Origin of the sequence: Ideonella oryzae (assembly GCF_024055665.1) — a bacterium.
Classification (GTDB): Bacteria; Pseudomonadota; Gammaproteobacteria; order Burkholderiales; family Burkholderiaceae_C; genus Ideonella; species Ideonella oryzae.
In genome coordinates this window covers 165,874-219,918 of record NZ_JAMXMC010000006.1, presented here as the reverse complement: position 1 = coordinate 219,918, position 54,045 = coordinate 165,874, and the positions used below count along the sequence as shown (strand labels likewise).

General features: G+C 71.2%; 58 protein-coding genes (2 of these 58 cut by a window edge). 45 read left to right on the top strand and 13 right to left on the bottom strand.

The annotated features are described in order from the left end of the window. The 3 genes from M0L44_RS11855 to M0L44_RS11845 form a co-directional block, all read left to right on the top strand. Window positions 1-61, top strand: partial view of a cyanophycin metabolism-associated DUF1854 family protein gene (locus tag M0L44_RS11855; RefSeq protein ID WP_252769909.1) — the 3' portion only. It extends 419 nt beyond the left edge of the window; only the last 61 of its 480 coding nucleotides appear in the window; its start codon lies beyond the left edge, outside the window; its stop codon occupies window positions 59-61. Window positions 62-303: 242 nt separating this feature from the next. Continuing rightward, window positions 304-2,067, top strand: coding sequence for a methyl-accepting chemotaxis protein (locus M0L44_RS11850; RefSeq protein WP_252769908.1), 1,764 nt, complete (start codon window positions 304-306; stop codon window positions 2,065-2,067). 87 nt (window positions 2,068-2,154) lie between these two features. Next, window positions 2,155-3,057, top strand: coding sequence for an ion transporter (locus tag M0L44_RS11845; RefSeq protein WP_252769907.1), 903 nt, complete (start codon window positions 2,155-2,157; stop codon window positions 3,055-3,057). On the opposite strand, the gene M0L44_RS11840 is transcribed toward M0L44_RS11845, so the two are convergent. From M0L44_RS11840 to M0L44_RS11825, 3 genes are all read right to left on the bottom strand, one after another. Further along, the gene (locus tag M0L44_RS11840) at window positions 2,975-3,775 is read right to left on the bottom strand and encodes a ProQ/FINO family protein (protein WP_252769906.1); all 801 of its coding nucleotides are present in this window, start codon (window positions 3,773-3,775) and stop codon (window positions 2,975-2,977) included. The two genes, M0L44_RS11845 and M0L44_RS11840, sit on opposite strands and share 83 nt — an antisense overlap. A gap of 88 nt (window positions 3,776-3,863) precedes the next feature. After that, window positions 3,864-5,084: a tetratricopeptide repeat protein gene (locus tag M0L44_RS22105; protein ID WP_290429052.1), complete on the bottom strand. Its 1,221-nt coding sequence runs from the start codon at window positions 5,082-5,084 to the stop codon at window positions 3,864-3,866. A 93-nt stretch (window positions 5,085-5,177) separates the two neighbouring features. Continuing rightward, entirely contained in the window at window positions 5,178-6,005 is an 828-nt protein-coding gene (locus M0L44_RS11825; protein ID WP_252769905.1) for a TOBE domain-containing protein, read from the bottom strand. 135 nt (window positions 6,006-6,140) lie between these two features. Between M0L44_RS11825 and M0L44_RS11820 the strand changes: the two genes are divergently transcribed. Next, a complete protein-coding gene (locus M0L44_RS11820; RefSeq protein WP_252769904.1) occupies window positions 6,141-6,494 on the top strand; it encodes a hypothetical protein in 354 nt (117 codons plus the stop codon). Window positions 6,495-6,519: 25 nt separating this feature from the next. On the opposite strand, the gene M0L44_RS11815 is transcribed toward M0L44_RS11820, so the two are convergent. Further along, window positions 6,520-7,014 carry a hypothetical protein gene (locus M0L44_RS11815; protein ID WP_252769903.1) on the bottom strand — a complete coding sequence of 165 codons (495 nt, stop codon included), beginning with the start codon at window positions 7,012-7,014 and terminating at the stop codon, window positions 6,520-6,522. Between the two features lie 283 nt (window positions 7,015-7,297). On the opposite strand from M0L44_RS11815, the gene M0L44_RS11810 reads away from it, so the two are divergent. The 34 genes from M0L44_RS11810 (at window position 7,298) to M0L44_RS11640 (ending at window position 36,075) form a co-directional block, all read left to right on the top strand. Then, on the top strand, window positions 7,298-8,512 hold the full coding sequence (locus M0L44_RS11810) for an IscS subfamily cysteine desulfurase (RefSeq protein WP_252769902.1): 1,215 nt from the start codon (window positions 7,298-7,300) through the stop codon (window positions 8,510-8,512). Between the two features lie 29 nt (window positions 8,513-8,541). Next, entirely contained in the window at window positions 8,542-8,967 is a 426-nt protein-coding gene (iscU, locus tag M0L44_RS11805; RefSeq protein WP_151123834.1) for a Fe-S cluster assembly scaffold IscU, read from the top strand. Window positions 8,968-9,028: 61 nt separating this feature from the next. Then, the gene (gene erpA, locus M0L44_RS11800; RefSeq protein WP_022981362.1) at window positions 9,029-9,448 is read left to right on the top strand and encodes an iron-sulfur cluster insertion protein ErpA; all 420 of its coding nucleotides are present in this window, start codon (window positions 9,029-9,031) and stop codon (window positions 9,446-9,448) included. Window positions 9,449-9,459: 11 nt separating this feature from the next. Next, window positions 9,460-9,783, top strand: coding sequence for an iron-sulfur cluster assembly protein IscA (gene iscA / locus M0L44_RS11795; protein WP_022981361.1), 324 nt, complete (start codon window positions 9,460-9,462; stop codon window positions 9,781-9,783). A 21-nt stretch (window positions 9,784-9,804) separates the two neighbouring features. Next, entirely contained in the window at window positions 9,805-11,754 is a 1,950-nt protein-coding gene (gene hscA / locus M0L44_RS11790; protein WP_252769901.1) for a Fe-S protein assembly chaperone HscA, read from the top strand. Between the two features lie 33 nt (window positions 11,755-11,787). Then, window positions 11,788-12,177 (top strand): ISC system 2Fe-2S type ferredoxin, encoded by a 390-nt coding sequence (gene fdx, locus M0L44_RS11785; protein ID WP_252769900.1) that lies wholly within the window; start codon window positions 11,788-11,790, stop codon window positions 12,175-12,177. Window positions 12,178-12,658: 481 nt separating this feature from the next. Further along, complete coding sequence (gene nifV, locus M0L44_RS11780; RefSeq protein WP_252769899.1) at window positions 12,659-13,852, top strand: homocitrate synthase; 1,194 nt, start codon at window positions 12,659-12,661, stop codon at window positions 13,850-13,852. 18 nt (window positions 13,853-13,870) lie between these two features. Then, window positions 13,871-14,248 (top strand): nitrogenase stabilizing/protective protein NifW, encoded by a 378-nt coding sequence (nifW, locus tag M0L44_RS11775; RefSeq protein WP_252769898.1) that lies wholly within the window; start codon window positions 13,871-13,873, stop codon window positions 14,246-14,248. Window positions 14,249-14,275: 27 nt separating this feature from the next. Next, window positions 14,276-15,124 carry an electron transfer flavoprotein subunit beta/FixA family protein gene (locus tag M0L44_RS11770; protein WP_252769897.1) on the top strand — a complete coding sequence of 283 codons (849 nt, stop codon included), beginning with the start codon at window positions 14,276-14,278 and terminating at the stop codon, window positions 15,122-15,124. Between the two features lie 14 nt (window positions 15,125-15,138). After that, on the top strand, window positions 15,139-16,236 hold the full coding sequence (locus M0L44_RS11765) for an electron transfer flavoprotein subunit alpha/FixB family protein (protein ID WP_252769896.1): 1,098 nt from the start codon (window positions 15,139-15,141) through the stop codon (window positions 16,234-16,236). A gap of 24 nt (window positions 16,237-16,260) precedes the next feature. Continuing rightward, window positions 16,261-17,574 (top strand): FAD-dependent oxidoreductase, encoded by a 1,314-nt coding sequence (locus tag M0L44_RS11760; protein WP_252769895.1) that lies wholly within the window; start codon window positions 16,261-16,263, stop codon window positions 17,572-17,574. A gap of 34 nt (window positions 17,575-17,608) precedes the next feature. Then, the gene (locus M0L44_RS11755; protein WP_022981353.1) at window positions 17,609-17,908 is read left to right on the top strand and encodes a ferredoxin family protein; all 300 of its coding nucleotides are present in this window, start codon (window positions 17,609-17,611) and stop codon (window positions 17,906-17,908) included. A gap of 7 nt (window positions 17,909-17,915) precedes the next feature. Then, complete coding sequence (locus M0L44_RS11750) at window positions 17,916-18,371, top strand: ferritin-like domain-containing protein (protein WP_151123826.1); 456 nt, start codon at window positions 17,916-17,918, stop codon at window positions 18,369-18,371. Between the two features lie 71 nt (window positions 18,372-18,442). Then, window positions 18,443-18,766 carry a (2Fe-2S) ferredoxin domain-containing protein gene (locus tag M0L44_RS11745; RefSeq protein ID WP_252769894.1) on the top strand — a complete coding sequence of 108 codons (324 nt, stop codon included), beginning with the start codon at window positions 18,443-18,445 and terminating at the stop codon, window positions 18,764-18,766. A 213-nt stretch (window positions 18,767-18,979) separates the two neighbouring features. Beyond that, window positions 18,980-20,758, top strand: coding sequence for a nif-specific transcriptional activator NifA (nifA, locus tag M0L44_RS11740; RefSeq protein ID WP_252769893.1), 1,779 nt, complete (start codon window positions 18,980-18,982; stop codon window positions 20,756-20,758). Window positions 20,759-20,959: 201 nt separating this feature from the next. After that, window positions 20,960-22,540, top strand: a complete 1,581-nt coding sequence (nifB, locus tag M0L44_RS11735; RefSeq protein ID WP_252769892.1) for a nitrogenase cofactor biosynthesis protein NifB — start codon at window positions 20,960-20,962, stop codon at window positions 22,538-22,540. Between the two features lie 54 nt (window positions 22,541-22,594). Then, a complete protein-coding gene (locus M0L44_RS11730) occupies window positions 22,595-22,789 on the top strand; it encodes a 4Fe-4S binding protein (RefSeq protein ID WP_252769891.1) in 195 nt (64 codons plus the stop codon). A 126-nt stretch (window positions 22,790-22,915) separates the two neighbouring features. Next, a complete protein-coding gene (locus tag M0L44_RS11725) occupies window positions 22,916-23,296 on the top strand; it encodes a HesB/IscA family protein (protein ID WP_252769890.1) in 381 nt (126 codons plus the stop codon). 35 nt (window positions 23,297-23,331) lie between these two features. Continuing rightward, window positions 23,332-23,946, top strand: a complete 615-nt coding sequence (locus M0L44_RS11720) for a hypothetical protein (protein WP_252769889.1) — start codon at window positions 23,332-23,334, stop codon at window positions 23,944-23,946. A 12-nt stretch (window positions 23,947-23,958) separates the two neighbouring features. Beyond that, window positions 23,959-24,798 (top strand): 4Fe4S-binding leucine-rich repeat protein, encoded by an 840-nt coding sequence (locus M0L44_RS11715; protein ID WP_252769888.1) that lies wholly within the window; start codon window positions 23,959-23,961, stop codon window positions 24,796-24,798. Next, a complete protein-coding gene (locus M0L44_RS11710; RefSeq protein ID WP_252769887.1) occupies window positions 24,779-25,114 on the top strand; it encodes a nitrogen fixation protein NifZ in 336 nt (111 codons plus the stop codon). Before M0L44_RS11715 ends, M0L44_RS11710 begins: the two co-directional genes overlap by 20 nt. A 34-nt stretch (window positions 25,115-25,148) precedes the next feature. After that, window positions 25,149-25,436, top strand: a complete 288-nt coding sequence (locus M0L44_RS11705) for a nitrogen fixation protein NifZ (RefSeq protein ID WP_252769886.1) — start codon at window positions 25,149-25,151, stop codon at window positions 25,434-25,436. Further along, complete coding sequence (locus tag M0L44_RS11700) at window positions 25,436-25,852, top strand: DUF3024 domain-containing protein (protein ID WP_252769885.1); 417 nt, start codon at window positions 25,436-25,438, stop codon at window positions 25,850-25,852. Before M0L44_RS11705 ends, M0L44_RS11700 begins: the two co-directional genes overlap by 1 nt. An 18-nt stretch (window positions 25,853-25,870) precedes the next feature. Continuing rightward, window positions 25,871-27,043, top strand: coding sequence for a cysteine desulfurase family protein (locus M0L44_RS11695; protein WP_252769884.1), 1,173 nt, complete (start codon window positions 25,871-25,873; stop codon window positions 27,041-27,043). Window positions 27,044-27,075: 32 nt separating this feature from the next. Next, window positions 27,076-27,288, top strand: a complete 213-nt coding sequence (gene nifT, locus M0L44_RS11690) for a putative nitrogen fixation protein NifT (RefSeq protein ID WP_026096808.1) — start codon at window positions 27,076-27,078, stop codon at window positions 27,286-27,288. Between the two features lie 11 nt (window positions 27,289-27,299). After that, window positions 27,300-27,581: a hypothetical protein gene (locus M0L44_RS11685; RefSeq protein ID WP_252769883.1), complete on the top strand. Its 282-nt coding sequence runs from the start codon at window positions 27,300-27,302 to the stop codon at window positions 27,579-27,581. A 163-nt stretch (window positions 27,582-27,744) separates the two neighbouring features. After that, on the top strand, window positions 27,745-28,893 hold the full coding sequence (locus M0L44_RS11680) for a DegT/DnrJ/EryC1/StrS family aminotransferase (protein WP_252770043.1): 1,149 nt from the start codon (window positions 27,745-27,747) through the stop codon (window positions 28,891-28,893). A gap of 25 nt (window positions 28,894-28,918) precedes the next feature. Further along, window positions 28,919-29,764, top strand: coding sequence for an SIR2 family NAD-dependent protein deacylase (locus tag M0L44_RS11675; protein WP_252769882.1), 846 nt, complete (start codon window positions 28,919-28,921; stop codon window positions 29,762-29,764). Window positions 29,765-29,799: 35 nt separating this feature from the next. Next, window positions 29,800-30,108, top strand: a complete 309-nt coding sequence (locus tag M0L44_RS11670) for a 2Fe-2S iron-sulfur cluster-binding protein (RefSeq protein ID WP_252769881.1) — start codon at window positions 29,800-29,802, stop codon at window positions 30,106-30,108. 42 nt (window positions 30,109-30,150) lie between these two features. Beyond that, window positions 30,151-31,788: a flavin monoamine oxidase family protein gene (locus M0L44_RS11665; protein ID WP_252769880.1), complete on the top strand. Its 1,638-nt coding sequence runs from the start codon at window positions 30,151-30,153 to the stop codon at window positions 31,786-31,788. Then, window positions 31,785-33,473: an AAA family ATPase gene (locus M0L44_RS11655; RefSeq protein WP_290429051.1), complete on the top strand. Its 1,689-nt coding sequence runs from the start codon at window positions 31,785-31,787 to the stop codon at window positions 33,471-33,473. The genes M0L44_RS11665 and M0L44_RS11655 overlap by 4 nt, the downstream gene beginning before the upstream one ends. 163 nt (window positions 33,474-33,636) lie before the next feature. Next, window positions 33,637-34,347 (top strand): YebC/PmpR family DNA-binding transcriptional regulator, encoded by a 711-nt coding sequence (locus M0L44_RS11650; protein ID WP_252769879.1) that lies wholly within the window; start codon window positions 33,637-33,639, stop codon window positions 34,345-34,347. Between the two features lie 42 nt (window positions 34,348-34,389). Continuing rightward, complete coding sequence (locus M0L44_RS11645; protein WP_252769878.1) at window positions 34,390-34,647, top strand: DUF3297 family protein; 258 nt, start codon at window positions 34,390-34,392, stop codon at window positions 34,645-34,647. A gap of 72 nt (window positions 34,648-34,719) precedes the next feature. Continuing rightward, complete coding sequence (locus M0L44_RS11640; RefSeq protein ID WP_252769877.1) at window positions 34,720-36,075, top strand: GGDEF domain-containing protein; 1,356 nt, start codon at window positions 34,720-34,722, stop codon at window positions 36,073-36,075. Window positions 36,076-36,088: 13 nt separating this feature from the next. On the opposite strand, the gene M0L44_RS11635 is transcribed toward M0L44_RS11640, so the two are convergent. After that, window positions 36,089-38,269: a prolyl oligopeptidase family serine peptidase gene (locus M0L44_RS11635; RefSeq protein WP_252769876.1), complete on the bottom strand. Its 2,181-nt coding sequence runs from the start codon at window positions 38,267-38,269 to the stop codon at window positions 36,089-36,091. A 73-nt stretch (window positions 38,270-38,342) separates the two neighbouring features. After that, window positions 38,343-39,566: an MFS transporter gene (locus tag M0L44_RS11630; RefSeq protein ID WP_252769875.1), complete on the bottom strand. Its 1,224-nt coding sequence runs from the start codon at window positions 39,564-39,566 to the stop codon at window positions 38,343-38,345. 123 nt (window positions 39,567-39,689) lie between these two features. Here M0L44_RS11630 and M0L44_RS11625 point away from each other — a divergent pair, with 123 nt between their 5' ends. Beyond that, a complete protein-coding gene (locus tag M0L44_RS11625) occupies window positions 39,690-40,640 on the top strand; it encodes a LysR family transcriptional regulator (protein ID WP_252769874.1) in 951 nt (316 codons plus the stop codon). A gap of 3 nt (window positions 40,641-40,643) precedes the next feature. On the opposite strand, the gene M0L44_RS11620 is transcribed toward M0L44_RS11625, so the two are convergent. Next, window positions 40,644-42,080, bottom strand: coding sequence for a sensor histidine kinase (locus tag M0L44_RS11620; RefSeq protein ID WP_252769873.1), 1,437 nt, complete (start codon window positions 42,078-42,080; stop codon window positions 40,644-40,646). A gap of 5 nt (window positions 42,081-42,085) precedes the next feature. Beyond that, window positions 42,086-42,760, bottom strand: coding sequence for a response regulator transcription factor (locus tag M0L44_RS11615; protein WP_252769872.1), 675 nt, complete (start codon window positions 42,758-42,760; stop codon window positions 42,086-42,088). A 195-nt stretch (window positions 42,761-42,955) separates the two neighbouring features. Here M0L44_RS11615 and M0L44_RS11610 point away from each other — a divergent pair, with 195 nt between their 5' ends. The 5 genes from M0L44_RS11610 (at window position 42,956) to M0L44_RS11590 (ending at window position 46,600) form a co-directional block, all read left to right on the top strand. Next, on the top strand, window positions 42,956-43,969 hold the full coding sequence (locus tag M0L44_RS11610; protein WP_252769871.1) for an ABC transporter substrate-binding protein: 1,014 nt from the start codon (window positions 42,956-42,958) through the stop codon (window positions 43,967-43,969). Then, window positions 43,966-44,793 carry an ABC transporter ATP-binding protein gene (locus M0L44_RS11605; protein ID WP_252769870.1) on the top strand — a complete coding sequence of 276 codons (828 nt, stop codon included), beginning with the start codon at window positions 43,966-43,968 and terminating at the stop codon, window positions 44,791-44,793. Before M0L44_RS11610 ends, M0L44_RS11605 begins: the two co-directional genes overlap by 4 nt. Next, a complete protein-coding gene (locus M0L44_RS11600; protein WP_252769869.1) occupies window positions 44,790-45,659 on the top strand; it encodes an ABC transporter permease in 870 nt (289 codons plus the stop codon). Before M0L44_RS11605 ends, M0L44_RS11600 begins: the two co-directional genes overlap by 4 nt. Before the next feature lie 118 nt (window positions 45,660-45,777). Beyond that, window positions 45,778-46,194, top strand: coding sequence for a MerR family transcriptional regulator (locus M0L44_RS11595; protein WP_252769868.1), 417 nt, complete (start codon window positions 45,778-45,780; stop codon window positions 46,192-46,194). Further along, window positions 46,160-46,600: a carboxymuconolactone decarboxylase family protein gene (locus tag M0L44_RS11590; RefSeq protein ID WP_252769867.1), complete on the top strand. Its 441-nt coding sequence runs from the start codon at window positions 46,160-46,162 to the stop codon at window positions 46,598-46,600. The genes M0L44_RS11595 and M0L44_RS11590 overlap by 35 nt, the downstream gene beginning before the upstream one ends. Before the next feature lie 24 nt (window positions 46,601-46,624). Here M0L44_RS11590 and M0L44_RS11585 read toward each other — a convergent pair whose 3' ends face one another. The 3 genes from M0L44_RS11585 to ptsP are packed head-to-tail and all read right to left on the bottom strand — an operon-like array spanning window position 46,625 to window position 51,940. After that, on the bottom strand, window positions 46,625-48,397 hold the full coding sequence (locus M0L44_RS11585) for a PTS fructose transporter subunit IIBC (protein ID WP_252769866.1): 1,773 nt from the start codon (window positions 48,395-48,397) through the stop codon (window positions 46,625-46,627). 28 nt (window positions 48,398-48,425) lie between these two features. Next, window positions 48,426-49,412: a 1-phosphofructokinase family hexose kinase gene (locus M0L44_RS11580; RefSeq protein ID WP_252769865.1), complete on the bottom strand. Its 987-nt coding sequence runs from the start codon at window positions 49,410-49,412 to the stop codon at window positions 48,426-48,428. Next, window positions 49,409-51,940 (bottom strand): phosphoenolpyruvate--protein phosphotransferase, encoded by a 2,532-nt coding sequence (gene ptsP / locus M0L44_RS11575; protein ID WP_252769864.1) that lies wholly within the window; start codon window positions 51,938-51,940, stop codon window positions 49,409-49,411. The genes M0L44_RS11580 and ptsP overlap by 4 nt, the downstream gene beginning before the upstream one ends. 245 nt (window positions 51,941-52,185) lie before the next feature. Here ptsP and M0L44_RS11570 point away from each other — a divergent pair, with 245 nt between their 5' ends. Continuing rightward, on the top strand, window positions 52,186-53,184 hold the full coding sequence (locus M0L44_RS11570; RefSeq protein WP_252769863.1) for a LacI family DNA-binding transcriptional regulator: 999 nt from the start codon (window positions 52,186-52,188) through the stop codon (window positions 53,182-53,184). Between the two features lie 19 nt (window positions 53,185-53,203). On the opposite strand, the gene M0L44_RS11565 is transcribed toward M0L44_RS11570, so the two are convergent. Beyond that, the gene (locus M0L44_RS11565; RefSeq protein ID WP_252769862.1) at window positions 53,204-53,527 is read right to left on the bottom strand and encodes a PilZ domain-containing protein; all 324 of its coding nucleotides are present in this window, start codon (window positions 53,525-53,527) and stop codon (window positions 53,204-53,206) included. A gap of 162 nt (window positions 53,528-53,689) precedes the next feature. Next, on the bottom strand, window positions 53,690-54,045 hold the final stretch of the coding sequence (locus M0L44_RS11560; RefSeq protein ID WP_252769861.1) for an eCIS core domain-containing protein. It continues 3,667 nt past the right edge of the window; only the last 356 of its 4,023 coding nucleotides appear in the window; its start codon lies off the right edge, out of view — the gene reads right to left on this strand; the stop codon is at window positions 53,690-53,692.

The following is a 54,045-nucleotide window of genomic DNA, read 5'->3' as shown; positions in this document are numbered from 1 at the left end:
GGTGCCGGACCTCACCGCCCTGGACCGCCACTCCAAGCGCCTGCTGGAGAGATTCCTTTAAGGGAACCGTGGTTTCCCTGTCATTCTTGTCCGACGATCTCGTCGGACGGGGCTGCTTTTGTTTGACGAATGCCCGATGGGATGAAAAGTGAGAGGTTTCTGCTCCTTTCTTTTCTCCTTGGCATGCCGATGTCCACAAGCACACTGGGTGCATTGCTCAACCGCATGCCTGTACCTGTTCAGGTATGGGGGTGCGCCTTGTTCCCAGGCCGGTGCCGAGACATCCAGACAAAGGAAGCAGTCATGTTCCGATCATTGACGTTCAAGAAGAAGATCCTCGCCTTGGGGGGCACCGCGGTGCTGGCCATGGTGCTCATGGCCGTGCTGGCCCTCAACTTGGTGTCGCGCTACATCGAGGATGGCCGTCGCGCCGAGCTGGTGAACGTGGTCCGTTCTGCCCAGTCGCAGATCGAGGGCTTTCGGGCCAAGGCCCAGGCCGGCAAGATGAGCGAAGCCGACGCGCAGGAAGCCGCGCAGGAGGCCTTGCGGGCGGTTCGGTATGGGGACAGCGCCAAGGACTACGTCTACATCTGGGACCTGGACGGGCGCTCGGTGATGCACCCCTTCAAGCCGGAGTGGAAGGGTCAGTCCATGACCGGCAAGATTCCGGACGGCTCCGGCGGCGACCTGATCGCGCGCCTGATCCAGGGGGTCAAGGACAGCAAGGACGGCACCGCCTTCGTCGCGGCCATGTTCCCCCGCCCGGGCCAGACCGTGGCGGTGGACAAGCTGCAGTACGTGATCAAGATTGAAGGCTGGAACTGGATGGTCGGCTCGGGCCTGTACATGGACGATGTGGCGGCCCAGGTGCGTGCGGCGGCCCTCCAGGCTGGCGCGCTGCTGCTCGTGCTGCTGGCGGTCGTGGGAACGGTGGCCTACGGCGTCGGCCGCAGCGTGCTCAAGCAGATCGGCGGCGACCCGGCCGATGCCCAGCGGGCCATGGACGAGGTGGCCCAGGGCAACCTGGCGGTGGCCCTGCCGCCCGCGGCCCCTGGCAGCCTGATCGGCTCCTTGCACACCATGGTGGCCTCGCTGCGTGACACGGTGACCCAGGTGCACCAGTCGGTCGAGAGCATCTCGGTGGCCTCCCGCGAGATCGCCACCGGCAACGCCGACCTGAGCGCCCGCACCGAGCAGACCGCCTCCAACCTGCAGGAGACGGCCAGCTCGATGGAGCAACTGACCGGCACGGTGCGCCAGAGCGCCGACGCGGCCCGCACCGCCAACCAGCTGGCCTCCTCGGCCGCGGGTGTCGCGGAAGAGGGGGGCCGGGTGGTCAACGATGTCGTGCACACCATGAACGACATCAACCATGCCAGCCAGAAGATCGCCGACATCATTGGCGTGATCGACGGCATTGCCTTCCAGACCAACATCCTGGCGCTGAACGCGGCGGTGGAAGCCGCCCGGGCCGGCGAGCAGGGCCGTGGCTTTGCCGTGGTGGCCGGCGAGGTCCGCTCGCTGGCCCAGCGCAGCGCCGAGGCGGCCAAGGAGATCAAGACCCTGATCGGTGCCAGCGTCGAGAAGGTGGAGACCGGCGCACGCCTTGTTGGCCAGGCCGGCAGCACCATGGGCGAGATCGTCTCCTCGGTGCGCCGGGTGACCGATGTGGTGGGCGAGATCACCGCGGCCGCGGCCGAGCAGAGCCAGGGCATCGGCGAGGTCAACCTCGCCGTCACCAACCTCGACCAGATGACGCAGCAGAACGCCGCGCTGGTGGAAGAGTCGGCGGCGGCGGCCGAGAGCCTGCGCGAGCAGGCCCATCGCCTGTCGGAGGTGGTCAGCCGCTTCCGCCTGGGCCATGAGGCTGCGCCGCGGGCGGCCATGGCACCGGCCGCACCGGCCAAGCCGCATCAGTTCGCGGCGCCGAGCCCCAAGAAGCCGGTGGCCAGCGCCGCCAAACCGGTGACCCGGCCTGCGGCCAAGCCGGCCTCCGCGCCCGCGGCACGCGCGGCGTCGGCCCCCGCCATGGCCGCCGCCGACGAGGGCGACTGGGCCAGCTTCTGAGCGAAGCGACCCAGGGCCGGGCGGTGCCCCGGCCCGCTCCAGCGTTGCTGGGCTATGCTGGCTGCGGATCGCCACGATGCCGCAGCCATGACTGTTTCTGACCCCCCCTCGTCCACCGCGCCGGCACGCCCGGCCGACCTCCTGCTGGCCCGCCTGGGCCGTCCGGACGAGGGCTGGCGGCGACGGCTCTACACCATCATCTTCGAGGCCGACACCCGGGCGGGGCGGGCCTTCGACCTGACGCTGATCGGCCTGATTCTGCTGAGCATCGGTGTGGTGATGGCCGACAGCGTGGTGGAGATCCGGGCCTGCTTCGGCACCCTGCTGACGGTGCTGGAGTGGACGCTGACCTTGCTTTTCACGGTCGAGTACCTGGCGCGCCTCTTGTGCGTGCGCCACCCCCTGCGCTACGCGCGCAGCGTCTATGGCGTGATCGACCTGCTGGCGGTGCTGCCCACCTACCTGGCGGTGCTGGTGCCGGGGCTGCACGCCCTGATCGACGTGCGGGTGCTGCGCCTGTTGCGCATCTTCCGGATCCTGAAGCTGGGCGCCTATGTGGCCGAGTACGGCGCACTGGGGGCGGCCCTGTGGGCCACCCGCCGCAAGATCCTGGTCTTCCTGACCTTCGTGCTGATGGTGGCCGTGGTGCTGGGGACGATGATGTACGTCGTCGAAGGGCCGGCCAACGGCTTCACCAGCATCCCGGTGTCGATCTACTGGGCCATCACCACCGTCACCACCGTGGGCTTTGGGGACATCACCCCGAGGACCGACCTGGGCCGGCTCCTCTCATCGATGATGATGCTGCTGGGCTGGGGCACGCTGGCCGTGCCCACCGGCATCGTCAGCGCTGAATTCGCGGCGCGCCGGGGCCAGGAGCCGACGACGCGCCACTGCCCGGATTGCCTCAGCGAGGGCCACCTGCCTTCGGCCCGTTATTGCCGCGATTGCGGGGCCCGCCTGCCCCCCTGGCAGCGCGATCCTGGTTGAAGGGACGGTCCGGGCGACCGCCCTCGCGTGGCCCCCGGCCATCCGGGCGCGGGCCGCGGCCGTCGTGGCGCATCTCGCGCGGCGGGGCCTCGGCGGCTTCCTGCCGGGCCTGGGCCAGCGTGGCCTGCAGCTGCTCGGGCGTCAGGCCCTTGAGGGCGCAGAAATTGGCCTCGGTCAGCGTCGTCTTCTCGAAATCGCGCAGCAGGTGGGCGCGGTCGCGCCGGGCCTGGTCCTCTTCGGCCCGGCGGGCCTGGGTGATGGCGCGGCGCCGGGCCAGCTCGTCCAGGGCGGCCTGGCGGTGCTCGTCGCTGACCGGGTCGGTGGGCTGGCCGTCCAGATCCAGCCGGTGGCTGGCCTTGCTCAGGGCGATCAGGTAGCCGGTGCCACCGGTGTGGCGGCGCAGGACGGCCGAGAGCACGGCCTTGGTGAACACGCCGGGGGCGCGGGCCTGGATGTCGGCCTGCACGCGCAGCTTGATCGGCTTTGGCGCACCCGCGAACAGCGCCGGGAATCGCTGCTTGAGCTGTTCCGCGCATTCGGCGGTGCTCATGGCCGGGGCGGCAGAGGGTGGCGAGACCTCGGCGGGGGCGGCCGGCACCGGGGTGTCCGGGGCCAGGTCGCTGGGGGCCGGTGCGGCGGCAGAAGGGGCCAGGGCATCGGCCACGGGCAGGGTCGGCTGGTCCGCCGCGGGCGGCGTGGGCATCGAGGTCATGGACATCGGGAAATGAGGGACGAAGGCGTGATTGTGCCCATCCTGCCGGGCGCGGTCGAATGGGCCTGTTGCGGCCCCGGGGTGTGCCGGGGGCTCAGGGGGCCGGGGCCTTGCTCAGACGGGCCAGCTTGGCCGCGTAGAGCGAGCGGTCTGCCGGGGTGTCGCCCAGCTCCGCCGCGCGCTGCAGATGGCGCCGGGCCTCGGGCAGGTCGCCCAGGGCCAGGTAGGCCTGGGCCAGCCAGGCCTGCGCCTCCAGGAAGTTCGGGTTGCGGGCAATCTCCTGCTGCATCTCGTCGCGGGTGCGGGGCCAGTCGCCCGCGCGTGCGGCCAGCAGGCCCTCGCGGTAATGGGTGAAGGGGGCCAGGCTCTGCAGGCTGGCCAGCCGCGCCGAGAGGGGTTGGGCCTCCAGCGGCCGGTCCTGGGCCTGCAGCAGTGCCACCAGGTTGCCCATCACCCGGGTGTCCTCGGGAGCCAGGGCCAGCGCCAGACGCCAGGTCTGTTCCGCGGCGGCCGGCAGCCCCCGGCGCTGGTAGACCACGCCCAGGGTGTTGAGGCTGGCCGTGCGCTGCGGCTCGGTGCGCACCGCCGCCTGGGCCCAGGCATAGGCCTCGTCCAGCCGGCCTTCCACCAGGGCCTCGGCCGCCCGGTTGTTCTGGTACATCGCCACCAGGGTGGTCTCGCCCACCCGGCGGGTGCGGTAGCCGCGTGCCCGGTCGCTGGGCAGGAAGTCCACCACCCGGGCCTGGCTCTCGTCGCCCAGCATCACACCGCTGCGCTGGCCCAGCACCAGGTTGACGTGCCCGCTGGCCACGATGAAGTCGCCCGACAGGCCCCAGCTGTCCTCGCCCAGCACCTCCTGGAAGCTGACCGACAGGCCCAGGTCGCGCGCCAGCGTGGCCGACAGGATGACCAGCGACAGGCAGTTGCCGGCCCGGTCGCGGAAGGCCTCGGCGGCGGTGCGGGTGTGGGCGGCGTCGTAGTCGAGCTTCAGGTAGCGCTGGCTGCGCAGGGCCTGGTAGAGGCCCTCCTGCCGCCCCTCCATGTGCAGCAGCACGCTCAGGTCGCTGCGCAGGAAGTGGCGCATCTCCGGCGTCAGGGCAAAGAGGTCGCGGGCGCTGGTGTCCAGGGCCACCGGGGTGAATGCAGCGTCCTCCCAGGGCGGCGCGGGGGGCTGAGAAGACGGGGAGGGCAGGGACGCACATCCGGCCAGACCGATCCCGCTGGCCAGCGCGACGATCCGTGCGGCTCTGGCTGCGATCGCCGAGGCCCCGGTGGTCTGGGGGCGACGTCCCAGGCCGGCAATGGACAAGCGCATGGTGCACTCCCGCCGCGCCCGCCCTGTGCGGGCCAGACCATCGTAGGCGTCCGCTGTCCGGTTCGCAATCCGGGCGGGCGCCCGGGCGTGGCTTCAGCGGAAGGTGACCAGCACCGCGCTGTCGGTGGCGAACACGGCCCAGGCCGGGGCGCCCACGGTGAGTGCCGCAGCCTCGGCATTGGGCAGATTGGCCTCCAGCGCCAGGCCCTCCGCCAGCTGCAGGGTGCAGCTGGTGTGGGTGCGGCCGGGCAGCAGCGCGCCGAGCGTGCCGGCCAGGCGGTTGTGACCGGCCTGCCGCCGGGGGGGCCGGGCCAGCACCTGCACCGACGGGGCCTTGACCAGCGCGTACAGCTCGTCGCCGATCTTCAACTCCATCGACAGGGCCGAGGCCGGGGTGATGGTGGCCACGAAGACATCGCCCTGGCCCAGGTCCAGGGCCACATCGACCAGGCCGCCCCGGTCCGTCAGGCTCTGGACCCGGCAGGCCAGCTGGTTGCGCGCGCTGGTGCGCATGCTCATGCGGCGGATCAGCGTGCGCAGAGCCGGTGCATCGCCCTCGGCCGGCACGCCCGGCAGGCGGTTGAGGATGTCCTGCTGCGAGCTCTCCATGGCGCGGTAGAGGGCCACCAGCTGGCGGGCGTAGTCGGTCAGCTGGGTGCCGCCGCCGCCCGCGCCGCCGGTGGCACGCACCACCAGGGGTTCGGGCGCATGCTGGTTCATGGTGTCCAGGGCATCCCAGGCGGCCTTGTAGGACAGCGGCACCTCGCGTGCGGCGCGGTTGAGCGAGCCCACCCGGTCGATGGCCTCGAGAAGCCGGATGCGGCTTTCGCTGAGCACGGCGCCCAGCGGCGTCTGCAGCGAGATGCTGCCCTTGAGGGCCGGCTTGGCGGCGGGGCGGGCGGAACGTCGGGAAGGGGCCATGGCTTTCGAGGATCTGTGCGGGCGGCGCTCAGGGTTGGTCCGGCTGGTGAGGGGCTGGGCCTGGGTGCAGTCTAGCGGGCTGGGCCTGGCATCAAACCTGCTCGGCCTGTCGACAGCACCAGACAGGAGGCACACATGATCACCGCCGCGATGTTGGGGTCCATCGAAGAGGCCGGCGCGGCTGTGCTGACGCTGACCGAAGGGCTGGAAGAGGGCGAACTGCTGGGCTCGCGCCTGACCCGGGGCGAGGTGACGCGCCAGCTGGGCGTGCTGGCCGCCATGCTGCGCGACCTGCCCGGCAGCGCCACCCAGGCCATGCCGGAGATCGACTGGGCCGGCTGGCGCGGCATGGGCATCGCGCTGCGCGACGAGGGGCCGGCACGCGACGAGGCGCTGTGGTTCGGCGTGCGCTCGCTGGTGCCGGCCACGCTGAGCTGGCTGCGGGTGTACCGCCAGTCCCAGCCCGAGCTGTTCCGCTTCGCGGCCTGAGCCCGCGCCAGCGGGCGTCCGCGCGTCATCCGGCGCGGGGCCCCGTCACGCTGGCCAGCAGGCTGGCGATCACCTCGCCGCCCACGCTGGCCTGCGGGTCCAGCCGGGCGATCTGGTCCAGCAGGGCGCGCGCCTCGTCCGGACGGCCGCTGCGCACCGCGATGAAGGCCAGGGCCTTGAGCGTGAACAACCAGAAGCGCTGCGGGCCGGTGCCCGCGAAGTCGCTCGCACCGGGCGCCACCGCCCGCCAGTCGCCCGGCAGGCCGGCTTGCCGCGCCGCCTCGGCCAGGCCCAGCCGCGCGGCTTTCTCGGCCAGCGCGAATTCCCGCCGGCCGGCGTGGCATTTGTAGAGCAGGTAGTAGACCGACAGGGCCTGCGGTGCGCTGGCCTGCGCGGCCCACAGCAGCGGGGGAATCTCCTCGCGCGGGGCCTGCTGCGCCTGGGCCAGCAGCGGTCGCACGGTGGCGGGTGGCTCGCCGCCGAACAACTCGTCGGCCGCTTCACCGGTGAACAGATTCATCACGTTCTCCTGGGGACCCGTGCACCAAGCAGATTGGGTGCCACGGTCCTCGTCCCCGGGGCGAGCCCGCCGGGGTGTGCGACACGCCGCGTCGAATAGCCGACAAACCACACAGCGTCCCTTGTGCCGGCGGCCAGATGCGGTGGCGCCAAGGCCCTGATGACCACATGGTTTTGTCGGAAATTCGTATCAGATCAAGGACTTGCGAAATTTCTGCGGAGAGGCGCCAGGTTGGCACGCGGGTTGCGACTTGAGGCTTGAACAGCCTTCGGGAGTCGCAACGATGGAAACCGCCAAGCCGATCTATCTGGACTACGCAGCCACCACGCCGGTGGACCCGCGGGTGGTCCAGGCCATGGTCCCCTACCTGTACGAACAGTTCGGCAACCCGGCCTCGCGCAGCCACGCTTACGGCTGGGCCGCCGAAGAGGCGGTGGAGATCGCCCGGGAGCATGTGGCCGCGCTGATCGGGGCCGACCCCCGCGAGATCGTCTGGACCAGCGGCGCCACCGAGTCCGACAACCTGGCCATCAAGGGCGTGGCCCAGTTCCACCAGGCCAAGGGCAAGCACCTGATCACGGTGCAGACCGAGCACAAGGCCGTGCTGGACACCATGCGCGAACTGGAGCGCGAGGGCTTCGAGGTCACGTACCTGCCGGTCATGGCCAACGGTCTGATCGACATGGCGGTGCTGGAAGGGGCGATGCGCCCGGACACCATCCTCGTCTCCGTGATGGCCGTGAACAACGAGATCGGCGTGGTGCAGGACATCGACGCCATCGGCCGGCTCTGCCGCAGCAAGGGCGTGCTGTTCCATGTGGACGCGGCCCAGGCCACCGGCAAGATCCCGCTGGACATGCACAGCCAGTGCGTGGACCTGATGAGCCTGTCGGCCCACAAGAGCTACGGCCCCAAGGGCATCGGTGCGCTGTACGTGCGGCGCAAGCCCCGGGTGCGCATCGAGGCCCAGATGCACGGCGGCGGCCACGAGCGCGGCATGCGCTCGGGCACCCTGCCCACGCACCAGATCGTCGGCATGGGCGAGGCCTACCGCCTGGCCAAGGAGCACATGGCCAGCGAGAACGAGCGCATCCGTGCGCTGCGCGACCGGCTGCTGGACAGGCTTGCCGACATCCCCGAGGTGATCGTCAACGGCGACCTGACCCGGCGCATCCCGCACAACCTGAACATGAGCTTCACCTTCGTCGAAGGCGAGTCGCTGCTGATGGGCATCAAGGGCGTGGCGGTGTCCTCGGGCTCGGCCTGCACCTCGGCCAGCCTGGAGCCCAGCTACGTGCTGCGCGCCCTGGGCCTGTCCGACGAGGTGGCCCACAGCTCCATCCGCTTCTCGATGGGCCGCTTCACCACCGAACAGGACATCGACCGTGCCGCCGCCCAGGTGCGCGAGACGGTGGAGCGCCTGCGCGGCCTGAGCCCCCTGTGGGACATGCACCAGGCCGGCATCGACCTCAACTCGGTCCAGTGGGCCGAGCACTGACCCGACCCCATCTCTTTCAGGAGCACCCCATGGCTTACAGCGACAAGGTCATCGACCACTACGAGAACCCGCGCAATGTGGGCGGCTTCGAAACCGCCGATGAAGGCGTTGGCACTGGCATGGTCGGCGCGCCGGCCTGCGGCGACGTGATGAAGCTGCAGATCAAGGTCAACCCGGCCACCGGCGTGATCGAGGATGCCCGCTTCAAGACCTACGGCTGCGGCTCGGCCATCGCTTCGAGCTCGCTGGTGACCGAGTGGGTCAAGGGCAAGACGCTGGACCAGGCGCTGGAGATCAAGAACACCCAGATCGCCGAGGAGCTGGCGCTGCCGCCCGTGAAGATCCACTGCTCCATCCTGGCCGAGGACGCCATCAAGGCCGCGGTCAACGACTACCGCAGCAAGAGTGGAACCGGCACGCTGGAACAACCCGCCTGCGCCCCGGCCAACGCCTGAGGGCCGGTCGTCCCCGGCTCGCTCCCCCCGAACACACCCCACCCGACACGGAGATTTCCCCATGGCCTGCCAATCCCAGCCCAACGGCGCCGCCAGCAGCTGCAGCAGCACCCCGGCCACGCCGCCGGTGATGCCCGTCTTCGCCGACGGCCAGCCGCCCATCCACATCAGCGACGCCGTCGTCAGCAAGGTCGGCGAGCTGCTGGCCGAAGAGAACGACCCCAATCTGCGCCTGCGCATCTTCGTGACCGGCGGCGGTTGCTCGGGCTTCCAGTACGGCTTCTCCTTCGACGACACCGCCAAGGAAGACGACCTGGAGGTGGCGCGCGGCGCGATCAAGGTGCTGGTCGACGCGATGAGCCTGCAGTACCTGGCCGGCGCGGAGATCGACTACGAGGACAGCCTGGAAGGCTCGCGCTTCGTGATCCGCAACCCGAACGCCACCAGCACCTGCGGCTGCGGCAGCTCGTTCTCGGTCTGAAGGAGACGGCTATGACGCTCAGCGTGACGCCCAAGGCGGCCAAGCAGATCCAGAAGGCGCTGACGCAGCGTGGCGGCGGCATCGGCCTGCGCGTGGCCGTCAAGACCAGCGGCTGCTCCGGCTATGCCTACGCGCTGGAGTTCGCCGACGCGGCCAATCCCGAGGACCAGGTCTTCGAGACCGAGGGCGTGAAGGTGCTGGTCGATGCCCAGAGCCTGCCCCTGGTGGACGGCACCGAGCTGGACTGGGTGCGCGAAGGCCTCAACGAGGGCTTCAAGTTCCACAACCCCAACGCCACGGCCAACTGCGGCTGCGGCGAGTCCTTCGCGGTCTGACAACTTCCGGGAGATCCCACCATGGCGCTGCTGCAAATTGCTGAACCCGGTCGCGCGGCGGCGCCGCACCAGCACCGGCTGGCGGTGGGCATCGACCTGGGCACCACCAATTCGCTGGTGGCCACGGTCCGCAGCGCGGTGCCGGTGGTGCTGAGCGACGAGGCCGGGCGCAGCCTGCTGCCCTCGGTCGTCCATTACGCGGCCGATGGCACGGTGACGGTGGGCGACGCCGCCCGTGCGCTGGCTGCGCAGGACCCATTCAACACCATCGCCTCGGCCAAGCGCCTGATCGGCCGGGCCCCGGGCGACATCGCTCCCGGCGTGGTGCCCTACGCGCTGGAAGCCCTGGGCGAGAGCGCCGTGGGGGTGCGCACCGTGGTGGGCGTGAAGAGCCCGGTGGCCGTGGGCGCCGAGGTGCTGCGGGCCCTGAAGGACCGCGCCGAGGCCGCGCTGGGCGGCCCGCTGGTGGGCGCGGTCATCACCGTGCCGGCCTATTTCGACGATGCGCAGCGCCAGGCCACCAAGGACGCGGCCCAGGCCGCTGGCATCACCGTGCTGCGCCTGCTCAACGAGCCCACCGCGGCGGCCGTGGCCTATGGTTTGGACACGGCCAACGAGGGCGTCTACGTGGTCTACGACCTGGGCGGTGGCACCTTCGACGTGAGCGTGCTGCGCCTGTCGCGCGGCGTTTTCGAAGTGCTGGCCACCAACGGCGATGCCCAGCTCGGGGGTGACGATTTCGACCAGACCCTGGTGGACTGGTTCGTGGCCCAGTGCCCGGCGCCCTGGGGCCCGGCCGATGCCGGCGCACTGCGCGCTGCGGCCCGCCAGGCCAAGGAGGCCTTCTCCGACCAGGAGAGCGCCACCATGACCGCCACCTGCGCGGCGCAGGGCCAGACCTTCGCCGCCTCGCTGGACCGGGCGGCCTTTGATGCCCTGACCAGGCCGCTGGTGGAGCGCACGCTGGGCCCGGTCAAGCGCGCGCTGCGCGACGCCAAGTTGAAGGCGACCGAGGTCGATGGCGTGGTGATGGTGGGCGGCTCCACCCGCCTGCTGCAGGTGCGCCGCGCGGTGGCCGAACTCTTCGGCCGCGAGCCTTACACCGGCATCGACCCCGACCAGGCGGTGGCCCTGGGCGCGGCCATCCAGGCCGACCAGTTGGCCGGCAACAAGGCGGTGGGCGACAACGGCCTGCTGCTGCTGGACGTCTGCCCGCTGTCGCTGGGCGTCGAGACCATGGGCGGCCTGGTCGAGAAGATCATTCCGCGCAACTCCACCGTGCCCACCGCGCGGGCGCAGGACTTCACCACCTTCAAGGACGGCCAGACCGCGATGGCCCTGCATGTGGTGCAGGGCGAGCGCGAGCTGGTCAGCGAGTGCCGCTCGCTGGCGCGCTTCACGCTGCGCGGCATCCCGCCGATGGTGGCGGGGGCGGCGCGCATCCGCGTGACCTTCCAGATCGACGCCGACGGCCTGCTGAGCGTGACCGCTCAGGAGCAGACCACCGGCGTGCAGGCCCATGTCGAGGTCAAGCCCAGCCACGGCCTGGCCAACGACGAGGTGGCCGGCATGCTGCAGTCGGCCATCCAGAGCGCCGAGGCCGACGCCGCCGCCCGCATGCTGCGCGAGGCCGAGGTGGAAGCCCGCCGCCTGCTGGACGCGGTGGATGCCGCCCTGCATGCCGACGGCCACCTGCTGGTGGCGCGCGAGCAGTTCATCATCCTGCGGGCCATGCAGGACGTGGCCGACGGTCTGGCCGAATGCGCCGAGGGCGAAGGCCCGTCGCTGCACGAGCACCGCACGATGCGCGAGCGCCTGCGCCAGGCCACCGAGGGGCTGAACCAGGCCACCACGCCGTTCGCAGGGCGCCGCATGGATGCCCGCGTGCGCGAGGCGCTGTCCGGCCAGCGGCTGGACACCCTGGCTGGCGCCCTGGGCACGGCGCCCGCCGAGCATGGGCTGGCGGCCTGAGCCTTCTTCATCCCTTCCGTTCTGGAGCCGACCATGACCGCCACCCCCGACGCCCTGGCAGACTCCTTCGCCACGAAGCCGGCCAAGCCGCCCACCTCGGTGACGGTGCTGCCGCACCCGGCGCTGTGCCCTGCCGGCGCGTCCTTCGAAGCGCGCACCGGACAGAAGCTGGTGGATGCGCTGCTGGAGCACGGGCTGGCCATCGAGCACGCCTGCGAGAAGGTCTGCGCCTGCGCGACCTGCCATGTGCACATCCGCGAAGGCCTGGCCGGCTTGCCGGCGGCCGACGAGGAGGAGGAAGACCAGCTCGACGACGCCTGGGGGCTGGACGCCCAGTCGCGTCTGTCCTGCTGCGTCAAGCTCAATGGCACGGCGCTGGTGGTAGAGCTTCCGAAGTACTCGAAGAACTACGCGCGGGAGTGAATCCCCCCCGGGGGCTGCGGTGCTGAGGTCGCTCTGCTGAGGGCGTGCCTCGGCGGCGAGCGCTTGCCCGCGTCCGGGAGCGATCAGGTGGTCCTCGCCTGCGCTCGGACGCCCCTCGGGCTGGATGCGCCAGGCCGGCACCGTGGAACTCGCTGCGCGCGCTTGGCGCGCTTCGTTCAGACACCCACGGTGAGTCGGACAGGAAAGGCGCGCCGGCGCGCCCCGGCCCGCCGCACCCATCCCTCGGCACCCTCCACGCCCCCGGCCGCGGGCAAGCGCCCACCGCTGCCCACCGTGGTTGGCCGCTGCGACAGGCTCTCGACCTGAGCCTGCGCCCAGGCTGTCGGCAACGTGACAAAACCCACAGCCGATCAAGTCGCTTGAGATTCGGGAGAAAACTCAATCAAATCAAGCGATTGGCGGTGAATGGATGGGTGGCACACCGCTTGCGTTGAAAGGTCCATCCAACGAGGACGCCGACATGGACACCTTCGACCGGACCTGGCCTTTCACGATCAACGACACCACGCTGCGCGACGGTGAGCAGACCGCAGGCGTGGCCTTCACCGACGAGGAGAAGCTGGCCATCGCCCAGGCGCTGGACGCCGCCGGCGTGCCGGAGATGGAGATCGGCATCCCCGCCATGGGCGAGCACGAGGTCGAGCTGATCCAGGCCATCGTGGGCCTGCGGCTGAAGGCCCGCACCATGGTCTGGGCCCGCATGTGCGAGGCCGACCTGCAGGGCGCGCTGCGCTGCGGGGCCGACTTGGTCCACCTGTCCATTCCCGTGTCGGACCTGCAGATCGAATGCAAGCTGGGCCGGGACCGGGCCTGGGTGCTGTCCAGTGTCATCCGCCATGTGCACCGCGCCACCGACGCCGGTGCGCTGGTCAGCGTGGGCTTCGAGGATGCCTCGCGCGCCGACGACGGCTTCCTGGCCAAGGTGGCCGCGGCCGCCCAGAGCGCCGGCGCGGTGCGGGTGCGCTACGCCGACACCCTGGGCATCCTCGACCCCTTCGAGACGGCCCGCCGCATCGGCGCGTTGCGCCGCGAGGTGGACATCGCCATCGAGATGCACGCCCACAACGACCTGGGACTGGCCACGGCCAACACCCTGGCCGCCTGGCGGGCCGGTGCCACCCATGTGAGCACCACCGTCAACGGCCTGGGCGAGCGCGCCGGCAACGCCGCGCTGGAAGAGGTGGTGATGGCCATGCGCCACCTCTATGGCGTGGAAAGCGGCGTGGACGGCCTGGCGCTGGCCGGCATCTCGGCCCTGGTGGCCCGGGCCTCGGGCCGGCCGGTGGCACAGAACAAGAGCATCGTCGGCGAGGCCGTCTTCACCCACGAGTCGGGCATCCATGTGGACGGCCTGCTCAAGGACCCGCGCAACTACCAGGGCTTCGACCCCGCCGAGCTGGGTCGCCACCACACCCTGGTGCTGGGCAAGCACAGCGGCTCGCACGCGGTCATCGCCGCCTACGCCCAGCTGGGCCTGGCGCTGGAGGCCACCGAGGTGCCCGCGCTGCTGGAGCACATCCGTGCCCATGTGCTGGCCACCAAGCGCCCGCCCGAGAACGCCGACCTGCTGCGTTTCCGCCAGGAAGGCAGCGAAGACCACCCCGCCCTGAACCCCCTGTTGGCCAGTGACCTGGCCACCCGATTGGCCGCCTGACGGACTGGAGACCCACCCATGAGCGACTTCATCCAACAACTCAAGGCCCTGTCCAGTGCCAACGAGTTCCTCGAATTCTTCGGCGTCCCGTACGACGAGCGCGTCGTCAACGTGAACCGCCTGCACATCCTCAAGCGCTTCTACCAGTACCTGCACAAGGCCGAGGGCCTGGCCGGGCTGGACGAGCTGGCCATGTTCCAGCGCTACCGCGAGCTGCTGGTGCAGGCCTACCAGGACTTCGTGCAGTCCGACGCCGCCACCGAGAAGGTCTTCAAGGTCTTCCAGGACGCCGGCGGCCAGCAGCACGTCTCGCTGTCCAAGCTGCGCGACAGCCTGGCCGAGCGCCGCGAGGCCGCGCCCGCCGCCACCCCTTCCGCCAACCTGCGCGCCGCCTGAGCCGCGCCACCTCCACCGGAGACTTCCATGCACATCGTCGTCTGCATCAAGCAGGTGCCGGATTCGGCGCAGATCCGCGTCCACCCGGTGACCAACACCATCATGCGCCAGGGTGTGCCGGCCATCGTGAACCCCTATGACCTGTTCGCGCTGGAAGAGGCCCTGCGCCTGAAGGACCAGTTCGGCGGCCGGGTGACGATGCTGTGCATGGGCCCGCCGCAGGCCGAGGAGGCGCTGCGCAAGTGCATCAGCTTCGGTGCCACCGACGCCATCCTGGTGACCGACCGCGCCTTCGCCGGCGCCGACACGCTGGCCACCTCCTACGCCCTGACCTCGGCGATCAAGAAGATCCACGAGGAGCAGGCGGTGGACCTGGTCTTCACCGGCAAGCAGACCATCGACGGCGACACCGCCCAGGTGGGCCCTGGCATTGCCAAGCGCCTGGGCTGGAACCTGCTGACCTACGTCAGCCGCATCGTCAAGGTGGACCAGGAGAAGCGCCGCATCCAGGTAGAGCGCCGGGCCGAGGGCGGCGTGCAGCTGCTCGACACCACGCTGCCCAGCCTGATCACCATGCTCGAAGGCACCAACGAGATGCGCTTCGCCACCATGGACGACATGCTGCGCGCCGCGCGCTTCCAGGTGCGCAAGTGGAACAAGGACGATGCCGGCATCGAGGACGTCACCAAGATCGGCCTGAAGGGCTCGCCCACCGTGGTGAGCAAGGTCTTCGGCCCGACGCCGCGCAGCGAGAAGGCCGACATGATGACCGTGGCCGACACCAGCCTGAACGACGTCACGCTCAACCTGCTCGACAAGATCTTCACCCAGCACCCGATGCTGGAGCAGGAGATCGTGGACCACCTTTCCGCCTGACCGGGAGTCACACCATGAGTGAAGCCAAACCTGCCCTGAAGCCTGCCGGCCGCGGCCGCAACCTGGAACTGCCCGAGCACCTCAAGAGCTACAAGGGCGTCTGGGTCTTCATCGAACATGACCGAGGCCAGGTCCACTCCGTGAGCTGGGAGCTGATGGGCGAGGCCCGCAAGCTGGCCGACAAGCTGGGCGTGTCGGTGGCCGGCGTGGTCATGGGCGGCCCCGACGAGAAGCTCGACGACTTCGCCCAGGAAGCCTACACCTACGGCGCCGACAGCTGCTACGTGATGCGCGATCCGGTGCTCAAGGGCTACCGCAACGAGCCCTTCACCAAGGGCATGACCGACCTGGTCAACCAGTACCAGCCCGAGATCCTGCTGCTGGGCGCCACCACCATGGGCCGCGACCTGGCCGGCTCGGTGGCCACCACGCTGGGCACCGGCCTGACGGCCGACTGCACCGAGCTGAACATCGACGGCACCACCCGCGCGCTGGCCGCCACGCGGCCGACCTTCGGCGGCAGCCTGCTGTGCACCATCATGACCCTGGCCTACCGGCCGCAGATGGCCACCATGCGTCCGCGCACCGCGCCCATGCCGCGCCGCGACGACAGCCGCACCGGCAGCATCACCGAGGCCACGCTGGGCATGGTGGAGACCGACATCGTCACCAAGCTGCTGGACTTCATTCCCGACGCCAACCGCAACACGGTCAACCTGCCCTATGCCGACGTGATCGTCTCGGGGGGCAAGGGCCTGAAGAACCCGGACAACTTCAAGCTGGTGTGGGACCTGGCCCGCGTGCTGGGTGCCGAGGTGGGCGCCACCCGCCCGGTGGTGCAGGCCGGCTGGGTGGAGGCCGAGCGCCAGGTCGGTCAGACCGGCAAGACGGTGCGGCCCAAGCTCTACATCGCCGCCGGCATCTCCGGCGCCATCCAGCACCGGGTGGGCATGGAGAGCTCGGACGTGATCGTGGCCATCAACACCGACGCCAACGCGCCCATCTTCGACTTCGCCCATTTCGGCATCGTCGGCAACGCCCTGCAGGTGCTGCCGGCCCTCACCAAGGCCTTCGAGGCCCGCCTGGCCAAGCAGATCCGCAAGGTGGCTTGAACCTCATCCCTCAGGAGAACAGCGATGTCCGCTACCAAAGAGAAGTTTGACGCCATCGTCGTCGGCGCCGGGGCTTCGGGCAATGCCGCCGCCTACACCATGGCCAAGGCCGGCCTGAAGGTGCTGCAGATCGAGCGCGGCGAGTACCCGGGCTCGAAGAACGTGCAGGGGGCCATCCTCTACAGCGATGCGCTGGAGAAGATCATCCCCGACTTCCGCGAGGATGCCCCGCTGGAGCGCCACATCATCGAGCAGCGCATCTGGGTGATGGATGACGACAGCTTCATCGGCACCCACTACCGCAGCGACGACTACAACAAGCCGCCCTACAACCGCTACACCATCATCCGCGCCCAGTTCGACAAGTGGTTCTCGAGCAAGGTGCGCGAGGCCGGTGCCCTGCTGGTCTGCGAGACCACGGTGGACGAGCTGCTGCTGGACAAGGACCGCGTGATCGGCGTGCGCTGCGACCGCCTGGGCGGCGAGGTCTATGCCGACGTGGTGGTGCTGGCCGATGGCGTCAACAGCACGCTGGCGCGCAAGGCGGGCTTCCACCCCGAGCTGCAGGCCAAGAACGTGGCCCTGGCGGTCAAGGAGATCCTCTTCCTGCCCGAGGAAGTCATCCAGCAGCGCTTCAACATCAAGGACGAAGAGGGCGTGGTGATCGAGCTGATGGGCAAGGTCACGGAGGGCATGGTCGGCACCGGCTTCCTCTACACCAACAAGGACTCGCTGACGATCGGCATCGGCTGCCTGCTGTCGGACTTCAAGGCCAACCCGAACCGCACCAGCCCCTACGCCCTGCTGGAGAAGCTCAAGGTCCACCCCAGCATCGCCCCGCTGATCGAAGGCGGCGAGATGAAGGAGTACGCCGCCCACCTGATCCCAGAAGGCGGCTACAACGCGGTGCCCAAGATCTACGGCAACGGCTGGATCATCGTGGGTGACTCGGGCGGCTTCGTCAACGCGGTGCACCGCGAGGGCTCCAACCTGGCCATGACCAGCGGCCGCCTGGCCGGCGAGACCATCGTCGCGCTCAAGCAGGGCAACAAGGCGCCCACCGAGGCCAACCTCAAGCTCTACAAGACCAAGATGGACGAATCCTTCGTGATGAAGGACCTGAAGAAGTACAAGGCGATGCCGGATGTGCTGCACACCACGCCGCAGTTCTTCACCACCTACCCCGAGCTGATCAACCGCGCGGCCAAGACGATGTTCACCGTCGATGGCGTGGACAAGAAGACCAAGGAGCGCGAGATCCTCGGCAGCTTCAAGGGCGCCCGCCGCCTCACCGGCCTGGTGAGCGACGCCTTCAAGTTCTGGCGCGCCTTCCGCTGAGCCCGTCCCCCACACCCCCTGACCGGAGAGCGCCATGAGCACTGCTGCTGTCAACGTCGAGAACAAGCTGTTCCAGAACCGCTACAAGGTCGACCACGGTCGGCCGCACATCCAGATCAAGGCCCCCGAGGTCTGCGCCAACGACTGCCAGTCCCAGGCCTGCACCTACGTCTGCCCGGCCTCCTGCTACAAGACCGAGGGCAACCGCACGGTGACACTGATCACCGATGGCTGCCTGGAATGCGGCAGCTGCCGCGTCATCTGCACCGAGCACAGCAACGTCGCCTGGGAGTACCCGCGCGGCGGCCACGGCATCCTCTTCAAGTTCGGTTGATCCATCCATGCAGGACGTTGAAATCTTCCTCGCGCACGCCATCACGCTGGAGCGCGAGGCGGCCCGCCGCTACGAAGAGCTGGCGGCGGCCATGGGCACCGAAGGCAATGCCGAGCTCCGCCGCTTCTTCACCGAGATGGCCGGTTACTCGCGCAAGCACCTGGCCGAGGCCGTGGCCCGCGGCGGCTTCCGCGAGGTGCCCGAGCTGGCGCCGGGCGACTTCCAGTGGCCCGACGGCGTTTCGCCCGAGGTGGCTGACTGGGTGGGCGTCGACGCCTCGCTCGATGCCCGCGGCGCCCTGAAGCTGGCCCTGGACAGCGAATGCCGCTGCCATGCCTGGTACGCGGCCGTGGCCGCCACCACGCCCGATGCCGAGCTCAAGGCCCTGGCCCAGGAGTTCGCTGCCGAGGAGGGCGAGCACATGGCCGCCCTCGAGAAGCGCCTGCACGCGCTGCCGGCCTGAACACCCCCGACACACGCCGCTCGCTGGCAGCTCAGCTGCCGGGCGGCCGCACGACTGGAAAGGAATTCACCATGCCCCGTCCCACCCGCCATGTCTTCGTGTGCAGCCAGCAGCGTCCGCCGGGCCACCCGCGCGGCAGCTGCGCCGCCAATGGGGCATCGCCCCTGCTGCAGGCCTTCTGGGGCGAGCTGCAGAAGCGCCAGGCCTATGAGCAGGTGGCCATCACCTACTCCGGCTGCCTGGGGCCCTGCGATGGCGGCCCCAATGTGCTGGTCTATCCCGAAGCCGTGCTGTACCAGGGCGTGACACCCGCCGACGTGGGCGAGATCTTCGACAGCCACCTGGAAAAGGGCGAGCCTGTGCAACGCCTGCTGGCCTCCGCGGCGACCTGGTGAGACCGGCATTCATGCGGCTGTTTGACTTGGGTCAACCTTCTGGACGGCCCGCCGTTTTCCTGGGTGTTTCCCCCAGGATGCGGCAGGAATCTTGCAGCTGATGTCTCAGGTCAAGCCCGCAAGGCGCCTTGTGCGCCGACACGATGCATGGACTGGATGCCCGCGCGGTGGCATGCACCGCAAAGGCTCGCTGGGGATAGCAGGAGGTGCACCGTGATCAGTCGCATCGCACAGGAACGCTCCCATCTGGAGCTGAGCACCATTTACGAGGTCTGCCGCATCCTCGGCGACTCGCTGGACATCCAGCGCACCTTCCGGGCCGCGCTCAACACCCTGGCCGCTCAGTTGGGCCTGGCCCGCGCGATGATCGTGCTGGCCGATGCCGACGCGGATGCGGACGGCGACGAGGGTGATCTGATCGTCCACAGTGCCGTCGGCCTGAGCCGCGATCAGATCGAGCGGGGCCATTGGTCGGTGGGTGAGGGCGTGATCGGCCGGGTCTATGAATCGGGTCTGCCGGTCGTCGTGACCAATGTGCAGGACAGCGCCGAGTTCATCGACCGCACCGGTGCCTTCGGCCCGCAGGAGGGCAAGCGGCTGGCCTTCATCGTGATGCCGCTGCGCACCGACCAGATCACGCTGGGCGTGCTGGCGGCGCAGCGCGAGGTGGAGGGCGTGGCCCGCCTTTCGGACGATCAGCGCCTGCTGACGATGGTGGCCACGCTGCTGGCCCAGTCGCTGGCCCTGCACCGCTCGGTGGCCGCCGAGCATGCTCGCCTGCAGCTGGAGACCACCCGGCTGCAGAAGGCGCTGAGCCAGGAGGCGCCGCGCCGGCGCTATTCGCTGGACAACGTGGTGGGCCACAGCAAGACCATGCAGCGCGTGTTCGCCGAGGTGCACCAGGCCGCACCCTCGCGCTCCACCGTGCTGCTGCGGGGTGAATCGGGCACCGGCAAGGAGGAGATCGCCCGCGCGATCCACTACCTCAGCCCGCGCAAGGACGCCCCCTTCATCAAGGTCAACTGCGCGGCCCTGACCGAGTCGCTGCTGGAGTCCGAGCTCTTCGGCCACGAGAAGGGTGCCTTCACCGGCGCGGTGGGCGAGCGCAAGGGCCGCTTCGAGCTGGCCCATGGCGGCACGCTCTTCCTCGACGAGGTGGGCGACATCTCGCAGGGCTTCCAGGCCAAGCTGCTGCGCGTGCTGCAGGAGCGCGAGTTCGAGCGGGTGGGCGGCAGCCGGCCGGTCAAGGTGGACGTGCGCCTGATCTGCGCCACCAACCGCGACCTGGAACGCATGGTGCAGCGTGGCGAGTACCGCGCCGACCTGTACTACCGCATCAACGTGGTCAGCATCTTCCTGCCGCCGCTGCGCGAGCGGCGCGACGACATCCCGCCGCTGGTGGCCCACTTCCTGGACCGCTACAACAAGGAAAACCACCGCCACCTGAAGGTGACGCCCGAGGCCATGCAGGTGCTGTCCAACTGCTACTGGCCCGGCAATGTGCGCGAGCTGCAGAACTGCATCGAGCGCACCGCCACCATGGTGCACGGCGAGGCGATCCGCGATCTGGCCTTTCCCTGCAAGAGCAACCGCTGCCTCACGCAGACGCTGCACCACATGGAGAAGGAAGATGCCGTGGCACCCGCCGCCACCATCACCGTCAACAAGGTCGGCCGCCCGGATGGCAGCAGCATCCCGGTCGATGGTCGGCGCGTGCCTGTCCCTGCGGGGCACGGCGACAGCTTCTTCGATGACGAGGATGACGATGACACGGTGATGCGCATCGGCCCCACCGAGCGCCTGACCGATGCCAGCGTGCTGCCCCCGCGTCAGTTCGGCGCCGAGCCGCCGCAGGGCGAGCGCGAGCGCCTGATCTGGGCCATGGAGCAGTGCGGCTGGGTGCAGGCCAAGGCGGCGCGGCTGCTCAAGGTCACGCCGCGCCAGCTCGGCTATGCGCTGCAGAAGCACCGCATCGAGGTTCGCAAACTCTGACGGCGTCGTGGCTTGATCCAGCACAAGGCGGCCCCCGGGCCGCCTTGTGCATTCCAGGGGCTCCGTGCCTTGTCGCTTTTGTCGCGACCGACACAGCCCGGAGGGCATCCGACAAAAAGGCAAGTCCTTGAATCAGAAGGAGAAATTACCTGGCACAGCTCTCGCAATGGAGGGTTCACCTGCCACCACACGAGGTGCTCCATGTCCGCCAACACCACGTTCGTATCGATCGGTGACCTGAAGAAGGGTCGCCAAGCCGTCAGCGAAGTCGTCGAGACCGGAGGGGGCTGCGGCACCACCGGCGGAGACGGCAAGGCCAGCTGTGGCTCATCGGGTGGGCCCGATGACATGCCCGCCGAGATCTGGGACAAGGTCAAGAACCACCCCTGCTACTCGGAAGAGGCGCACCACCACTACGCCCGCATGCACGTGGCCGTGGCCCCGGCCTGCAACATCCAGTGCAACTACTGCAATCGCAAGTACGACTGCAGCAACGAATCGCGCCCCGGCGTGGTCAGCCAGAAGCTCACGCCCGAGCAGGCCGTCAAGAAGGTGCTGGCCGTGGCCAGCGAGATTCCCCAGATGACGGTGCTGGGCATCGCCGGCCCGGGCGATTCGCTGGCCAACCCGAAGAAGACCTTCGACACCATGCGCATGCTCCATGAGCAGGCGCCCGACATCAAGCTGTGCCTGTCCACCAACGGCCTGGCGCTGCCGGACCAGGTCGACGAGATCTGCCAGTACAACATCGACCACGTCACGATCACCATCAACATGGTCGATCCGGCGGTGGGCGAGAAGATCTACCCCTGGATCTTCTACAACCACAAGCGCTACACCGGCTACGAGGCGGCCAAGATCCTGCACGAGCGCCAGATGCTCGGCCTGGAGATGCTGACCGCCCGCGGCGTGCTCACCAAGATCAACTCGGTGCTGATCCCCGGCATCAACGACGAGCACCTGATCGAGGTGAACCGCGAGGTCAAGAAGCGCGGCGCCTTCCTGCACAACATCATGCCGCTGATCTCGGAAGCCGAGCACGGCACGGTGTTCGGCCTGACCGGCCAGCGCGGCCCGACCGCCCAGGAGCTCAAGGCCGTGCAGGACGCCTGCATGGGCGGCGCCAACCTGATGCGCCACTGCCGCCAGTGCCGCGCCGACGCGGTGGGCCTGCTGGGCGAGGACCGCTCCGAGGAATTCACCCTCGACAAGATCGAGGAGATGGAAGTCGTCTACGACCTGGACAAGCGCAAGGCCTACCAGGACCAGGTCGAGGCCGAGCGGCAGGCCCAGGTCGCGGCCAAGGCCGACGCGCTGGCCGCTGCGGCCAACGACGATGGCGTGGACCCGGACATGAAGGTGCTGGTCGCCGTGGCCACCGAAGGCCATGGCAAGGTGAACCAGCATTTCGGCCACGCCACCGAGTTCCAGATCTTCGAGGTCAGCCAGGCGCAGGCCCTGTTCGTCGGTCACCGCCGGGTGGACCTGTACTGCCAGGGCGGCTACGGCGAGGACGAGCAGCTCCCTTCCATCGTCAAGGCAATCAACGACTGCCATGCGGTGCTGGTGGCCAAGATCGGCGCCTGCCCGCGTGACGAGCTGAGCGCCGCCGGCATCGAGCCGGTGGATGCCTACGCCCACGAGTTCATCGAGAAGGCCGCGCTGTCCTGGTTCACCGACTACCGCCAGCGCATTGCCAGCGGCCAGCTCGTCCACCAACCGCGCGGTGACGCGCAGATCCGGCAGGGTGCCTTCACCGGCACCGCCGAAGCGGCGGCCTGAGCCCTTGGCCCGCGCCACCGCCCTTTCCCCAGCCCCCAGCCAAGGAGTCCCATCATGGCCCTGAAGATCATCGCCTCCACCTGCACCGGCTGCTCCGCCTGCGAGCCCGAGTGCCCCAACGTCGCCATCCGTGAGAAGGGCGGCACCTTCATCATCGACCCGGCCAAGTGCACCGAGTGCGAAGGCCAGTTCGACGCGCCCCAGTGCATCTCGGTCTGCCCGGTGGACGGCTGCATCAAGCCGGCATAACTGGCGCACCCGGTCCCGGGGCGAACCCCGGGACCACCCGCCGGGCGGGTGCGTGGGCCGCTTGGGGCGGCCCGGCGCTGGCCCAAGCGGTCCGCCTTTGACTGTCTTTTGAATGACGAGCTGAACATGATCCTGCCCAACGTCACTGTCACGCCCGCTGCGGCCAAGTTCATCCGCCGCATGGTGCGCTTCTCCGATCACCCCGCCGGCGGCATGCGCCTGCTGGTGACGCCGGGCGGCTGCTCGGGCTACAGCGCCGAGTTCTCGGTGCTGGCCGCGCCGATGGACGGCGACGCCGAGCTGATGGTGGGCGACGTGCGGGTCTTCCTGCCGGCCGAAAGCCGCCTGGTGCTCGACGGCGTCACGATGGACTTCAGCGAAAGCCCGACCCATTCCGGCCTGAGCTTCTTCAACCCGGCGGCGGCGCCCTGCGCCTGCTCCAGCTCGGGCGATGCGGCCAAGCCGGCGCAGGCCACGGTCTCGCTGGACTCGCTCAAGCGCCACTGAGACGCGCCCTTCCTCCCCCGCACGAGGCGTCCACCATGACCATCGCCACCACCGGCACCCTGGGCGTGGACTTTGATGACGCCGTGCTGGGCCAGGGCCTGCCCCCGTTGGCCGAAGCCGCCCTGCGCGAAGCCGGCGAGCACCGCGGCGACGCGCCGCGCGCCATGGGCGCCCTGATGCGGGCCCAGGCCCTGGCGCCGGAACACCCCGCGGTGCTGATCGCGCTGTACCGTCACCACTTCTACGGCCACCGCCTCAGCCCCGCCCGCGACGTGGCCCGCCGGGCCCTGGTGGCTGGTGCTGCCGCCCTGGGTCTGCCCACCTGCTGGCGGGATGTGCCGCGCCTGCCGCTGGTGGGCGCACGCGATGAGCCGGTGACCCGCTTCTACCTCTTCACCCTCAAGGGCTACGCCTACCTGAGCCTGCGCCTGGGCGACGACACCGAGGCGCGCGATGCCCTGGCCCTGCTGCGCCACCTGGACCCGGACGACCGGGTGGGCGGCGCCCTGGTGGAAGCGGTGCGCCAGCGCGCGCTGGTGGGGGACGATCCGGACGAGGACGCTCCCAGTGTTCCGCCGGCCTTCGGTGCCGCGGCCTGGGCCCGGCTGGCCCCCCGGCCTCCGGGGGCACACCCTTCGGCACCGGCCTGAAGCGACGCCGCCATGAACGCCGCCGCCCTGCACCCTGTCCACCGTGCCCCCGCGGGTGACATCCCCCTGCGGGACTGGCAGGGCCAGCCGGTCGATTGCGGCCGCTGCCCGCACCGGGCGCTGCGCGACGAGGGCGGCTGCGAGCCCGGCCACAGCTGCATGCAGGACGCCTACGCCCGCCGCATCGACCGCTTCTTCCGCGCCCACCGCGACCTGGCCGGCCAGCACCTGGACCACCCGTACTTCGAGGTCCGGGCCATCGCCGCGCGCTATGTCGACATCTTTCAGCTCGGCCCGCTGCGCCAGGACCCGGACGAGACGGTGCGCCTGCAGGTGGCCCTGCGCGTGCCGCAGCGCCTGCTCTCGCCCATGTGCGACGACCCGCACCGCGAGGTCCGCATCCGCGTGGCCCAGCGCATCGACACGCCCGAGCTCAGCCGCCTGATCCAGGACGCCGACTACGAGGTCCGCACCGTGGTGGCCCGCCGCCTGCCGCTGGCCCTGCTGCCGCTGCTGGCCAGCGACGACGACGAGCAGGTGCGCCGTGTGGTGGCCGAGCGGCTGGAGATGCCCGCGCTGTGGCGCCTGGCCGGTGATGCCTCGGACCGCGTGCGCCGCACGGTGGCCGAGCGGGCGCCGCTGCCCCTGCTGTCGGCCTTCCTGGCCGACCCGGACTGGGCGGTGCGCTGGACCGTGGCTCACCGCGCCGACGCCCGCCAGCAGCGCGACTGGCTGTTGCGCCTGGCCGAAGACGCCGACCCCGAGGTGCGCGCCCAGGCGCAGGAGCGCCTGGCCGAGCCCACCCCCTTGTCCCAGCCTGCAGGAGAGCCCCATGGCGGACATCGCCCGTGACGACGACACCATCGAGATCGCCCTGCCGCCCCGCTTCGAGATGGGCGAGCGGGTGCTCAGCCGCACCGTCATCCGCAACGACGGCACCTACACCGGCAAGGACATCGGCGAGGTGCTGGTGAACAAGGGCGACATCGGCTACGTGCGCTCGATCGGCACCTTCCTGCAGCAGTTCTACATCTACGCGGTGGAGTTCACCGGCTCGGGCCACCAGGTGGGCATGCGGGCCAAGGAGCTCTGCACCCTGGACCACCTGCCCGAGGAGGTGCTGGCGCAGCTGGGCGAGAAGGCCCGGCAGTTGGCCGACCTCCGCTGACCGTCCTCCCACCCTCGTTCACAGGAGTCTCACCATGATGGAACCCGCCCAACCCAAGTACGACTGGGGCCAACGCGTGCGCGCGGTGATCGACCTGGTCAACGACGGCAGCTTCCCCGAGGCCGCCGAAGGCGAGTTGCTGGTGCCCGCCGGGGGCATCGGCGAGATCGTCAACGTCGGCATGCACGCCGAGGCCAATGTACCGGTCTACCTGGTCGAGTTCGGCCCGCGCCGGGTGCTGGGCGTGCTGGAGGACGAGATCGAGCTGGACGTGCCCGGCGCCCCGCGCAGCGCCCCGGCCCCGGCGGACGAGGTGGCGTGATGGCCAGCGCCTCCTGCTCCGGCCGCCCGCCGGGCTCACCCGACGAGCCCCCGCGGCCCGCCGACAGCGGCAGCCTGGTCGCTGGCCAGGTCTTCGTGCTGGACCGGGTGCGCATCGAGGTCGCCCTGGAGCAGCGCAGCCGCTACAAGTACGTCCACCCCCGCGTGCTGCGCGAGGGCCTGGGCTGGAAGGTGGTCAGCCCCAACTGCTCACGCAACATTGACCGCGATGGCGGCGAGATCGACATCGCCTGGCTGGTGCCCACGCAGACGCCCGACAGCGGCGTGCCCGGCGCCTGGCTGCTGCATGCGCGTGACCACGTCCACGGCTGCTGGGTGCTCAAACGTCGCGCGCCCACCCTGGCCGCCGCGCTGGACACCCTGCTGCGCGACGAAGCGCGCGACTACTGGGTCTGAGGCCGGAGAGGGCACGCCATGATCGACCTGGACCACAACGCCACCACCCGTCCGCTGCCGGCCGTGGTGCAGGCCCTGGTGCGGGCCATGGAGAGCGGCTGGGCCAATCCCTCCTCGATGCACGCCGCCGGCCAGGACGCCCGCCGGGCGCAGGCCGAGGCCCGGGCCCGCGTGGCGGCCCTGCTGGGCTGCCAGCCGGCCGAGCTGGTGTTCACCAGCGGCGCCACCGAGGCCAACCACCAGGCGGTGCTGGGGGCGCTGGCCCGTGGCCGTGCGCTGGGCCGCACCCGCCTGCTGCTGTCGGCCGTGGAGCACGCGGGCCTGCTGGGCCTGGCCGAGCGCCTGCGGCGCGAGGGCACGCCGGTCGACCTGATCCCGGTGGATGGCCAGGGCCGGCTGGACCTGGACGCCGCCGCCCGGCTGATCGGGCCGGACGTGGCCCTGCTCAGCGTGATGGCGGCCAACAACGAGACCGGCGTCTGCCATCCGCTGGCCGAGCTCTCGGCCCTGGCCCGGGCGCACGAGGTGCCCTTCCATGTGGATGCGACCCAGGCGGTGGGCAAGTCCACGCTGCGCTTCGAGTCCAGCGGCGCCGACCTCTGGTCCTGCGCGGCCCACAAGCTGCACGGCCCGCAGGGCGTGGGGGCCCTGGTCGTGCGCAAGGGCCTGGCCTGGCCGGCGCTGATAGAGGGCAAGCAGGAGCGCAAGCGCCGTGGCGGCACCGAGAACGGGCCGGGCATCGCCGGCTTTGCCGCGGCGGCGGACGCGATTTCCACCACCTTGAACGAGGACCTGAGCCGCATGAGCGCCCTGCGCCAGACGCTGGAACAGGGCCTGCTGGCCCTGCACCCCGCCGTCGTGCTGCTGGGGCAGGGCGCGCCGCGCATCGCCAACACCGTCTGCGTGCGCTTTGGCGAACGCGATGCCGAGCAGGTGCTGGGCAAGCTGGAACGCGTCGGCGTGCGGGCCAGCAGCGGCGCGGCCTGTGGCGCCGGCAGCACCCAGCCTTCGCATGTGATGCTGGCCATGGGCCTCACGCCGGTGCAGGCCAAGGCCGAGGTCCGCTTCTCGCTGGGGCGCGACACCACGGCCGATGACATCGCCCAGGCCTTGGCGGCGGTGCGCGAGAGCGTGCTGCCGCTGCTGCGCGAGGACCACCCGATCACCCCTGCATTGGCCACGCCGGCCTGACCGAATCTTTTGACCCATCCCCAGGAGTTCCCATGAAAGTCATGATCCGCCGAAGCGCCGCTGGCATCCTGTCCGCCTACGTGGCCAAGAAGGACCTGGAGGAGCCCATCGTCTCGCACGAGAAGCCCGATCTCTGGGGCGGCACCGTGACCCTGGCCAACGACTGGGTGCTGGCCCTGCCGGAGATGCCCGAGGGCACCAGCCTGCCGATCACCGTCGAGGCCCGCCGCCTCTCCGGCGACTGAAGGGGCCCGCCATGAACGCCACCGCCGACGTGAGCCCCCGCGCCGCCTCGCTGTCCGAGGCCATTGCCCTGGCCGACAGCGCCAACACCGTGCGCGAGGCCGCCCTGCTGCTGCGCGAGCGCTTCGCCCCGCTGCGGGTGATCGTGGTCGATGCCTTCGACATGCGCGGCGAGACGCCGGCCGCCGTGGGCCAGCGCCGCCTGCTGTGGGGCGCCGTCAGCGACGGCCACTGCTGGCAGGTCAGCACGGAGCTGTCGGCGCTGTCCGGCTTCTATCTGGCCGACAAGGCCTGAACCCCTCTCCACGAAAGCCGCCGCCATGAACAGCCCCGCCACCCTGGACCCCGAAGCCCACGTCACCCCGGTGCCCGGCGGCAATGCCGAGGGCAGCGACCCCTTCGCCGCCATCGGCGCGGACGGTCTGGTGGCCGACGAGCGGCCCGAGAGCGACGACCTGCTGGGGGACGACTGGATCGTGCTGTCCGATCCCGACCTGTCCGAGCTGGAGCTCAAGCTGGTGGAGACGGCCATGTCCGGCTCGCGCCTGACGGCCGGCCCCATGGTCGAGCGCTTCGAGCAGAGCTTCGCCCGCTGGCTGGGCCGGGCCCACGCGGTGTCGGTGGCCAGCGGCACCCTGGGCACCTGGCTGGCGCTGCGGGCCCTGGGCATCGGCCCGGGCGACGAGGTCATCGCCTCGCCCCACGGCTGGCACCAGGTGGCGCAGGCGGTGAGCCTGGCCGGTGCCACGCTGGTGTTCTCCGACATCCACTACTGGACCGGTTGCCTGGACCCGGTGCGGGCCGAGGCCCGCATCACGCCGCGCACCAAGGCCATCCTGGCCGGCAATGTCAACGGCCACCCGGCGGCCTGGGGCCCGCTGCGCGCGCTGGCCGACCGCCACGGCATCGCCCTGATCGAGGACTCCACCGAGGCCCTGGGCTCGCGCTACCAGGGCCGCAAGGTCGGCAGCTTCGGCGACCTGGCCGTGTTCGACTTCTCCCAGCCCAGCGCGCTGGCCTGTGGCGACGGCGCCATGGTCGTCACCGACGACGAACGCCTGGCCATCGAGCTGCGCTACCTGCGTCAGCGCTCCATCAAGGACCGCAACTCGCTGTCGGTGGGGGCGCGGGTGCCGCTGCAGGCCGGCATCAGCGAGCTGACCGCCGCGATGGGCGTGGGCCAGCTGGCCCGCATCGACGAGCTGCTGGCGCACCGCAAGGTCGTCGAGGCCCTCTACCGCGACCTGATGAACAGCTTCGAGGGCATCAAGCCGCCCTACATCGCCGACGACGTGGACGAGGTGCACTGGATGGTCTGGCAGGTGCACCTGGGCACCCGCTTCACCGCCAGTGCGCGCAAGCAGATCGTCGACGACCTGAACCGCGAGCACATCGAGGCGGCGCCCTTCTGCAAGCCGCTGCACCAGCAGTTCTTCTACCAGCAGCAAGGCTGGAAGCGGGGGGATCTGCCGCTGGCCGAGCGCATCGGCGACCGCGCCCTGGCCCTGCCGTTCCACGCCCTGCTCGACGAGGACGCGGTGCGCTTCATCGTCGGCGCCCTCAAGGACATCGCCACCAACATCGGTGCCGGCGTGCCCATCTACTGACCTGTTGCCTTCACGGGAGACGCCCATGACCTTCACCACCCTGGACCACCTGCCCGACGACGTCGCTGCCGGCCTGCGCACAGGATCACTCTCGCCCTATCTGGGCCCCGGCATGCTGGGCCTGTGTGCCGAGCTGCCGGTGCCGGGCGACCCGCTGGCCCTGGCGACGGTGCTGACCACCCGCAACAGCGTGCCCGGCAAGATCAAGAACCGCCTGACCCAGGCCGCGCAGTTCATCGAGAACTTCAAGCACCGCAAGACCCTGGTCAGCGGCATGGACCTGGCCTATGCCGCGCTGCCGGCGCCCAGCCCGCTGCACCGCTGGGTCGCCAGCCTGAAGACACCGCTGATCGTCGACGCCTGGTACGACGACACGATGCGCGGCGCGCTGAGCGGCCGCAGCGACTGGGCCGAGGTGCAGGGCCTGTCGCAGAGCGAGCACTTCGGCACCTGGTTCGGTTGGTACGGCGCCGATGGCCAGCCGCTGACCGAGGAGCCGGTGGACGTGACCACCGTGTTCTACAAGCCCTGGGGCGGCCACCTGCCGGCCAGCAACTACCTGGTGTCCGACTCGGACCACGTCGAGGTGCTGACCGAGATCGACATCCAGACGCCCATCCCGCCGGTGGTGCAGGCCCGCCGCGCCAGCCTGGGCTTCGTCTTCCTGGGCTGCCGCTTCAACGACCAGCTGCCGCGCACCTTCGCCCGCCAGATCATGAAGCGCTCCGGCGGCCCGCACTACGCGGTGCTGCCCGATGCGCCCACCCGCATGGAGGCCCGCTTCCTCGAGGAGCAGGGCGTCACCCGCATCGCGCTGCCGCTGGCCGAGGTGGCCGCGCAGCTCACCCGGGGCGTGGCCGTCGCGGCCTGAGCCCACTTTCACCCTGACCTCAAGAGGAGAAGACCATGACCACCCTGACCATCCTGCCTTCCGGTGCCACCGTGGACGTGAGCGAAGGTGCCAATCTGCTGCAGACCCTGCTGGCCGCCGGCGAGAAGCTGGTGAGCAAGTGCGGCGGCAAGGCCAGTTGCGGCGCCTGCCATGTGTTCATCAAGGAAGGACGCAAGGGCGTTTCCAAGATGACCTCCGAAGAGAACGCCAAGCTCGACACCCTGGTGGGCGTGGGCAGCAAGTCGCGCCTGGCCTGCCAGGTCAGCATCCTCGGCACCGAGCCGGTGACCGTGGAGCTGCTGGGCGCGCTCTCGGGCTTCTGACCCAGGCTTCTGTCCCCATCCACCCGGTCCGCAGGAGGCCCCATGGACAAGATGCTGGACGTGGCCATCGTCGGTGGCGGCGTGTGTGGGCTGGCGCTGGCGCACAGCCTGCAGGCCCGCCGCCTGGACTGGGCGCTGTTCGAGGGGCGCGAGCGCCTGGGCGGCCGGGTGCTGACCGCCACCGGCGCCCAGGGCCAGCCCCTGGACCTGGGGCCCACCTGGTACTGGCCCGACCACCAGCCCTCGATGGCGCGGCTGGTGGCCGACCTGGGCCTGGAGACGGTGGCCCAGGCCGACGACGGCCAGGTGCTGCTGCTGGACCAGGCCACCGAGCCCCCGGCCACGGTGGCCGTGGCCAGCGCCACCGCGCAGGACGGGGACGCCACCCTGCCGGCCCCGCCCGGGCAGGGCAGCCTGCACGGCGGCGCGCGTCGCCTGGCCGGCGGCATGGGGGCCCTGGTGGCGGCCCTGGCCCGGCCCTTGCCGCTGACCCGGTTGCACCTGGGCCAGACCCTGCTGGCCGTGACCGACGCGGGCGACCACGTGCGCCTGTCCCTGCGCCTGGGCGGGCAGGAACACACGGTGCGGGCCCGCCGCGTCGTGCTGGCCCTGCCGCCGCGCGTGGCCCAGGCCGGCTTGCGCTTCGAGCCAGCCCTGCCCGCCGCGGTGGACGAGGCCCTGCAGGCCCAGCCCACCTGGATGGCCACCGCCGCCAAGGCGGCCGTGGCCTACCCCGATGCCTTCTGGCGGGCCGAGGGCCACAGCGGCAACGCCTGGGTCACCCATGCCCAGGCGGTGCTGGCCGAGGTCTTCGACGCCAGCGGGCCGGCCGGCGCCGCGCTGGCCGGTTTCAGCGCGCTGCCGGCCGCGCAGCGCCCGGCCTTCGCCCGCAGCATGCCGCTGCTGGTGGAAAGCCAGATGGCCATGCTCTTCGGCGAGGCCGCGCGCGATGGCGACCTGCACTGGCAGGACTGGGCCGAGGAGCCCTTCACCTGCAGCCCGCTGGACCACGCCAGCGAGGGCCAGGCCGCCCACCCCGGACCGGGCGCCGCCACCGACACGCTGCAACTGCCGCAGTGGGACGGCCGGCTGCTGTTCGGCGGGGCCGAGACGGCCCAGCGCGGCACCGGCTACCTGGAAGGCGCGCTGGGCGCGGCGGCCCGGCTGCGCCACCTGCTGCAGCAACCGCTGCAAGCGGCCCGCCCGCCCGAGGCCGCCAACGACGCCCAACTGCGCCTGTTCGGCGACTGGGTGGCCGAGCAGCGCGGCCAGGCGGTGCAGCGCTACCGCCAGCGCCTGCACCAGGCCCTGTCGCGCCAACAGGACGCCCAGCTCACCCAGCGCGCGCTGGTGGAGGCGCTGGAGTCGCTCTACGCCGACGCCCTGCAGCGCCTGGACACCCTGCCGCTGCGGGCCGATGCGCCCGCGGACGCCGGCCGGGCGGCCCTGACCCCGCAGGTGCTGGCCCCCTTTCAGGGCCTGGCCGATGCGCTGCTGGTCGAGGCGGTGCACTTCAACAGCAGCTCCTGCGCGCTGTCGAACTTCCCCTTCGAGCACCAGCCCTCGCGCGAGTACCTGGCCACCATCCGGCGCGACCTGGCGGCCGTCTGGCAGGCCTTCGCCCTGGCCGCCAACGACCGCCTGCTGCGCAAGGCGGACGCCGCCACGGGGGCCGCATGAAGCTCGCCCTGGAACGGGCCCAGGTCCAGGCCCTGGCCCAGGCCTTTCCGCGCCTGTCGGGCCTGCAGGACCAGCTGCGCTACACCCACCGGCTGGAGCTGCCCTGGCAGCAGCTGCACCTGGCCGAACTGGACTTCCTGGGCAACCTCTACGAGGTCGAGGGGGCCGTGGGCCGCCACCGCCAGCTGGCCGGCCTGCTGGCCGCGCTGCGCGACGATGGCCCGCGTTTCGGCGAGGAAGACGAGCTGGAGCAACTGCTGCCGGCCCTGGCGCGCTACCTCATCCAGGACGCCCGGCGCGGCTGGCTGTTCGCCACCGCGCCCAACGGACGGGCGGCGGCCTGGGTGGTCACGCGGCTGGACTATGTCTCGGGCTCCAACGAGGAAATGGGCAAGGTGCTCATCGAACTCAAGGCGCTGCTGCGTGCCGGCATTGTCAGCACCACGGTGCGCATCGTCGAGGCCGATCTGCCCGGCCATACGGTGGCCGAGATCCTGGCGGCCAAGGGCCTGCTGAAGGAGACGCCGGCCCTGCTGGCGGCCTACGATGCCATGGCCGAGCGCTACATCGACTGGCGTGGCCGCTACGGCGCGCAGTTCTGCGGCCAGGGCATCGGCTTCGTGGCCGAGGACCCCAGCGCCACCCACCGCGACACCGACTGGACCCGCAAGGACCAGGTGGTGCTCTCGGCCTCGGGCCAGCCCGCGCGCCTGGTCAACGACGAGGGCATCCTGCCGCCCCGCAGCGCCACGCTGGACAGCACCGGCGACATCCTGGGGCCCTATCTGCGCAAGGCCGCCAAGAGCAACCGCTACGCCGCCGAGGACGAGGTGCAGGCCGAGCGGGCCGCCCAGCCCGAGGGCCTGTTCACCCAGCTGCCGGTGCAGGGCTTTCTGTTCCTGTTCCACCTGGAACTGCACCAGCACCTGTGGGTGCATGTGGACGACCTGAGCCTCTACGTCTACCAGCCCGAGCTGAAGACCCGGCTGGTGCTGCCGCCCGAGCAGACCGACCTGATCGACATCCTGACCGCCGAGATGGACGTGCTGATGGACGACATCGTGGCTGGCAAGAGCGGCGGCACCACGGTGCTGTGCGCCGGCCCACCCGGCGTGGGCAAGACCCTGACCGCCGAGGTCTACGCTGAGATCATCGGCCGGCCGCTCTACCGCGTGCACTCGGGCCAGCTGGGCCTGAACGTGGCGACCATGGAGACCGCGCTGAAGGAGGCCCTCACGCGCGCCCAGCGCTGGGGCGCGGTGATGCTGATCGACGAGGCCGACGTCTACATCAAGCGGCGCGACGACAACCTGGCGATGAATGCCGTGGTCGGCGTCTTCCTGCGGGTTCTGGAGTACTTCAACGGCCTGCTGTTCCTGACCACCAACCGCATCGACGACATCGACGAGGCCATCGTCAGCCGCTGCATCGCGCTGATCCGCTACCAGGCGCCCGACGAGGCGGCGCGGGCCCGCATCTGGCGCGTGATGGCCGGCCAGTTCGGCCTGGCGCTGGACGCCGCGCAGATCGACTGGCTGGCCCGCCACTATGCCCAGGCCAGCGGACGTGACATCAAGGGCCTGGCCAAGCTGGTGACCACCTACTGCCACCACAAGCAGGTGGCGCCCTCGCGCGAGCTGTTCGAACGCTGCGCGGTCTTCCGCGGCTTCGAGCCGGGGGGCTGAGCCCCTCGGGGCCTGGTGGGGGGCGCCCGCGCGTGCGCCTGTCCTCTAAAATTGCCGCCTCTTCGCGCTGGCTGGGACTGTGTCCCCGCGGGCGCGTTCTTCGCCATTCGCCCGCATCCCGCCAGCGGCCCATGGTTCACGGCAACGCGAGGGAAGCTCCAACATGGGTGCGCAATGGAAGGCAAAACACAAGGACCTGGCTGCCAACGCCAAGGGCCGGCTGTTCGGCAAACTCGCCAAGGACATCATGATCGCGGCGCGCAACGGCGCCGATCCGGCGGCCAACGCCCGGCTGCGCCTGGTGGTGGAGCAGGCCCGCAAGGTCTCCATGCCCAAGGACACGTTGGAGCGCGCGATCAAGAAGGGCGCCGGGCTGACCGGCGAGGCGGTGCACTTCGAGCACGCTGTCTACGAGGGCTTCGCCCCGCACCGTGTGCCGGTGATGGTGGAGTGTCTGACCGACAACGTGAACCGGGCCGCCTCCGACATGCGGGTGCTGTTCCGCAAGGGCCAGCTGGGCACCTCCGGCTCCGTGTCCTGGGATTTTGACCACCTGGGCATGATCGAGGCCGAGCCCGCCAGTCCGGGCGCCGACCCGGAGATGGCGGCCATCGAGGCCGGGGCCCAGGACCTGGAGCCCGGCGACGATGGCGCCACCCTGTTCCTGACCGATCCGGCCGACCTGGATCTGGTCAGCCGAGCTCTGCCGGCGCAGGGGTTCACGGTGCTGTCCGCCAAACTGGGCTACAAGCCCAAGAACCCCGTCGACCCGGCCAGCCTGAGCGCCGAGCAGCTGGAGGAGGTGGAAGCCTTCCTGGCGGCCCTCGACGACAACGAAGACGTGCAAAACGTGTACGTCGGCCTGCAGGGCTGAGCCCGCCACTTTCCCCTTTTTGACCTCACCACGCACCGCCTCATGACCGACGCCACGCCCACCACCGACCGCCCCGAGCTGCCCGACCACCTGTCCACCGACGCCAAGAGCCCCTTCTTCAACGCCCAGGTGTTCGAGCACGACATCGGCATCCGCTTCAACGGCAACGAGCGCCGCGACGTGGCCGAGTACTGCGTCAGCGAGGGCTGGATCAAGGTGCCCGTGGGCAACAAGGTCGACCGCAAGGGCCAGCCGCTGCTCATCAAGCTCAAGGGCGAGGTCCAGGCCTACTACCTCTGAAACCTCGCGCTTTTCTTGGGCCACAGGGTGGCCGGGCCTGTCTACACTCGGTGCACCTCAGGCTCTGCACCCATGTCCGAGAAGACCGTACCCCTCGCCGGGTCATTGGCATCGGCCTTTGCACCGGCCCTGGCTCCCGCGTTTGACCTGCTGCTCGATGCCGTCTGCATGGTGGACGAGCAGGGGCGGTTCGTGCACGTCAGCGCTGCCGGTTTGCAGATCTTTGGCTACACGCCGCAGGAGTTGATCGGCCGCCGCATGATCGACCTGGTGCTGCCCGAGGACCGGGAGCGCACCCTGCAGGCGGCCCAGCGGGTGATGGCCGGCCAGGCCCACCTCAATTTCGAGAACCGCTACCTGCGCAAGGACGGTCAGGTGGTGCACCTGCTGTGGTCGGCCCGCTGGCTGCCCGAGGCCGGCTTGCGGGTGGCGGTGGCGCGCGACATCACCGAGCGCAAGCGGGCCGAGCAGATCCAGGCCGCCACCTATGCCATTTCCGAGGCGGTGCACCGCGTGCAGGACCTGGGCATGCTGTGCCAGGAGGTTCACCAGAGCATCGCCGCCCTGATGCAGGGCCACAACCTGGCCGTGGCCCTGCACGACGAGGCGGGCCGGCCGCTGTCCTTTCCCTACTGGGCCGACCGGCGCGGGCCCGTCAGCCCGGAGCGTTGGGCCAACCTGAGCGCTTTCTGCCACGAGGTGATCCAGCGAGGCGAGGTGCGCATGGTGCGCCGCGGCGTGGACCCCGAGGCCGACGCCTGGGTCGATCCCGAGCTGCAGTGCCGCGTCGGCGTGCCGCTGTCCACACCCAGCGGCGTCATCGGCGCCCTGGTGCTCAAGAGCTACGGCGACGAAGCCGGCTGCAGCGAACAGGACCTGGCGCTGCTGCAGTACATCTGCACCCAGCTGGCCACCGCCATCGAGCGCCTGCAGCTCTATGGCCGCTTGCGTCACCTGTCCCACCACGATGCGCTGACCGGCCTGCCCAACCGGGCCCTGCTGCGGGACCGGCTGAGCCTGGCCATGGCCCGGGCCCGGCGCGGCGAGAGCTTTCTCTCGGTGCTCTACCTGGATCTGGACCGCTTCAAGGAAGTCAACGACACCCATGGCCACCTGGTGGGCGACCACCTGCTGCAGGCCTTCGCCGACCGGCTCAAGGCCCAGCTGCGGGCCAGCGACACGGTGGCCCGGGTGGGCGGCGATGAGTTCGTCGTGCTGCTGGAGTCCCCCAAGGGGCTGGCCGGCAACCGGGCCGCGGCGGACAAGATCCGCCAGGCCTTTGCACCGCCCTTCGAGGTGGATGGCCGGGTGCTGGCCATCCAGCCCAGCCTGGGGCTGGCGGACTTTCCCGCCGACGGCGAGGAAGAGGGTCAGCTGCTGAGCGCCGCCGACCAGGCGATGTACTCGGCCAAGGGCGCACGGCCCTGAGCCGAGGCCGTCTTCAGGGCTGACTGCCGGCCAGGCCGAACTGCCAGAGCAGGAAGGCCATCAGGTCGGCCTGCTTGGTGTAGGCCTGCTGGGCCGTGCTGCCGATGCCGTGGCCGGCCTGCTCGTCCAGGCGCAGCAGCACCGGCTTGCCACTGCTCGTGCTGACCTGCAGCTTGGCGGCCGTCTTGGCGCTCTCCCAGGTGTCCACCCGCGGGTCGTTCATGCCGTGGATCAGCAGCACCGCCGGGTAGGCCACGCCCTTCTCGATGTGCTGGTAGGTGCTCATCGCCAGCAGGGACTTGAAGTCCTCCGGGTCCTGCACCGTGCCGAACTCGGAGATGTTGGTCACGCCATTGGCGGAGTTCTCCGAGCGCACCGTGTCCAGGCTGCCCACGTCGAAGATGGCGGCGGCGAACAGGTCGGGTGCCTCGGTCACCGCGCGGCCCACGAAGATGCCGCCCGCGCTGGTGCCCCAGATGCCCAGGCGCTTCGGGTGGGTGTAACCCTGGGCAACCAGGTACTTCGCCGCGGCGATGCCGTCCTTCCAGGTGTTGGGCTTGGTGGCCTTGAAGCCGGCGCGGTGCCAGGGGTCGCCGAAGGCGCCGCTGCCACGCACATTCGCAATGGCGATCACGCCGCCGCGCTCGAACCAGGCGAAGTTGCGCGGCAGGAAGTGGGCCTCCTCGCTCAGGCCGTAGGCGCCGTAGCCGATCAGCAGCGTCGGGGCCTGGCCGTCCTTCTTCAGGTCCTTTCGGTGCAGGATGGCCAGCGGCACCATCACCCCGTCGTGGCTGGGGACCATGACCTCCTCGGCCACGATCTCCGGCACGCTGGCCGGCGCCTGCTGGTTGCGCAGGCCGGTGTCACGGGTGCCGCCGTGGGCATCCACCTGCAGCAGGCGCTGCGGCGCCGTCCAGGACGAGGTGCCCACCAGCGTGTCGCCGCCCAGGTGGGCCGGGTTGCCGTTGATCAGCGTGCTGCCGGGCACGGCCGGAGCGATGTCGTGCCGGCCCTGGGCGTCGTAGCGCACCGCGCGCAGCGTGAAGCTGCTGCGCTCTTCGGTCAGCACCGCGTCCTTCTCCAGCTCGAAGCCCTCGAGCACACCGGTGGCGGGCTCGGGCACCAGGGTGCGGGCCTGGGCCTGGGCCTGGTTGTCCAGCGGGACGGCCAGCAACTTGCCGCGCGGCGCGCCCTGGTAGGTGCGCACCACCAGCTCGTTGCCGCGCAGGGCGATGTCGGTGATCTTGTCTTCCGGCCCGGCGATGCGCTGCCAGTCGATGGCCGGGGCCGACAGCGCGGCCAGCGGCGCCGCGAACAGCTTGCCCTCGGGCGATGTGGTGTCGGTGGTGCGGGCCACCATGTAGCCGCTGTCGGGGCTGAAGATCACCTGCGCCACGTCCAGCCGGTCCAGCTTCAGGTCGCGGTTGACGGTCGGGCCGAACAGCGGCCGCGCCTGGGCCGCCTTCTGGCCCACCGTCTGCAGGAAGACCGTGCTGTCCAGGTAGGTCTCGGTGTCCGGCGTGCCGGGTGGCAGCTCGCGCAGCTGGTTGTAGGCAAAGCGCTGGTTGTCCGGCATCCAGCTCACGCCTTCCTCCACCACGCGCGGGATGGGCTCGCCCACGGTGTGTCCGGTGGTGGTGTCCAGCACGTAGAGCGTGGCGTTCTCCGAGCCGCCCACCGAGATGCCGTAGGCCACGTAGCGGCCGTCCCAGGACGGCATGAAGTAGTTGATGGCGTGGGGCGTGCCGCCGGCCGCCCGGGCCAGGGCCTGCGGGTCCACCAGCACCTGTTCGGCGCCACCCAGGCCGCTGCGCAGCACCAGCTTGAACTGGTTCTCGCCCGCCTTGCGCTGCAGGTAGTAGTAGCGCTCACCGGGCATGCGCAGCACCGGGCCCACCGCGTCGCCGGTGGTCCGGGCCAGCTGCTCGATGCGCTGCAGCAGCGGCTGGCGCACCGGGATGGCGTCCAGCGTCTGGCTGGCGTAGGCCGCCTGGGCCCGCATCCACGCCAGGGTCTCGGGCGAACGGGTCTCGAGGTTGCGGTAGGGGTCCACCAGCGTCACGCCGTGCAGGGTCTCGGTCACAGGCTGGCTGGGGGCGGGCGGCGGGGTCTGGGCCCAGGTGGGGGCGATCAGGCCACAGGCCACGGCGCCGGCCGCGATCAGCGGGCGCAGCGCAAAGGTCTTCAGAGGCATGGGAGTTGTCCGCAAGCGGAGTGGCAACTGGGAAGCGACCGATGTTACGACCGGCCGCTTGCCCAGCCGCGCTTCAGTGCCGGCCCACCGGGGTGGCCATGCGCACCGCCCAGGCCGCGGTGGACGCCGCGGTGGCCAGGCCCACCACCGCCAGCCAGCCACCGTGCGCCAGGGCCTGGCTGCCCAGGGCCGAGCCGGCGGCCATGCCGATGAACATGGCAGTCAGCAGCACCGCATTCAGGCGGCTGCGGGCGGCCGGCTCCAGGCTGTAGATCAACGTCTGGTGGGCCACCAGCGTGGCCTGCACGCCGAAATCGAAGCCGATGGTGGCCAGCACCAGCAGCGGCAGCCAGGCCGGGGCGGGCAGCCACAGTTCCAGCGCCATGGCGGCAAAGGACAGGGCGGTCAGGCCGGTGCCCAGGCGGGTCACCCAGCCGGGGCTGCGGCGGTCGGCCAGGCGGCCGGCCAGCGGCGCGGCCAGGGCGCCTGCGGCACCGGCCAGACCAAAGGCGCCGGCCGTGGCGCTGCCCATCTGGTAGCGCTGGAACAGCATGACCGCCAGCGTGGACCAGAAGGCGCTGAAGCCCACCGACAGCAGGCCCTGGGCCCAGGCCGCGCGGCGCAGGGCCGGGTGGCGCTGCCACAGCTGGGTCAGCGAGCGCATCAGCGCGCCATAGCCCAGCGTGGTGGTGGGCGCCAGGTGGGGCAGGCCACGCCAGCTGGCCACGCCGATGGCGGCCACGCCCACCGCCGCCAGGCCGTAGACGGCGCGCCAGCCGAACTGCTGGGCCACCAGGCCGCTGGCCACCCGCGACAGCAGGATGCCCAGCAGCAGGCCGGTCATCACCGTGCCGACGATGCGGCCGCGGTGCGCCTCGGGCGCCAGGCTGGCGGCGGCCGGCACGATGTCCTGCGCCATGGTGGCCATCACGCCCACCACCAGGCTGGCGGCCAGCAGCATGCCCACGCCCGGGGCCAGGCCGCAGGCCAGCAGGGCCAGGGCCAGGCCGGCGGCCTTCAACGTGATCAGGCTGCGGCGGTCGTGGCGGTCGCCCAGCGGGGCCAGCAGCAGGATGCCCAGCGCATAACCCAGCTGGGTCAGCGTGGGCACCAGGCCCATGGTGCCGGTGCTGGCGTGCAGGCTCTCGCCCAGGCGGCCCAGCAGCGGCTGGCTGTAGTAGATGGAGGCGACGGCCAGACCGGTGCCGGTGGCCATCAGCAGCACCAGCGAGGTGGGCAGGGGCGGGTGCTCGGGGCGGGGGGCCGCCGAGGCCAGGGGGGAGGTGGTGGAGGACATGGGGTGTTCCGGGCAGGAGGTGGGGGGCGGGCGTCGCACGGGGCGGCGCGATGGGTTGAATTCTCACCATGCATGAAAAATGCGGTAGTGGGCTGAATTGCAGATTTGCTATACGCTGAGCGTATGAAACAAGCCCCCGCCGGTGCCGACCGCCTGGACCTGCTGCAGACCTTCGTGCGCATCGTCGAGGCGGGCAGCCTCTCGGCCGCGGCCCAGCAGCTGGGCACCACCCAGCCCACCGTCAGCCGGCGGCTGCAGCAGCTCGAGCGCCAGCTGGGCCTGCGCCTGCTGCAGCGCTCCACCCACGCGATGAAGCTCACCGGCGATGGCGAGCGCTGCTTCGAGCATGCCAAGGGCCTGCTCGAACGCTGGGACGCCATCGAAGCCGACCTGCGCGGCGTGCAGGACGCGCCGCGCGGCCACCTGCGGGTGCTGGTGCCCTCGGTCTTCGGCCAGCAGCAGCTGGTGCCGCCGCTGGTGGGCTTTCTGCAGCAGCACCCGGCCGTCACGGTGGAATGGCTGCTGCACGATCGCCTGCCGGACTTCATCGCCGAGGGCATCGACTGCGCGGTGCGCATCGGCCAGGTGGAGGACCCGGGCCTGGTGGCCATCCGCCTGGCCGAGCTGCCGCGCATCGTGGTGGCCGCGCCGGGGTTGTGGGGCGAGGGCCCGCTGCCGCAGACGCCCGCCGAGCTCGCCCGCCTGCCCTGGCTGGCCCTGAACACCTTCTACCGCGACGAGGTGGCGCTGATGCACGCCGGGCGGGGCCAGGCGGTGCGCTTCGCGATCCGCCCGCGCCTGTCCACCGACCACCTCTACGCCCTGTGCAATGCCGTGCGCGGCGGGCTGGGGGCGGGCATCGCCTCCACCTGGGCGGTGGCCGACGACCTGGCCGCCGGCCGCCTGGTGCAGCTGGCGCCGGACTGGACGGCGCCGGCCCTGCCCATCTCGCTGGTGCATCCGCCCGGGCGCTTTCCGCCGGCGCGGCTGCGGGCCTTCATCGCGCTGATGCGCGACTACCTGCCCCAGGTGCCCGGCGTGCGCCCGCCCAGCCGGCCGCCGCTGTCGGTCTGATGTTCAGGCGCTGTCAGGGGCGCAAGGCGCAAACCGCACTTGCGCGCGCAGCCCGCTGTCCGCGCCCGGCGGGCGGTCCAGCACCACCTCGGCGCCCCAGGCGGTGGCGATCTCGCGCACGATGGCCAGGCCCAGGCCGGTGCCCTCGGTGTCGCCGGCCAGGCGGTAGAAGCGCTCGAACACCCGCTCGCGCGCCTCGGGCGGGATGCCCGGGCCGTCGTCGTCCACCGTGAACAGGCCCTGCGCACCTTCGCGGCCCACCGTGATGGTGACGTGGCCGCCCTCGGGGCTGTAGCGCAGCGCGTTGTCCACCAGGTTGGACAGCAGCGCATCCAGCAGGGCCGGCTGGGCCTGCACCGGCACCGGCTGCGATGGGGCCTCGAAGCCCAGGTCGATCTGCCGACGCTCGGCCAGCGCGGCCAGTTCCTCCACCACCCGCAGCGCAGCCGCGCCCAGGTCCACCGTCTCGCGCTGGGTGGCGGCGTCCTGGTGCTCGGCCTGGGCCAGCAGCAGCAGCTTGTTGGTCACCGCCACCAGGCGCCGGTTGCTGGCCTGCATCTCGCGCCACATCGCGTCCATGTCCTCGCGCAGCAGCTCGCCGGGGGCGCGGTGGGCGCGGCGATGGCGGGCGTAGGCGATCTGCGAGGCCTGCATGGCCAGCGGCGTGCGCAGTTGGTGGGCGGCGTCGGCGATGAAACGGCGCTGGGCGTCGATGTGGCGGCGGATCTGCCGCGCGAAGGCGTTGATGGTGTCGGCCACCGGCCGCAGCTCGCGGTGCAGGCGGCGCGCATCCACCGCGATGTCGGCGCGCAGCGCGTCGCGGGTTTCCAGCTGGCGGGCCAGGCGCACCAGCGGCCGCAGCTCGCGCCGCAGGCCGAAGCTGACGAAGGCCGCCGCCAGGGCCAGCGTGACCAGCAGGAAGGCCACCGTCGGCCACCACAGGCGCAGCGCCATGTGGTCGCGGCTGCGGGTGGTCTTGCCCACCGCGATGGTGATGGCCCGGCCGCTGCCGGCCTCGTACATGGCGCGCTCGGTCACCACCGCGCGCAGGGTCTGGCCGTCGAAGGAGGCGTCGTACCACTGGGCCCGGTCGGTGCCCGTCAGATGCCGCGGCCGGGGCAGCGGAAAGCCCGGCGAGCCGGCCAGCAGGTTGCCCTCGGTGTCGGTCACGCTGATGTAGACGCGGTCGCGCTCGTCCGAGGCGAACAGACTCAGGGCCGAGGGCGGCACGCTGGCGGCCACGTCGTTGTCTTCCCAGATCAGCCGGTCCGACAGCACCTTGGCCGAGGCCAGCAGGTCGTGGTCCTGCACATAGTCGGCCACCGTGGCCACCCCCTGCCAGGCCAGCCAGGCGCAGCCGGCCACGCACAGCGACAGCGGCAACAGCAGCCAGGCCAGCAGGCGCAGCCGCAGGCTGGGGGCGGCGGCCGGGGCGGGCATGGGCCTCATTCCTCCTCGCGCGTGCGCAGCAGGTAGCCCACGCCGCGCAGCGTGATGATGGCCGCCCGGTGCCCTTCCAGCCGGCGCCGCAGCCGGTGCACGTAGAGGTCCACCGCGTCGGTGCCGGCCTCGTCCTCCTGGGCGAAGATGCTGTCGTGCAGGGCCTGCTTGCTGACGGTGCGGCCCAGTTGCAGCACCAGGGCCTCCAGCAGCGAGCGTTCGCGCGGCGGCAGGGTCAGGGCCTGGCCGGCCAGCGTGAACTGGCGGGTGGGCAGGTCGTAGGCCAGGTCGCCGCAGACGATGTCGTTGGCCTTGCCCGGCACCAGGCGCCGGATCAGGGCCTTGATGCGGGCCACCAGCTCGGGCACCTCGATGGGCTTGACCAGGTAGTCGTCGGCGCCGATCTCCAGGCACACCACCTTCTGGTCCAGCGCGGCCGAGGCGGTCAGCACGATGACCGGCAGCGCGCTCTGGCGCTCGCGCAGCCGGCGCAGCACGCCCTTGCCCGACAGGCCCGGCAGGTTCAGGTCCAGGATGGCCAGGTCGTAGTGGTGGGCCTGCAGCAGGTGGTCGGCGGCCTGGCCGTCGGCCACCGTGTCGACGATGAAGTCCTGCTGGCGCAGCAGGCTGGCCAGCCAGTGCGAGAGCTCGGTGTTGTCTTCGATCAGCAGCAGCTTCATGACCGCGCGCACGGTAGCAGGGGGCCGCCATGATGCACCGGCGCGGGCCCAAGTCCTTGGCTTGCTTGGGGGTTACGGGTTTCTCACTAGGGTTCGGCGCGCGCCATGAAACCCGGCCGAAAGACGGCCCTGCCTACAGTGGTCCCCAGGCTCCCGGCACAGGGCGCCATCCGACACACCCTCTGGAGACACCTCATGGCCCTTCGTCCTGTCCGTTCCCTGCTGTCCGCCGCCGCTGTCGCGGCCTGCGCGTTCGCGCCGCTGGCCGGCGCCCAGGCCGCCGAGCCCATCACCATCATGGTGGGCGGCATCAACAAGATCATCTACCTGCCGGCCAAGCTCACCGAAGCCCTGGGCTACTTCAAGGACGAAGGCCTGACGGTGGAGCTGCAGTCGCAGCCCGCCGGCGTGGACGCCGAGAACCAGCTCATCGCCGGCGCGGTGCAGGCCGTGGTGGGCTTCTACGACCACACCATCGACCTGCAGAGCAAGGGCAAGGAGCTCGAAGCCATCGCCGTCTTCTGCAAGGTGCCCGGCGAGGTCGAGCTGGTCTCCACCAAGGCGGCGCCCAGCTTCAAGAGCATGGCCGACGCCAAGGGCAAGACCCTGGGCGTGACCGGCCTGGGCTCCTCCACCGACTTCCTCACCCGCTACCTGGCCGACCGCCAGGGCGTGGCCTCCAAGGACTACACCCTGCTGCCGGTGGGCGCGGGCAACACCTTCATCGCCGCCATCAAGCAGGACCGCATCCAGGCCGGCATGACCACCGAGCCCACCGTCTCCGAACTGCTCAAGACCGGCGAGGCCAAGGTGCTGGTGGACCTGCGCACCGAAGAGGGCAGCAAGGCCGCGCTGGGCGGCCTCTACCCCGCGGCCAGCCTGTACGTGCAGAACGCCTGGGCCGACAGCCACAAGGCCGAGGCCACCAAGCTGGCCCACGCCTTCGCCCGCACCATGGCCTGGATCCACACCCACAGCGCAGAGGACATCGCCGAGAAGATGCCCAAGGACTACCAGGGTGGCGACAAGGCCCTGTACGTGAGCGCGCTGAAGGCCTCGCTGCCGATGTACACCACCGACGCCCGCATGCCCGCCGGCGGCCCGGAGACGGTGCTGAAGGTGCTGGCCAGCTACAAGCCCCTGGTCAAGAGCAAGAACATCGACCTGTCCAAGACCTACACCAACGCCTTCCTGGACGCCGCCAAATGAGCACCGCCACCCTGGACCGCGTGGCCTCCCCGGCCATCGCCGCCGGCAGCGCGCCGGCCATCGAGTTCCGCGGCGTCTCGCTGCGCTACATCTCGGCCGACGGCCACGCCACCGTGGCCCTGCGCGACTTCTCGATGGCGGTGGCCCGTGGCGAGTTCGTCGCCATCGTCGGGCCCACCGGCTGCGGCAAGTCCACCACGCTGAACATGATCACCGGCCTGCTCAAGCCCACCGTGGGCGAGGTGCGCATCATGGGCCAGGCGGTGGGCGGCATCGACCCGCGCATCGGCTTCGTCTTCCAGGCCGACGCGGTCTTTCCCTGGCGCAATGTGCTGGACAACGTGGCCGCCGGCCCGCTGTTCCGCGGCGCGTCCAAGGACGAGGCCTACACCCGCGCCCGGGACTGGATCGGCCGTGTGGGTCTGGGCAAGTTCGGCGGGCATTTCCCGCACCAGCTCTCGGGCGGCATGCGCAAGCGCGTGGCGCTGGCGCAGACCTTCGTCAACCAGCCCGAGATCCTGCTGATGGACGAGCCCTTCTCGGCCCTGGACATGCAGACCCGCACCCTGATGCAGGACGAGCTGCTGCAGCTCTGGTCGGCCAGCGGCAGCTCGGTGGTCTTCGTCACCCACGACCTGGAGGAGGCCATCGCCCTGGCCGACCGCGTCTTCGTGCTCTCGGCCCGCCCGGCCACGCTCAAGCGCGTCTACACCATCGACCTGCCGCGCCCGCGGGTCATGTCGCAGGTCCGCTATGACCCGCATTTCGTCGAACTGTCCAAGCGCATCTGGGACGACCTGCGCGAAGAGGTGGTGATCCAATGAATGCCGCAACCCCCCTGACGGCCGCCCTGCCCGCGGCCCTGAGCGACGAGGCCCTGGCCCGTGAATCCGAGGTCGCACAGGCCCGCATCCGCCAGCGCCGCTGGCTCATCATCGGCCTGCGCGTGGCGGTGCTGGTGGTGGCGCTGGGCGGCTGGGAAGTGGCCGCCCGCCTGAAGTGGATCGACCCCTTCTTCTATTCCATGCCCACGATGATCTGGGACCAGATCGTCGAATGGGTGCGCGACGGCACCTCGCAGGGCTCGCTGTGGCGCCAGGTGGCCGTCACGCTGGAAGAGACGGTGCTGGGCTTCCTGATCGGCTCGGTGGCCGGCGTGTTCTGCGGCATCCTGCTGGGCCGCAACAAGCTGCTGTCTGACATCTTCAGCCTCTACATCCAGATCGCCAACTCCATCCCCCGCGTGGTGCTGGGTTCGGTCTTCGTCATCGCCCTGGGCCTGGGCATGGCCTCCAAGGTGGCGCTGGCGGTGGTGATGGTCTTCTTCGTCGTCTTCGGCAACGCCTTCCAGGGCGTGCGCGAAGCCGACAAGTACCTGATCGCCAACGCGCAGATCCTCGGGGCCTCGCCGCGCCAGCTGACCACCGCGGTGGTCATCCCCTCGGCCATGTCCTGGATCCTGGCCAGCCTGCACACCAGCTTCGGCTTCGCCCTGGTGGGCGCGGTGGTGGGCGAATTCCTGGGCGCCAAGGAAGGCATCGGCCTGCTGATCTCGACCGCCCAGGGCGCCTTCAACGCCAGCGGCGTGTTCGCCGCGATGATCGTGCTGGCGGTGGTGGCCCTCTTGGCCGACTTCCTGCTCACCTCGCTGGAGAAGCGCCTGCTCAAGTGGCGGCCGGCGGCGTTCTGACACCGCGCTGGCATCCACCGTCCACAGGGGCCCCTCGGGGCCCTTTTTTCATGGGGCCGCGGCGGGCCGGCACAAAGCGCTTGACCTGGAGTGCGCTCCAACTTCCAGAATGCCGGCCATGGACTCGCTTCTCACCATCGCGCAGGTGGTTGCCCGCACCGGCCTGAGTGCTGACACCCTGCGCTACTACGAGCGCATCGGCCCGCTGGCGCCGGTGGCCCGCGCCGCCGGCGGCCAGCGCCGCTACCGCGCGGCCGACCTGGACTGGCTGGCCTTTGTGCAGCGCCTGCGCGCCACTGGCATGCCCATCCGCGACATGCTGCACTTCGCCGCCCTGCGCAGCCAGGGCGACGCCACTGCCGCCGCACGGCGCGATCTGCTGCAGGCCCATCTGGCCGGCGTGCAGGCCCACATCCGTGAATTGCAGCAGGCCGCCCGGTCGCTGCAGACCAAGATCGCCCATTACGACACCCTGTGCCAACCCAAGGAAGGAGAACCCCATGCCGCCAACAAACGCCCCCGCCGTGCCCGCTGAGGACAGCCGCTACGCACGCGGCCTGGCCCGCCTGAAGGAGATCGACGGCGCGGCCGGCGAGGCCGTGGTGGCCAGCCTGGCCGACATCGCGCCGGATTTCGCCCGCCACCTGATCGAGTTCCCCTTCGGCGACATCTACAGCCGCCCGGGGCTGGACCTGCGGGCCCGCGAGATCGGCACGGTGGCGGCGCTGACCGCGATGGGCACGGTCGCGCCGCAGCTGGCGGTGCACATCCGCGCGGCGCTCAACGTGGGTGTGCGGCGCGAGGAGATCGTCGAGCTCATCATGCAGATGGCCGTCTACGCCGGCTTCCCGGCGGCGCTCAACGGCCTGGCGGTGGCCCGCCAGGTCTTTGCCCAGGCCGAGGCGCAGACCCCGGCGCATGGCGAAGCCGCGCCGGCCTGAACGGCAGGCGGCTTCAGGCCGCCGTCAGGCCACCTTGGGGGCGGCCACCTCGCGCTTGATCAGGCCCAGGCCCAGCGCGGTGACGACCGTGCCGGCCGCGATGGCGGCGGCGTACAGCAGCACATGGTTGACCGCGTTGGGAATGGCCAGCACGAACACGCCGCCGTGCGGGGCCTGCAGGCCGATGTGCCAGAACATGCTCAGGCCGCCGGCCACCGCCGAGCCCAGCACGCAGGGCGGGATGACGCGCAGCGGGTCCCGCGCCACGTAGGGGATGGCGCCTTCGGAGATGAAGGCCAGGCCCAGCACCGCGGTGGCCTTCGCGGCTTCGCGCTCCTCGGCCAGGAAGCGGCTGCGGAACAGCCAGCAGGCCAGGGCGATGCCCAGCGGCGGCGTCATGCCGCCGGCCATGGCCGCGGCCATCGGTTCGGTCACGCCCGAGCCGATCAGCGTGGTCGAGAAGACATAGGCCGCCTTGTTGACCGGGCCGCCCATGTCCACCGCCATCATGCCGCCCAGCACCAGGCCCAGCAGCACCGCGCTGCCCGTCTGCAGGCCCTTGAGCCAGGCAGTCAGCGCCGCCATCACCGCGGCCATGGGCTCGCCGATGACCATCAGCATCAGCACGCCGGTGATGGCCGCGCCCAGCAGGGGCAGCAGCAGCACCGGCTTGAGACCCTCCAGCCCCTTGGGCAGGCGCAGGTGGCGGTTGAGCGCCTGCACGCTGTAGCCGCCGATGAAGCCCGCGGCGATGGCCCCCAGAAAGCCCGCGCCCACCGTGCCGGCCAGCAGGCCGCCGATCATGCCCGGGGCGATGCCCGGCCGGTCGGCGATGGAGTAGGCGATGTAGCCGCCCAGGGCCGGCAGCATCAGCGCGAAGCCCGCCTTGGCGCCGACCTGGAACAGCACCCAGCCCAGCGTGCCCTTGTGGGCGTCGTCGTACACGTAGATGCCGCCCAGCGCGAAGGCCAGGGCGATCAGCAGGCCGCCCGCCACCACGAAGGGCAGCATGAAGGACACGCCGGTCATCAGGTGCTTGTAGGCGCCGCTGCGGCCGGCGGCCGGGGCCGCGGCCGGGCTGGACGATGTGGCCGCCGCAGGGCCCGCGCCGGACCACGGCGTGGCCTCGCGCGCGGCCTGGGCGAAGACCGCGCCCGCGTCGTGGATCGCGGCCTTGGTGCTGGTGACGTACAGGCGCTTGCCGGCAAAGCGCTCGCGCTGCACCTGGGTGTCGGCCGCGATGATGACCAGATCGGCCTCGGCGATGGCCTGGGGGCTCAGCGCGTTTTGCGCGCCCACCGAGCCCTGGGTCTCCACCTGGATGCGGTGACCCAGGGCCTTGGCGCCCTGTTCCAGCGCCTCGGCGGCCATGAAGGTGTGGGCCACGCCGGTGGGGCAGGAGGTGATGGCCACGATGCGCAGCGGCGCGGTGGGCGCGGCGGCCACCGGGGCGGCGGCGGGTGCTGCGGGCGCAGCACCCGGGGGCAGGGCGCCGGCCAGCTGCAGGGCGCGGCGCACCGCGCCTTCGGCATCGGCCAGCACCTCGGTGGGGTCGATGCGCAGCACCGGGGCATGCGTGGGGGCGGGGCTGTCCAGGTCCAGGTCCGAGGCCAGGATGCAGGCCTGGGCCTGGGCCAGCTCGGTCTCGCTCCAGCCGCCCTGGTCGCCCAGCGGGCTCTTGACCCACAGGGCCAGGCGATGGCCCAGGCGCTCGGCCGCGGCCCGCAGGGCCTCGCCGGTGATGAAGCTGTGGGCCGGGCCTGCCTGGCTGGCCGCGATGGCAATGAGTTGGGCCATGCGTGTCTCCGTGATGTCTTTGGGCGGTTCAGATCGGCGTGGCGCGGATGCGCGCGGCCAGTTCGGTGACCTCCTGCCGCGGGGGCAGGCCGGGGGCGATGCGCTGGATGCGGGCGGCCGCGCAGGCCATGCCGAAGACGCCGGCCACCGGCAAGGTCTGGCCGTCCATCAGCGCGGCCAGGGTGCCGGCCACCAGGGCGTCGCCCGCGCCCACCGTGGTGGCCACGGTCACCGCGGGGGCGGCGGCCTGCCAGCGGCCCTGGCCATCGGCCATCACCGCGCCCTGGCCGCCCAGCGAGACGACGATCTGCCGCACGCCGTGGGTCTGGCACAGGGCCTGGGCGGCATCGGCCACCGCCAGGGTGTCGTGCAGGGGCCGGGCCACCAGTTCCTCCAGTTCGGCCCGGTTGGGCTTGATGAAGGCCACCGGCACCACCGGGCCGCGGGCGGGGTCGGCCAGCCGGGCCAGCAGCGTGCCCAGCACCGCGCCGCCGGTGTCGATGACGATCTGCGCGCCGCGCGCGGCCAGGCGCCGTGCCAGGCGTTCCCACAGGCCGGCGTCGGTGCCCGGGGGCAGGCTGCCGGCCAGCTCGCACCAGTCGCCCGGGGCGACGGCGGCGTCCAGGCGCTCGCCCAGTTGCTGCTCGGCGGCCTGCAGGGCTTCGGGGGCCAGGGCCAGGCCGGGCAGGTTGATGTCGGTGCTGTCGCCGCGCTCGGCCACCGCCAGCTTGATGTTGGTGCGGGTGGCGCCGGGCAGGCGCAGCATGCCGTCGGTGATGCCGCGCTCGGCAAAGGCGGCGCGGAAGACCGCGTCGTTGTCGGCGCCCAGCCAGCCGCTGGCGGTCACCGGCCGGCCCAGGGCGGCCAGCACCGCGGCCACGCCAATGCCCTTGCCGCCGGCCTCGGTCTGTTCGCCCAGGGCGCGGTGCACCTCGCCGGGCAGCAGGCGGTCCAGCCGCACCGTCTGGTCGATGGCCGGGTTCAGGGTGATGGTGAAGAGGCGGGGGGCGTTCATGGCTGGGCTCCCTCGGCCGCGTCTTCGCCGCGCAGCGCGGCGCCCAGGGCGCGCACCTCGTCGGCGCTGTCCACGTCCAGCGCGCGCTGGGCCAGGGCCTGCAGCTCGGCCAGGCTGTGGCGGCGCAGCAAGGCCTTGATGGGCCCCAGATCGCCCACGCTCATCGACAGCTCGTCCACCCCCAGGCCCACCAGCAGGGCCGCGCCCAGCGGCTCGCCGGCCAGGCCGCCGCACACGCCCACCCAGCGGCCATGGCGGCGCGCGCCGGCCACGGTGCGTTCCACCAGGCGCAGCACGGCCGGGTGCAGGCTGTCGGCCATGCCGGCCAGCTCGGGGTGCTGGCGGTCCACCGCCAGCGCGTACTGGGTCAGGTCGTTGGTGCCGATGGAGAAGAAGTCCACATGCGCGGCCAGCCGGTCGGCCAGCAGGGCGGCCGAGGGCACCTCGATCATGATGCCCACCGCCACCTCAGGGGCGTCCAGCTCCTCGCGCACCTGGGCCATGCGCTGGCGCAGGGCGTGCAACTCCTCGACGGTGCTGATCATCGGGAACATGACCTGCAGCGGGCCGTGGCGGGCGGCGCGGTAGAGCGCGCGCAGCTGGGGCATCAGCAGGTCGTCGCGGCGCAGGGCCAGGCGGGCGCCGCGCACGCCCAGGAAGGGGTTGTCCTCCACCGGCAGCTGCAGGTGGGGCACCTGCTTGTCGCCGCCGATGTCCAGGGTGCGCACCACCAGCGGCCGGCCGCCCAGGGCCTCCACCATCGCGCGCAGGGCCTGGTACTGGGCCTCCTCGTCGGGCACGGTGTCGCGCTCCAGGAAGAGGAACTCGGTGCGCATCAGGCCCACGCCCTCGGCCCCGGCCTGCAGCGCGCGCTCGACCTGGTCGGCGCGGTTGACGTTGGCGGCGATCTCCACCGTGTGGCCGTCGGTGGTGGTGGCAGGCAGCAGCCGGGTGCGGGCTTCCTCGGCCTGGCGCCGCGCCAGCAGCGCGATCTTGTCGCGCGCCTCGATCAGGGCGGTGGCGCTGGGGGCCACATAGAGCCGGCCGCGGTAGCCGTCCAGGATGGCGGGGGTGCCGGCCTCGGCGGCCAGCAGGTCCGGCCCGCTGGCCACCACCGCCGGCAGGCCCAGCGCCCGGGCCAGGATGGCGGTGTGGGCGGTGGGGCCGCCGCGGGCGGTGCAGAAGCCGCGCACGCGGCTGGGGTCGATCTGGGCCGTGACCGAGGGCGAGAGGTCGTCGGCCAGCAGGATGGCGTCGGCCGGCCAGGCGGCTTCCAGCGTGGCCGCGGGCAGGCCCAGCAGCTGGCGCAGCACCCGCTCGCCGGCGTCCTGCAGGTCGGCCGCGCGGGCGGCCAGCGTGGCGTCGGGCAGTGCGCGCTGGGCGGCCACCCGCTCGCCCAGGGCATGGCGCCAGGCCCAGGCCGCGCCGTGGCCCTGCACGATGCCGCGGCTGACGGCCTGCAGCAGGGCGGCGTCGCGCAGCAGCCCGGCGTGGGCGTGGAAGATGCCGGCCTGCTCGGTGCGGCCGGCCGCGCGGGCCTGGGCCGACAGGGTCTCCAGCTCGGCCAGGGCGGCCTGCAGGGCGCGCTCCAGCGCCTCGGCCTCCAGCGGAGCGCTGCGGTAGCGGTCCTCCACCTCCAGCGCGGCGCCCTCGGCCTGCACCAGGGTGCCGATCACCAGCCCCGGGCTGGCGGCGATGCCGGTGAAGGTCTGGCGGGCGGTGGGCTGCCAGTCGCCCAGCGCGCTGCCCAGGCCCTGGGCCTGGCTCTGGCGCGAGGCCGCCAACTGGGCCTGGCGGGCCTCCTCGTCGCCCAGGCGGACGATGACCGCGCGCAGCGCACGCAGGGCCTCTTCGGCGTCCGGGCCCTGGGCCGACAGGCGCAGCGTGGCACCGCGGCCGGCGCCCAGGCTGAGCAGGGCGGCCACGTTCTTGCCGTCCACCACGGTGCTGCCGCAGCGCACATGCACCCGGGCGGCAAAGCGCTGGGCCGTCTGGGCCCACTGACCGGCTGGGCGGGCGTGCAGGCCGTTGGGGTAGTTCAGCGCCACCTCGCGGCCCAGCGGGAAGTCCTCCAGCGCCGGGGCGGCGGTGGCCACGGCCTCGTCCTCGGCGGTCAGGGCCCGCACGATGTCCTGCGGGTCGCTGGTCTCGACCAGGCGGCGCATCAGGGCCTCGTCGCGCATCAGGCGGGTCAGGCGGCGCAGCACGGCGATGTGCTCGTCCGAGGCGGCGGCGATGGCCACCACCAGCCGGGCCTGCTTGGCGTCGTCGCCCCAGCGCACCCCGGCGGGCACCTGCAGCACGGCCAGGCCGGTGCGCTGCACCAGGTGCTTGTCCTCGATCATGCCGTGGGGGATGGCCACGCCCTGGCCGAGGAAGGTGTTGGCCACCTTCTCGCGCTGCAGCAGGCTGTCCACATAGGCCGGGTGCACATGCCCGGCCTGGGCCAGCACGGCCCCGGCGGCGCGCACGGCGTCTTCGCGGTTGTGGGGGGCGGCCCCCAGGCGGACTTCCACCGGGATCGACATCGCGGTCTCCAATTTGGTATCGATTTCAGAGACGAATTATCGGGGTCGGATTTTCGGCAGGGCAAGCTGCAATGCAGCACAAGCCCGTCATTCAAGGGAAAACGAGCAGTTCCCGGGGCGTGACTCGGCGGTCTCACGCCACCCGGATCGACCTGTTCTGGGGGTTTTGTTCGCCAGAAGTGGGTATCGATACCAATTCGCCCGAGGCGGCGTTACCATTCAGCCGCCATGAAGAAGGAGCCCAGGTGAGCAGCATCAAGGACGTCGCGGCGCGGGCGGGTGTGTCCACCACCACCGTGTCGCGGGTGCTCAGCCAGCCGCAGGCGGTGCGCCCGGCCTTGCGCGCCCAGGTGGAGCAGGCCATCGCCGAGCTGGGCTACCGGCCCAATCTGGCGGCACGGCGGCTGCGGCAGCAGCGGGCTTCGCTGCTGGGCCTGATCGTCTCGGACATCCGCAGCCCCTTCTTCACCGACGTGGGCCGCGCGGTGGAGGACATGGCCTACCGCCACGGCCTGCGCCTGATCCTGTGCAACACCGACGAGGACCCGGACAAGGAACACTCCTACCTGCAGCTGATGGCCGACGAGCAGGCCAGCGGCGTGATCTATTCGCCTACGCTGGAGGGGCTGCGGCGCTTCCGGCCGGCGGCCTGGCCCTTTCCGGTGGTGATGGTGGACCGGGCCCTGCCCGACACCGCGGTGGACCGCGTGCTGCTGGACAACCGCGCTGCGGCCCAGCAGCTCACCGGGCAGCTGCTGGCGGCCGGCTACCGACGCATCGCGCTGCTGGTGGGCACGCACAGCACCACCGGCCAGGAGCGCCAGGCCGGCTACGAGGCGGCCCTGCAGGCGCAGGGCCTGGCGCCGCAGGTGCTGCGGGTGGCGCCCACCCGCGAGGCCGGGGCCCAGGCCGCCGCGGCCCTGCTGGCCGGGCCCGATCGGCCCGATGCGCTGCTGGCCTCCAACGGCCTCTTGCTGCTGGGCGCGGTGCAGGCCATCCAGAGCGCCGGGCTGCGCACGCCGGGCCAGATCGGCCTGGCGGGTTTCGACAACAACGACTGGACGGCGCTGCCCTCGGTCGATGTCACGGTCATCGCCCAGCCGACCTACGACATCGGTCGCACCGCCGCCGAGCTGATGCTCCAGCGCATCGACGACCCGCAGCGGCCGCCGCGCAAGGTGGTGCTGGAAGGGCAGCTGGTGCTGCGCGGCTCCAGCCGCGGGCCGCAGGCCGGCACCCTCTGAACCGCCACCGGGCGGTGGCTCAGTGGATGAACTGCTGCAGGGCCTGCAGCGAGGCCGGGTCCGGGTCGATGAAGCTGCAGTTCAGCCGGAAGCCGTTGTAGGTGCGCGAGAGGATGGTGTGCGTCACCCGGGTCTGCAGGCGCAAGGACACGGGCGGGCGGCCGGCGCGCACCAAGGCGAAGGCCACCTCCATCTCGGTGCCCACTGGCGGGTTGAAGGTGGCGATCAAGGCAATGCCGCTGGGGTCGACTTCCAGGGCATGGACCTCGACCGACTGATCGCCGATGGTGACGGTGGCGACCGATTTCAGGATCCGGCGGTTGTTGAAGCTGGCGGCGAACATGGCGGCAGGGCAGGACAGCGGAACGGGGACAGGGACGCCGCGCCGACGCCCACGGCGGCACGCCCGCGAAGCCTCGGGTCCCGCGCCCGCTGTTCGGGCCATGATACGCATAGACACAGATCGGGCTGACGTGTGGGGAAGTTTTGGGTGATACGTCACACTTCAGCCGGATCTGAGTTCGTCGCGGTGCGCTTCCAGCAGGCCCGGGCGGGGCTGAACCTCGTACTGGTCGAGTTGCTGGTCGGCCGGCGGGACGTTGGCCACCGGGGTTTCGGCGCCCACCCGCTGGTCGCGCTGGCCGTCCGGGCGCAGGGTGTGGGCGCCCAGCGTCACCTCGCTGGGGATGCGGGCCTCCTCCTGCACCACCTCGCGCACCGCCAGCCAGTGCTGCCGGTCGCCATCCGTGGTGGCGGCCCGGGCGCGCTGCAGGGCGGTCTGGGCCTCGGCGGCGCGGGCCGGCATGGCGTAGCGCGCCGTCACCACGAAGTTGACCGCGCTGCCCGCCTCCACCGTGTCCT

What these genes read in the sequence shown, in the direction of transcription:
- M0L44_RS11850 (WP_252769908.1), top strand. Translation starts at nt 304, where the DNA reads ATGTTCCGATCATTGACGTTCAAGAAGAAGATCCTCGCCTTGGGGGGC.
- M0L44_RS11845 (WP_252769907.1), top strand. Translation starts at nt 2,155, where the DNA reads ATGACTGTTTCTGACCCCCCCTCGTCCACCGCGCCGGCACGCCCGGCC.
- M0L44_RS11840 (WP_252769906.1), bottom strand. Translation starts at nt 3,775, where the DNA reads ATGTCCATGACCTCGATGCCCACGCCGCCCGCGGCGGACCAGCCGACC.
- M0L44_RS22105 (WP_290429052.1), bottom strand. Translation starts at nt 5,084, where the DNA reads ATGCGCTTGTCCATTGCCGGCCTGGGACGTCGCCCCCAGACCACCGGG.
- M0L44_RS11825 (WP_252769905.1), bottom strand. Translation starts at nt 6,005, where the DNA reads ATGGCCCCTTCCCGACGTTCCGCCCGCCCCGCCGCCAAGCCGGCCCTC.
- M0L44_RS11820 (WP_252769904.1), top strand. Translation starts at nt 6,141, where the DNA reads ATGATCACCGCCGCGATGTTGGGGTCCATCGAAGAGGCCGGCGCGGCT.
- M0L44_RS11815 (WP_252769903.1), bottom strand. Translation starts at nt 7,014, where the DNA reads ATGAATCTGTTCACCGGTGAAGCGGCCGACGAGTTGTTCGGCGGCGAG.
- M0L44_RS11810 (WP_252769902.1), top strand. Translation starts at nt 7,298, where the DNA reads ATGGAAACCGCCAAGCCGATCTATCTGGACTACGCAGCCACCACGCCG.
- iscU (WP_151123834.1), top strand. Translation starts at nt 8,542, where the DNA reads ATGGCTTACAGCGACAAGGTCATCGACCACTACGAGAACCCGCGCAAT.
- erpA (WP_022981362.1), top strand. Translation starts at nt 9,029, where the DNA reads ATGGCCTGCCAATCCCAGCCCAACGGCGCCGCCAGCAGCTGCAGCAGC.
- iscA (WP_022981361.1), top strand. Translation starts at nt 9,460, where the DNA reads ATGACGCTCAGCGTGACGCCCAAGGCGGCCAAGCAGATCCAGAAGGCG.
- hscA (WP_252769901.1), top strand. Translation starts at nt 9,805, where the DNA reads ATGGCGCTGCTGCAAATTGCTGAACCCGGTCGCGCGGCGGCGCCGCAC.
- fdx (WP_252769900.1), top strand. Translation starts at nt 11,788, where the DNA reads ATGACCGCCACCCCCGACGCCCTGGCAGACTCCTTCGCCACGAAGCCG.
- nifV (WP_252769899.1), top strand. Translation starts at nt 12,659, where the DNA reads ATGGACACCTTCGACCGGACCTGGCCTTTCACGATCAACGACACCACG.
- nifW (WP_252769898.1), top strand. Translation starts at nt 13,871, where the DNA reads ATGAGCGACTTCATCCAACAACTCAAGGCCCTGTCCAGTGCCAACGAG.
- M0L44_RS11770 (WP_252769897.1), top strand. Translation starts at nt 14,276, where the DNA reads ATGCACATCGTCGTCTGCATCAAGCAGGTGCCGGATTCGGCGCAGATC.
- M0L44_RS11765 (WP_252769896.1), top strand. Translation starts at nt 15,139, where the DNA reads ATGAGTGAAGCCAAACCTGCCCTGAAGCCTGCCGGCCGCGGCCGCAAC.
- M0L44_RS11760 (WP_252769895.1), top strand. Translation starts at nt 16,261, where the DNA reads ATGTCCGCTACCAAAGAGAAGTTTGACGCCATCGTCGTCGGCGCCGGG.
- M0L44_RS11755 (WP_022981353.1), top strand. Translation starts at nt 17,609, where the DNA reads ATGAGCACTGCTGCTGTCAACGTCGAGAACAAGCTGTTCCAGAACCGC.
- M0L44_RS11750 (WP_151123826.1), top strand. Translation starts at nt 17,916, where the DNA reads ATGCAGGACGTTGAAATCTTCCTCGCGCACGCCATCACGCTGGAGCGC.
- M0L44_RS11745 (WP_252769894.1), top strand. Translation starts at nt 18,443, where the DNA reads ATGCCCCGTCCCACCCGCCATGTCTTCGTGTGCAGCCAGCAGCGTCCG.
- nifB (WP_252769892.1), top strand. Translation starts at nt 20,960, where the DNA reads ATGTCCGCCAACACCACGTTCGTATCGATCGGTGACCTGAAGAAGGGT.
- M0L44_RS11730 (WP_252769891.1), top strand. Translation starts at nt 22,595, where the DNA reads ATGGCCCTGAAGATCATCGCCTCCACCTGCACCGGCTGCTCCGCCTGC.
- M0L44_RS11725 (WP_252769890.1), top strand. Translation starts at nt 22,916, where the DNA reads ATGATCCTGCCCAACGTCACTGTCACGCCCGCTGCGGCCAAGTTCATC.
- M0L44_RS11720 (WP_252769889.1), top strand. Translation starts at nt 23,332, where the DNA reads ATGACCATCGCCACCACCGGCACCCTGGGCGTGGACTTTGATGACGCC.
- M0L44_RS11715 (WP_252769888.1), top strand. Translation starts at nt 23,959, where the DNA reads ATGAACGCCGCCGCCCTGCACCCTGTCCACCGTGCCCCCGCGGGTGAC.
- M0L44_RS11710 (WP_252769887.1), top strand. Translation starts at nt 24,779, where the DNA reads ATGGCGGACATCGCCCGTGACGACGACACCATCGAGATCGCCCTGCCG.
- M0L44_RS11705 (WP_252769886.1), top strand. Translation starts at nt 25,149, where the DNA reads ATGATGGAACCCGCCCAACCCAAGTACGACTGGGGCCAACGCGTGCGC.
- M0L44_RS11700 (WP_252769885.1), top strand. Translation starts at nt 25,436, where the DNA reads ATGGCCAGCGCCTCCTGCTCCGGCCGCCCGCCGGGCTCACCCGACGAG.
- M0L44_RS11695 (WP_252769884.1), top strand. Translation starts at nt 25,871, where the DNA reads ATGATCGACCTGGACCACAACGCCACCACCCGTCCGCTGCCGGCCGTG.
- nifT (WP_026096808.1), top strand. Translation starts at nt 27,076, where the DNA reads ATGAAAGTCATGATCCGCCGAAGCGCCGCTGGCATCCTGTCCGCCTAC.
- M0L44_RS11685 (WP_252769883.1), top strand. Translation starts at nt 27,300, where the DNA reads ATGAACGCCACCGCCGACGTGAGCCCCCGCGCCGCCTCGCTGTCCGAG.
- M0L44_RS11675 (WP_252769882.1), top strand. Translation starts at nt 28,919, where the DNA reads ATGACCTTCACCACCCTGGACCACCTGCCCGACGACGTCGCTGCCGGC.
- M0L44_RS11670 (WP_252769881.1), top strand. Translation starts at nt 29,800, where the DNA reads ATGACCACCCTGACCATCCTGCCTTCCGGTGCCACCGTGGACGTGAGC.
- M0L44_RS11665 (WP_252769880.1), top strand. Translation starts at nt 30,151, where the DNA reads ATGGACAAGATGCTGGACGTGGCCATCGTCGGTGGCGGCGTGTGTGGG.
- M0L44_RS11655 (WP_290429051.1), top strand. Translation starts at nt 31,785, where the DNA reads ATGAAGCTCGCCCTGGAACGGGCCCAGGTCCAGGCCCTGGCCCAGGCC.
- M0L44_RS11650 (WP_252769879.1), top strand. Translation starts at nt 33,637, where the DNA reads ATGGGTGCGCAATGGAAGGCAAAACACAAGGACCTGGCTGCCAACGCC.
- M0L44_RS11645 (WP_252769878.1), top strand. Translation starts at nt 34,390, where the DNA reads ATGACCGACGCCACGCCCACCACCGACCGCCCCGAGCTGCCCGACCAC.
- M0L44_RS11640 (WP_252769877.1), top strand. Translation starts at nt 34,720, where the DNA reads ATGTCCGAGAAGACCGTACCCCTCGCCGGGTCATTGGCATCGGCCTTT.
- M0L44_RS11635 (WP_252769876.1), bottom strand. Translation starts at nt 38,269, where the DNA reads ATGCCTCTGAAGACCTTTGCGCTGCGCCCGCTGATCGCGGCCGGCGCC.
- M0L44_RS11630 (WP_252769875.1), bottom strand. Translation starts at nt 39,566, where the DNA reads ATGTCCTCCACCACCTCCCCCCTGGCCTCGGCGGCCCCCCGCCCCGAG.
- M0L44_RS11625 (WP_252769874.1), top strand. Translation starts at nt 39,690, where the DNA reads ATGAAACAAGCCCCCGCCGGTGCCGACCGCCTGGACCTGCTGCAGACC.
- M0L44_RS11620 (WP_252769873.1), bottom strand. Translation starts at nt 42,080, where the DNA reads ATGCCCGCCCCGGCCGCCGCCCCCAGCCTGCGGCTGCGCCTGCTGGCC.
- M0L44_RS11615 (WP_252769872.1), bottom strand. Translation starts at nt 42,760, where the DNA reads ATGAAGCTGCTGCTGATCGAAGACAACACCGAGCTCTCGCACTGGCTG.
- M0L44_RS11610 (WP_252769871.1), top strand. Translation starts at nt 42,956, where the DNA reads ATGGCCCTTCGTCCTGTCCGTTCCCTGCTGTCCGCCGCCGCTGTCGCG.
- M0L44_RS11605 (WP_252769870.1), top strand. Translation starts at nt 43,966, where the DNA reads ATGAGCACCGCCACCCTGGACCGCGTGGCCTCCCCGGCCATCGCCGCC.
- M0L44_RS11600 (WP_252769869.1), top strand. Translation starts at nt 44,790, where the DNA reads ATGAATGCCGCAACCCCCCTGACGGCCGCCCTGCCCGCGGCCCTGAGC.
- M0L44_RS11595 (WP_252769868.1), top strand. Translation starts at nt 45,778, where the DNA reads ATGGACTCGCTTCTCACCATCGCGCAGGTGGTTGCCCGCACCGGCCTG.
- M0L44_RS11590 (WP_252769867.1), top strand. Translation starts at nt 46,160, where the DNA reads ATGCCGCCAACAAACGCCCCCGCCGTGCCCGCTGAGGACAGCCGCTAC.
- M0L44_RS11585 (WP_252769866.1), bottom strand. Translation starts at nt 48,397, where the DNA reads ATGGCCCAACTCATTGCCATCGCGGCCAGCCAGGCAGGCCCGGCCCAC.
- M0L44_RS11580 (WP_252769865.1), bottom strand. Translation starts at nt 49,412, where the DNA reads ATGAACGCCCCCCGCCTCTTCACCATCACCCTGAACCCGGCCATCGAC.
- ptsP (WP_252769864.1), bottom strand. Translation starts at nt 51,940, where the DNA reads ATGTCGATCCCGGTGGAAGTCCGCCTGGGGGCCGCCCCCCACAACCGC.
- M0L44_RS11565 (WP_252769862.1), bottom strand. Translation starts at nt 53,527, where the DNA reads ATGTTCGCCGCCAGCTTCAACAACCGCCGGATCCTGAAATCGGTCGCC.